54 protein-coding genes and 1 tRNA gene (1 of these 55 running past the window's edge) are annotated in these 57,671 nt (G+C 39.0%); 4 read left to right on the top strand and 51 right to left on the bottom strand.

The window, feature by feature from the left end; genetic code table 11:
- Positions 1 to 388: the final stretch of a hypothetical protein gene (locus EKM69_RS03635; protein ID WP_125708231.1), read on the top strand. Its footprint begins 491 nt before the window's first position; the window shows 388 of its 879 coding nt (coding positions 492–879); its start codon lies off the left edge, out of view; its stop codon occupies positions 386 to 388.
- A gap of 149 nt (positions 389 to 537) precedes the next feature.
- Here EKM69_RS03635 and EKM69_RS03630 read toward each other — a convergent pair whose 3' ends face one another.
- The 6 genes from EKM69_RS03630 to EKM69_RS03605 all read right to left on the bottom strand — a co-directional run bounded on the left by EKM69_RS03630 (position 538) and on the right by EKM69_RS03605 (position 6,111).
- The gene (locus tag EKM69_RS03630; RefSeq protein ID WP_125708229.1) at positions 538 to 1,236 is read right to left on the bottom strand and encodes a hypothetical protein; all 699 of its coding nucleotides are present in this window, start codon (positions 1,234 to 1,236) and stop codon (positions 538 to 540) included.
- Positions 1,237 to 1,663: 427 nt separating this feature from the next.
- A complete protein-coding gene (locus tag EKM69_RS03625) occupies positions 1,664 to 2,053 on the bottom strand; it encodes a hypothetical protein (RefSeq protein WP_125708227.1) in 390 nt (129 codons plus the stop codon).
- 361 nt (positions 2,054 to 2,414) lie between these two features.
- A tRNA-Ser gene (locus tag EKM69_RS03620) sits at positions 2,415 to 2,502 on the bottom strand.
- A gap of 33 nt (positions 2,503 to 2,535) precedes the next feature.
- Positions 2,536 to 3,054 carry an adenine phosphoribosyltransferase gene (locus EKM69_RS03615; RefSeq protein WP_125708225.1) on the bottom strand — a complete coding sequence of 173 codons (519 nt, stop codon included), beginning with the start codon at positions 3,052 to 3,054 and terminating at the stop codon, positions 2,536 to 2,538.
- 19 nt (positions 3,055 to 3,073) lie between these two features.
- A complete protein-coding gene (recJ, locus tag EKM69_RS03610; protein WP_225423827.1) occupies positions 3,074 to 5,410 on the bottom strand; it encodes a single-stranded-DNA-specific exonuclease RecJ in 2,337 nt (778 codons plus the stop codon).
- Between the two features lie 38 nt (positions 5,411 to 5,448).
- A complete protein-coding gene (locus EKM69_RS03605) occupies positions 5,449 to 6,111 on the bottom strand; it encodes a class A sortase (protein ID WP_125708221.1) in 663 nt (220 codons plus the stop codon).
- Positions 6,112 to 6,595: 484 nt separating this feature from the next.
- On the opposite strand from EKM69_RS03605, the gene EKM69_RS12255 reads away from it, so the two are divergent.
- Positions 6,596 to 6,907: a hypothetical protein gene (locus tag EKM69_RS12255; protein WP_164505837.1), complete on the top strand. Its 312-nt coding sequence runs from the start codon at positions 6,596 to 6,598 to the stop codon at positions 6,905 to 6,907.
- 175 nt (positions 6,908 to 7,082) lie between these two features.
- On the opposite strand, the gene proS is transcribed toward EKM69_RS12255, so the two are convergent.
- The 28 genes from proS to EKM69_RS03460 form a co-directional block, all read right to left on the bottom strand.
- The gene (gene proS, locus EKM69_RS03600; protein WP_125708219.1) at positions 7,083 to 8,522 is read right to left on the bottom strand and encodes a proline--tRNA ligase; all 1,440 of its coding nucleotides are present in this window, start codon (positions 8,520 to 8,522) and stop codon (positions 7,083 to 7,085) included.
- 319 nt (positions 8,523 to 8,841) lie between these two features.
- On the bottom strand, positions 8,842 to 10,170 hold the full coding sequence (locus tag EKM69_RS03595; RefSeq protein ID WP_125708217.1) for a dihydrolipoyl dehydrogenase family protein: 1,329 nt from the start codon (positions 10,168 to 10,170) through the stop codon (positions 8,842 to 8,844).
- Positions 10,171 to 10,283: 113 nt separating this feature from the next.
- Complete coding sequence (locus EKM69_RS03590; RefSeq protein ID WP_125708215.1) at positions 10,284 to 11,582, bottom strand: hypothetical protein; 1,299 nt, start codon at positions 11,580 to 11,582, stop codon at positions 10,284 to 10,286.
- A 401-nt stretch (positions 11,583 to 11,983) separates the two neighbouring features.
- Positions 11,984 to 12,952, bottom strand: a complete 969-nt coding sequence (locus EKM69_RS03585) for a quinone oxidoreductase family protein (RefSeq protein WP_318530653.1) — start codon at positions 12,950 to 12,952, stop codon at positions 11,984 to 11,986.
- Between the two features lie 68 nt (positions 12,953 to 13,020).
- Positions 13,021 to 14,856 carry a translation elongation factor 4 gene (lepA, locus tag EKM69_RS03580; RefSeq protein WP_125708213.1) on the bottom strand — a complete coding sequence of 612 codons (1,836 nt, stop codon included), beginning with the start codon at positions 14,854 to 14,856 and terminating at the stop codon, positions 13,021 to 13,023.
- Positions 14,857 to 15,387: 531 nt separating this feature from the next.
- Positions 15,388 to 16,524, bottom strand: coding sequence for a molecular chaperone DnaJ (gene dnaJ / locus EKM69_RS03575; RefSeq protein ID WP_125708211.1), 1,137 nt, complete (start codon positions 16,522 to 16,524; stop codon positions 15,388 to 15,390).
- Positions 16,525 to 16,636: 112 nt separating this feature from the next.
- The gene (dnaK, locus tag EKM69_RS03570; RefSeq protein ID WP_164505836.1) at positions 16,637 to 18,499 is read right to left on the bottom strand and encodes a molecular chaperone DnaK; all 1,863 of its coding nucleotides are present in this window, start codon (positions 18,497 to 18,499) and stop codon (positions 16,637 to 16,639) included.
- Between the two features lie 28 nt (positions 18,500 to 18,527).
- Positions 18,528 to 19,106 (bottom strand): nucleotide exchange factor GrpE, encoded by a 579-nt coding sequence (grpE, locus tag EKM69_RS03565; protein WP_125708207.1) that lies wholly within the window; start codon positions 19,104 to 19,106, stop codon positions 18,528 to 18,530.
- Positions 19,107 to 19,120: 14 nt separating this feature from the next.
- Positions 19,121 to 20,167 carry a heat-inducible transcriptional repressor HrcA gene (hrcA, locus tag EKM69_RS03560; protein ID WP_125708205.1) on the bottom strand — a complete coding sequence of 349 codons (1,047 nt, stop codon included), beginning with the start codon at positions 20,165 to 20,167 and terminating at the stop codon, positions 19,121 to 19,123.
- Positions 20,168 to 20,326: 159 nt separating this feature from the next.
- Positions 20,327 to 21,268 carry a riboflavin biosynthesis protein RibF gene (gene ribF / locus EKM69_RS03555; RefSeq protein ID WP_125708203.1) on the bottom strand — a complete coding sequence of 314 codons (942 nt, stop codon included), beginning with the start codon at positions 21,266 to 21,268 and terminating at the stop codon, positions 20,327 to 20,329.
- 5 nt (positions 21,269 to 21,273) lie between these two features.
- On the bottom strand, positions 21,274 to 22,182 hold the full coding sequence (gene truB / locus EKM69_RS03550) for a tRNA pseudouridine(55) synthase TruB (RefSeq protein WP_125708201.1): 909 nt from the start codon (positions 22,180 to 22,182) through the stop codon (positions 21,274 to 21,276).
- A 66-nt stretch (positions 22,183 to 22,248) separates the two neighbouring features.
- Entirely contained in the window at positions 22,249 to 22,605 is a 357-nt protein-coding gene (gene rbfA / locus EKM69_RS03545; RefSeq protein ID WP_125708199.1) for a 30S ribosome-binding factor RbfA, read from the bottom strand.
- Between the two features lie 11 nt (positions 22,606 to 22,616).
- The gene (gene infB / locus EKM69_RS03540; protein WP_164505835.1) at positions 22,617 to 25,436 is read right to left on the bottom strand and encodes a translation initiation factor IF-2; all 2,820 of its coding nucleotides are present in this window, start codon (positions 25,434 to 25,436) and stop codon (positions 22,617 to 22,619) included.
- Between the two features lie 13 nt (positions 25,437 to 25,449).
- Positions 25,450 to 25,749 (bottom strand): L7Ae/L30e/S12e/Gadd45 family ribosomal protein, encoded by a 300-nt coding sequence (locus EKM69_RS03530; protein ID WP_125708197.1) that lies wholly within the window; start codon positions 25,747 to 25,749, stop codon positions 25,450 to 25,452.
- Positions 25,746 to 26,054 (bottom strand): RNase P modulator RnpM, encoded by a 309-nt coding sequence (gene rnpM, locus EKM69_RS03525; RefSeq protein WP_125708195.1) that lies wholly within the window; start codon positions 26,052 to 26,054, stop codon positions 25,746 to 25,748. Before rnpM ends, EKM69_RS03530 begins: the two co-directional genes overlap by 4 nt.
- A gap of 21 nt (positions 26,055 to 26,075) precedes the next feature.
- Positions 26,076 to 27,326, bottom strand: coding sequence for a transcription termination factor NusA (gene nusA, locus EKM69_RS03520; protein ID WP_125708193.1), 1,251 nt, complete (start codon positions 27,324 to 27,326; stop codon positions 26,076 to 26,078).
- A gap of 10 nt (positions 27,327 to 27,336) precedes the next feature.
- Positions 27,337 to 27,804 (bottom strand): ribosome maturation factor RimP, encoded by a 468-nt coding sequence (gene rimP / locus EKM69_RS03515; RefSeq protein WP_125708191.1) that lies wholly within the window; start codon positions 27,802 to 27,804, stop codon positions 27,337 to 27,339.
- Positions 27,805 to 27,910: 106 nt separating this feature from the next.
- Entirely contained in the window at positions 27,911 to 32,212 is a 4,302-nt protein-coding gene (locus tag EKM69_RS03510) for a PolC-type DNA polymerase III (RefSeq protein ID WP_125708190.1), read from the bottom strand.
- A gap of 39 nt (positions 32,213 to 32,251) precedes the next feature.
- Positions 32,252 to 33,958: a proline--tRNA ligase gene (locus tag EKM69_RS03505; RefSeq protein ID WP_125708188.1), complete on the bottom strand. Its 1,707-nt coding sequence runs from the start codon at positions 33,956 to 33,958 to the stop codon at positions 32,252 to 32,254.
- 15 nt (positions 33,959 to 33,973) lie between these two features.
- Positions 33,974 to 35,245, bottom strand: coding sequence for an RIP metalloprotease RseP (gene rseP / locus EKM69_RS03500; protein ID WP_125708186.1), 1,272 nt, complete (start codon positions 35,243 to 35,245; stop codon positions 33,974 to 33,976).
- Between the two features lie 19 nt (positions 35,246 to 35,264).
- Positions 35,265 to 36,059 (bottom strand): phosphatidate cytidylyltransferase, encoded by a 795-nt coding sequence (locus EKM69_RS03495; protein ID WP_125708184.1) that lies wholly within the window; start codon positions 36,057 to 36,059, stop codon positions 35,265 to 35,267.
- A gap of 14 nt (positions 36,060 to 36,073) precedes the next feature.
- The gene (locus tag EKM69_RS03490) at positions 36,074 to 36,817 is read right to left on the bottom strand and encodes an isoprenyl transferase (RefSeq protein ID WP_125708182.1); all 744 of its coding nucleotides are present in this window, start codon (positions 36,815 to 36,817) and stop codon (positions 36,074 to 36,076) included.
- A gap of 20 nt (positions 36,818 to 36,837) precedes the next feature.
- Entirely contained in the window at positions 36,838 to 37,398 is a 561-nt protein-coding gene (gene frr / locus EKM69_RS03485; RefSeq protein ID WP_125708180.1) for a ribosome recycling factor, read from the bottom strand.
- Entirely contained in the window at positions 37,399 to 38,127 is a 729-nt protein-coding gene (gene pyrH / locus EKM69_RS03480; protein WP_125708178.1) for a UMP kinase, read from the bottom strand.
- Between the two features lie 191 nt (positions 38,128 to 38,318).
- Positions 38,319 to 39,197, bottom strand: coding sequence for a translation elongation factor Ts (gene tsf, locus EKM69_RS03475; RefSeq protein ID WP_125708176.1), 879 nt, complete (start codon positions 39,195 to 39,197; stop codon positions 38,319 to 38,321).
- Positions 39,198 to 39,249: 52 nt separating this feature from the next.
- The gene (gene rpsB, locus EKM69_RS03470) at positions 39,250 to 40,044 is read right to left on the bottom strand and encodes a 30S ribosomal protein S2 (protein ID WP_125708174.1); all 795 of its coding nucleotides are present in this window, start codon (positions 40,042 to 40,044) and stop codon (positions 39,250 to 39,252) included.
- 139 nt (positions 40,045 to 40,183) lie between these two features.
- Positions 40,184 to 40,459, bottom strand: a complete 276-nt coding sequence (locus EKM69_RS03465) for a GIY-YIG nuclease family protein (protein ID WP_125708172.1) — start codon at positions 40,457 to 40,459, stop codon at positions 40,184 to 40,186.
- Positions 40,452 to 41,174 (bottom strand): tRNA1(Val) (adenine(37)-N6)-methyltransferase, encoded by a 723-nt coding sequence (locus EKM69_RS03460; protein WP_125708170.1) that lies wholly within the window; start codon positions 41,172 to 41,174, stop codon positions 40,452 to 40,454. The genes EKM69_RS03465 and EKM69_RS03460 overlap by 8 nt, the downstream gene beginning before the upstream one ends.
- Before the next feature lie 44 nt (positions 41,175 to 41,218).
- Here EKM69_RS03460 and EKM69_RS03455 point away from each other — a divergent pair, with 44 nt between their 5' ends.
- On the top strand, positions 41,219 to 41,860 hold the full coding sequence (locus tag EKM69_RS03455) for a lysophospholipid acyltransferase family protein (protein ID WP_125708168.1): 642 nt from the start codon (positions 41,219 to 41,221) through the stop codon (positions 41,858 to 41,860).
- Positions 41,861 to 42,446: 586 nt separating this feature from the next.
- Here EKM69_RS03455 and purD read toward each other — a convergent pair.
- The 13 genes from purD to EKM69_RS03390 all read right to left on the bottom strand — a co-directional run bounded on the left by purD (position 42,447) and on the right by EKM69_RS03390 (position 54,519).
- The gene (gene purD / locus EKM69_RS03450) at positions 42,447 to 43,709 is read right to left on the bottom strand and encodes a phosphoribosylamine--glycine ligase (RefSeq protein ID WP_125708166.1); all 1,263 of its coding nucleotides are present in this window, start codon (positions 43,707 to 43,709) and stop codon (positions 42,447 to 42,449) included.
- A 14-nt stretch (positions 43,710 to 43,723) separates the two neighbouring features.
- The gene (gene purH, locus EKM69_RS03445; RefSeq protein ID WP_125708164.1) at positions 43,724 to 45,271 is read right to left on the bottom strand and encodes a bifunctional phosphoribosylaminoimidazolecarboxamide formyltransferase/IMP cyclohydrolase; all 1,548 of its coding nucleotides are present in this window, start codon (positions 45,269 to 45,271) and stop codon (positions 43,724 to 43,726) included.
- 17 nt (positions 45,272 to 45,288) lie between these two features.
- On the bottom strand, positions 45,289 to 45,852 hold the full coding sequence (gene purN, locus EKM69_RS03440) for a phosphoribosylglycinamide formyltransferase (protein WP_125708162.1): 564 nt from the start codon (positions 45,850 to 45,852) through the stop codon (positions 45,289 to 45,291).
- Positions 45,849 to 46,883 (bottom strand): phosphoribosylformylglycinamidine cyclo-ligase, encoded by a 1,035-nt coding sequence (purM, locus tag EKM69_RS03435; protein ID WP_125708160.1) that lies wholly within the window; start codon positions 46,881 to 46,883, stop codon positions 45,849 to 45,851. The genes purN and purM overlap by 4 nt, the downstream gene beginning before the upstream one ends.
- A gap of 13 nt (positions 46,884 to 46,896) precedes the next feature.
- Positions 46,897 to 48,315, bottom strand: coding sequence for an amidophosphoribosyltransferase (gene purF, locus EKM69_RS03430; protein ID WP_125708158.1), 1,419 nt, complete (start codon positions 48,313 to 48,315; stop codon positions 46,897 to 46,899).
- Positions 48,300 to 50,513 (bottom strand): phosphoribosylformylglycinamidine synthase subunit PurL, encoded by a 2,214-nt coding sequence (gene purL / locus EKM69_RS03425; RefSeq protein ID WP_125708156.1) that lies wholly within the window; start codon positions 50,511 to 50,513, stop codon positions 48,300 to 48,302. The genes purF and purL overlap by 16 nt, the downstream gene beginning before the upstream one ends.
- Positions 50,514 to 51,191: a phosphoribosylformylglycinamidine synthase subunit PurQ gene (purQ, locus tag EKM69_RS03420; protein WP_125708154.1), complete on the bottom strand. Its 678-nt coding sequence runs from the start codon at positions 51,189 to 51,191 to the stop codon at positions 50,514 to 50,516. It lies immediately after the preceding gene.
- On the bottom strand, positions 51,191 to 51,445 hold the full coding sequence (purS, locus tag EKM69_RS03415; protein WP_125708152.1) for a phosphoribosylformylglycinamidine synthase subunit PurS: 255 nt from the start codon (positions 51,443 to 51,445) through the stop codon (positions 51,191 to 51,193). Before purS ends, purQ begins: the two co-directional genes overlap by 1 nt.
- Positions 51,445 to 52,152, bottom strand: a complete 708-nt coding sequence (purC, locus tag EKM69_RS03410) for a phosphoribosylaminoimidazolesuccinocarboxamide synthase (RefSeq protein WP_125708150.1) — start codon at positions 52,150 to 52,152, stop codon at positions 51,445 to 51,447. The genes purS and purC overlap by 1 nt, the downstream gene beginning before the upstream one ends.
- A gap of 8 nt (positions 52,153 to 52,160) precedes the next feature.
- Complete coding sequence (gene purK, locus EKM69_RS03405; protein WP_125708148.1) at positions 52,161 to 53,291, bottom strand: 5-(carboxyamino)imidazole ribonucleotide synthase; 1,131 nt, start codon at positions 53,289 to 53,291, stop codon at positions 52,161 to 52,163.
- Positions 53,284 to 53,769, bottom strand: a complete 486-nt coding sequence (gene purE / locus EKM69_RS03400; protein WP_125708145.1) for a 5-(carboxyamino)imidazole ribonucleotide mutase — start codon at positions 53,767 to 53,769, stop codon at positions 53,284 to 53,286. Before purE ends, purK begins: the two co-directional genes overlap by 8 nt.
- A 225-nt stretch (positions 53,770 to 53,994) precedes the next feature.
- Positions 53,995 to 54,216, bottom strand: a complete 222-nt coding sequence (locus EKM69_RS03395) for a YneF family protein (protein WP_125708143.1) — start codon at positions 54,214 to 54,216, stop codon at positions 53,995 to 53,997.
- 60 nt (positions 54,217 to 54,276) lie between these two features.
- Positions 54,277 to 54,519, bottom strand: coding sequence for a DUF896 domain-containing protein (locus EKM69_RS03390; RefSeq protein WP_125708141.1), 243 nt, complete (start codon positions 54,517 to 54,519; stop codon positions 54,277 to 54,279).
- 88 nt (positions 54,520 to 54,607) lie between these two features.
- On the opposite strand from EKM69_RS03390, the gene lexA reads away from it, so the two are divergent.
- A complete protein-coding gene (lexA, locus tag EKM69_RS03385; RefSeq protein ID WP_125708139.1) occupies positions 54,608 to 55,231 on the top strand; it encodes a transcriptional repressor LexA in 624 nt (207 codons plus the stop codon).
- Between the two features lie 154 nt (positions 55,232 to 55,385).
- On the opposite strand, the gene rplS is transcribed toward lexA, so the two are convergent.
- The 4 genes from rplS to rpsP form a co-directional block, all read right to left on the bottom strand.
- Positions 55,386 to 55,739 (bottom strand): 50S ribosomal protein L19, encoded by a 354-nt coding sequence (gene rplS, locus EKM69_RS03380; protein WP_125708137.1) that lies wholly within the window; start codon positions 55,737 to 55,739, stop codon positions 55,386 to 55,388.
- A 115-nt stretch (positions 55,740 to 55,854) separates the two neighbouring features.
- Complete coding sequence (gene trmD / locus EKM69_RS03375; RefSeq protein ID WP_125708135.1) at positions 55,855 to 56,583, bottom strand: tRNA (guanosine(37)-N1)-methyltransferase TrmD; 729 nt, start codon at positions 56,581 to 56,583, stop codon at positions 55,855 to 55,857.
- Entirely contained in the window at positions 56,583 to 57,098 is a 516-nt protein-coding gene (gene rimM / locus EKM69_RS03370) for a ribosome maturation factor RimM (protein WP_125708133.1), read from the bottom strand. Before rimM ends, trmD begins: the two co-directional genes overlap by 1 nt.
- A gap of 66 nt (positions 57,099 to 57,164) precedes the next feature.
- Positions 57,165 to 57,437: a 30S ribosomal protein S16 gene (gene rpsP / locus EKM69_RS03365; RefSeq protein ID WP_125708131.1), complete on the bottom strand. Its 273-nt coding sequence runs from the start codon at positions 57,435 to 57,437 to the stop codon at positions 57,165 to 57,167.
- Positions 57,438 to 57,671 lie beyond the last annotated feature (234 nt).

The raw sequence follows: 57,671 nt of genomic DNA, 5'->3' as shown, positions 1-57,671 counted from the left end.
ATCTTTTGGTGATGAAGACATGCTTAGTAATGACGGAATGGTAATCGGTATTAAGGTTAATTCAGTACAACGGGTAGATCCTAATGATGTTTCCGTGACCGATATTTCACATAATTATGACAACATGAAGCAATATGTGATTTTAAATTATACTATCACTGCCATTAAGGGGACAATTCCGTTAGATGATTTTGACGGTTATAACTTTACTGTTGCGGACTCTAACGGAACTATTGGAACTTCATCTTCCAATAGAGATCCTGGAACTCCAGATAGTCTATCAGAAGGTCAAAACGCTAATTTACGTATTGGTATTGGTCTTGAGCATGATGGTGATGACGTGTCTATTGTATTCAATGATATACAGTGGCAAGGAATGATTGCTTGAAGATCATCAGTTTATCTTTTTGAAATGAAAAATTAATAACGTAAACATGAATCAATCCAGACATACAAAGTGCCCCATAAATGTTAGACATAACTCTGACATTTATGGGGCACTTCAGTTCTTAATAACATATTTCATTTAGTACGAAATTAAAGAAATGGTGCGAATTCCATGTCTACACCATTAGACGGATTCCAAAGTACCCATTCATCGGTGGAAACTCTTAAATATTGTGTTGGATATTGATTATCTACTAGTTCACCAGGTTCTTCTGCAGACTCATCAGAAAACCAGTCAGTACCACCTGCTAATTTTCTATTTGATAATGTCCCATCTGATTTATACAAATCGTAATTTTTACCAGGTTTTAAATGAACTGTCGTTCGTCCATCGGTATCGACTTTAATATTAACAAATGGCGTTCTCTTTACTTTGCTCAGAGTATGGGTTTCGTGAAATCCTGCATCATTTTCACTTATCCATTCATGAGCGGAAATTCGAAATCTCTGTTCATTTGTAAAGTCATTTTTTTTGGAACCATCAACAGCCCAAGAACTTTTAGCAGAAACTGTCCGATCAGGAATTTTAGTTCCATTATCATCATATAACGGAGCATCGTGATCCGCAGTAACTATCCCCTTGATCTCTGTAAAATGCCAGTTTCTAGGATCATTATTTGGGATATCCATTATTGAATCTGCACCAACATCAGAATCTGTTATAGTAACACCTCCATCATCAAAATATGATTGATAATCATTGGCTGCCAATACTGTTCCCGACATGGCACTTGATGACAACACAAATAACACAGAAGCTATCGATCCGATAAATGTATTTTTTTTCACTATGATCACCCTCCAAACGAATATATGCATTAAATAATTAACGATAAATGCATAATTTGATATTAAATTTTGAGGATTTAATAAGCAATACCATAATTTTTTTCCTAATATTATTATAAGTAAAAATTTACACCATTTTTACATTCATTTTATTTTAAAATAACTTTTAAATAAATATTCATATATAAAATAGTATTGAAAAAGATTTCCATCACACATAATGATGATTCACAAATATCTTTGAAGTCAATGTTTTATTTTTGTCAAAACTAATAAAATATGTACTAATCTTTATTCATTATTATCATAAAACAATATTATAGTATGTTTTTACAATAATAACGTTGTATAAAAAATGTCTGATGTAATTAGGACAAGATAATTACATCAGACATTTTTTATATGCTTGTAAATTTATTGAAATATTCTATCGTGCCTGATTATAAACAGGTCGAACAACATCTTCGCCACGGACATATTCGTTAGTCGACACTCTATAGTAAGTCCCCTTCTTTACTGGATTACTAACATTACTCTTTTCATTTGCTACACGTGCGATATCAGTATACCAACCACTCCAGGGAGCTAATCTTCTATTGGGGATGATCTTACCATCTGCATCATATAAATGTGCACCTTGATGGTTGTTCACAGTTACTACTGCCTTAATGTTTGTATTCGTCCATGCTGGCAGTTGATTATTGTAGCTGATTTCTGTGGCAGAATCTGCTTCAACCTTTTGTGAATTCTCCAAAAATCCAAGTGATCCAACTGATAATAAAACGGTCAAACTAGCTAGTAAAGCACTTTTAAACATTGTAAACATCTCCTCTCTTTTCTTCACATAAAATATATCATGTTATATGTAATTATAAAAGAATTATTATATTGATAAGTATTTATATTTGAATGATTTAGAAACAAAAAATGCTCGGACTAATAGAAAGATCATTGAACAAAAAAATAACGCTGTACCTATTGTCTGTCAACGAGTACAGCGTTTTTGGTGACCACTTTTGTCAAAATTGGTCAATTGGTCAATATTTGGTCAACAAATTTTCAAAACTCGGGAATTTCCGGGAACACTTATAAATTTCAAAAACGCCTATAAACGCCGTCATATCAACATTTAACTAAACAAAAAGAGTTCCCGTAGGAACTCCCAAAAGTGCTATATAAGGTGAGTACAGGATTTGAACCTGCGCGCCGGTATTAACCGGTTCGCCGGATTTCGAGTCCGGTGCATTACCACTCTGCCAACTCACCATGATGAAGGTATCGCTACCTTCTATTTTAATATTAATACTGCATCAATGTAAACATGTCATAGCCTTTTATTTTGTCGCGGCCATGTAGATCTTTTAGTTCGATCAAGAATGCTGTTCCAACTACGATACCACCTAGTTGTTCAACTAGTTTGATAGTAGCTGCTAGTGTGCCTCCTGTTGCCATCAAGTCATCTACTACGAGGACTTTTTGACCAGGTTTGACAGCGTCTTTTTGCATCCATAATGATCCTTGACCATATTCTAGGTCATAAGTTACTGAAACTGTTTCTCTAGGAAGCTTGCCCTTCTTACGAGCTGGAGCAAATCCAACACCTAATTTGTAAGCTACAGGACATCCCACGATGAATCCACGTGCTTCTGGACCGGCAATCATTTCTGCACCACGACTCTTTGCGTAGTCAACAATTTCATCAGTTGCGGCACCGTATGCCTCTCCGTCCAGCATTAGTGGTGAAATGTCTCGAAATAAGACACCAGGTTCCGGAAAATCGGGAACGTTGGCAACATATTTCTTAAAATCAATATCCATCTTTCATTCTCCGTTCAATCTAATTGTGACAGTCGTACTCACTGATCCAGTTCAACAAACTGTCAAAATTAGACTCAATTAGTATTTTTTCAACATCGTTACGTTGTAACCGTTTCATATAAGTTGGAGATTCGATTAATTCACGTTGTTGCGATACTTCTGCTCTTTTAACAAAGCCATTTACCATTTTAACAAAATTCAACTCAAAAAACACATTTAAATAGAAATCAATGTCATTTTTATCGATTTTCAAATATTGTGCCACGGTCGGCATGTCCGAAACTTGTAAGTTTTCGTGTGAATATAAGTATTTCAAGAACTGTTTCATCCCTACGACATCCGGACGCAAATAGCCACTAGTCAGACTAGTATGCAAGTAAAGCGCGGTATGAGCAGTCTTGTTGTTGGCCAAAAACTCTTGGAAAAATTTTAGATCATGTGGACGATCATAGATCAAAACATTCTCGCCATCACAATTATCGGTGTACATGATAACCTTAACGTTCAAATTGTGACGATTAAGCATGTCAAAATATGCTTGATTAAAGCAAACAATACTATCAAAACGCTCCATCAACGGTTTCGTCAATTGCTTGTTTCGATAATCGATATAGATCGACTGCAATTGATCAATGGCCTGAGCTTCTGGTGACACTTCAAAATCCGACAACATCATCTGCAATGTCTTCTTGCCACGCCATTCGTTAATATTCAGCTGACCATAAACGTTGCACAGACTATTTTGGATCGACTGCCCTTTTGCAAAAAGCCGGAATCCAATAGCCGGTATTTGATGTGATCGATCAGCAATAGTTGTCTTCAAATGCGACTGATCTTTTCCGACAGCTTTATTATTCGTCAAGCTAACATTGCTGACTTTAATGATCGGTTTAGGGTTATTCATCCCAAACGGAGCCAATTGATCGATCTGCGTGATCAAGTCAAAACTGAACTGAGAAATATCCATATCTAAATCATAATTTTTTTCGACAGCGCTTTGGGGGTCAAAATCTTGCTTGGCAGGCTCTTCCTGTAGTTCAGGAATCAACTGGTTAAGTTGTGGCTCCTCAATAGAAAAACCACAAGCTTGAGCGTGTCCACCAAAACCGGCAAAAAGTTGGTTGTGTGCATTCAAAGCATCAAATAAGTTAAATCCTTCCGGACTTCTCCCAGAACCTTTGTACATTTCAGCATCGGGATCATAACGCAAAACCATCGTTGGCTTATGCGTTTGTTCAACGACACGACTCGCGACGATCCCTAGAATTCCTTGGTGCCACTTGTCACTAGTCAAGACCAGAACTCCATTTTCTGCTTGTTCTTCGATTTGGTCCTGCGAATCATTATATGCTTCTAAAACCAATTCTTGGCGTTTAGCATTGATATCTTCGGTCTCATCGACAATATCTTTTGCTAAAGTCGCATCACTAGTCGTCAACAATTCCATAGCAGAAGTTGCATCATCTAATCGACCAATAGCATTTAATCGTGGTGCGATCGTGAAGGCTATTTCGTCTTCAGAGATTTTACCAAGATCAATATTGCACTTATCAGCCAAAGCCAAAATACCTAGATGGCCATTAGCTTTCATCCGTTTCAATCCTTCGGAAACGATAACCCGGTTTTCACCTAAAACGGCCACAGAATCAGCTACAGTCCCGATTGCTGCTAAGTCGACAAACTCTAAGGCATCGTCACCTAACAGGGCATCAGCAACCTTAAATGCCACTCCAGCACCCGATAAATAAGGACAAGGATATTCAGAACCAGGAATCCGAGGATGAACTACGGCATCAGCGTCTGGCAATTCATCTGGCAGATCATGGTGATCAGTTACGATAACTTTGACATCATTATCTTTTAAATACTTAATTTGATCTTTACCACTGACCCCGTTATCGACGGTGATCAAAAGATCGATATGCTTTTCTTCTACTAACTTCTTATATTCATCTAAATTAGGACCATAGCCATCTTTGAAACGATTAGGTATAAAGACGATCGGATCAGCCCCCATTTTTTTGAGGGTGAGTTTCATGATCGAAGCGCTAGTGACACCATCGGCATCGTAATCACCATAAATGGCGATTTTCCCTTCGCGTTGCATGACTTCATCCAAGGTCTCTAAGGCCTTGTCCATATCGTGCAAAGCAAAAGGATCTTGCAACCCTGAAACATCCGGATGCAAAAATTCTTGGATCTGGATCGGATCACTAAATCCCCGTTCGAGCATTAATTCCGCCACGATATTTGATAGATTATTTTCTTGCGCAAACGCGCTAATTTGTTCTTTTGTTGGACTGTCGCGTTTTGTCCACTTTATAGAAACCAATACATCACCTACTAACTTGTACATTATAACAATTAATCAGCAAAAAAAATAAGCCTTGCGACTTATTTTGAAAATACATCTAATGTTTTCGAATTAGCTTTTTGCGTTTTAATTAGTGAAGCTTGAATTGCCCAACGGTTAGTCCCACCGTCAGCACAAGTGATCAATGTCAGCAACTTCTTGCCTGGAGAATCATCGATCATATATACCGCAGTTGGTGGTACAACTTTCTTGTAGTAAATCTTGTAAGTATAAACTTTCTTCATATTAGTAATGTAAGCAAGATCGCCGAGTTGCACATTTTCCAATCTGGAGAAAAGCACACCTTTATTAGTCATGTAATGACCAGCTAAAGCATAATTACCCTTCCCCATCTTCTGATCAGGCTTCATAGTGCCACCACCAGTCGATAATGCATCATCACTCAATCCCTTAACAATCGGCAAATACAAGTCGACAGAAGGAACCGACATCTTCCCGATGGTAATTGCATTATTATTGATCGAAGCCTTAGCAACTTGCGAAGCCGAAATAGGTTTGACCTTTTTAAAATCATATTCAGCCTTTTTATTTTGATTTCTCTTCACGTCATCAGCCGTCAAAGAAGTCAAGTAGCGATTAGACATGTGACTGACTGCAAATTGCTTCAACGGTTCGTTAAAAATCAGCCCTAAAGCAACAATAAAAAGCAGCACGATCCCAGTTATTGAAAAAAATTTCTTCATATGTATCCTTCTCGATCCTATCCATAGTTATCGAATTTATTCTTATAATAAAGCATTAGTTATCATAAGTTAAGCGAAAAACATTTCGGGTAGTGGTTTTGTTTTGTTACTTAATTAGTATATCAAAATATAAAAAACTATAAATGAAATTTGGGGAATATTTTGATTGTTGTGGGGATAGAGGTAGTAGTTTGATGTGGTGGTTCACTGCCGGTTCCGGGGCGGGGCGCTATATGGGATTGGAACGTAGCCGACATCGATTTGAACTATCCGAAAGGTTCACTCGGGCATTTCAAATACGAGTCTTTCACTAGGCAATAAATTACCAAGTGAAATTTGGCTACTGAACCCATATAGCGCCCCGCCCCTCCACCTAGTTTGGAGGATAACCAATATCTTTTTTTGGGGTAGTCGGCTCCACTCTAGGGTGTTCAAATTGGCTGTGCATCAACTCCTTATTTCTCACTTGTCTATCTCAATCTAGTTGGAAACAGAAAGTTCAAAAACAAAAAACAAAAGCGAAACCAAATTTTTTCCTACCAAGCAAAGAAGCGATGATATAGCACCACAAAAATCGAAAAGATTAGTACCCAAAAGCAGAATCCTAGGAATCAACAAAAATAAACCAATCTATCTAACCAAAACAGTTTTGCACTATAGAGATAAGTACCGTATCCCACCAAAAAGTGATTTTTGTACGATTTTAGGTCCTGTGGGGGTGGAGGAAATTCGCCGTCAGCCGCGAAATTTTCGTTTGCACGGCATGGGCCGTGCTTACGAAAAGGTCAAGCTTTGAGATGTCCGAAGCGGTCTCCTTCGGATAGCTCAAAGTTGGCCCGCAGCGTTCCACGGCGCAATTTCCGGAACCCCCACAGGACCGGGAACAAACCTCCACCCAACATACTTCCGCAAAAAACATCAAACACAAACATAAAAAAAGCTAGCATTAAAAATGCTAGCTCAGTCTTAAACTAATAAGCTCTCGCAATCCATACTGTGTACTTAGCTGGCTTGCCACTTACAATATCGACTTTCTTTTCCATTGGTGGGTTGAAAGGAATGTTACGAGTTGTGAAGCCTGTTTCTTCTTTGATCTTAGCTTCTGTCTCTTCTGTTCCGTCCCAGCCGATCAATACGAATCCTGGAATTTCGTTGTTTTCTTTGCATGTATTGATGTGTTTCTTCAAGTCATCCAAAGTATCGATATCGTAATGTTCGTTGGCTTTGTTTCTGGCTTTTGCTGATTCTAAAAGTCTTGTTTGCATTGTATCAAGTTCTTCACTGATCTTATCTTCAATGCCATCAAGAGCAACTGAATCTTTATCATCAAGGTCACGCATCTTAATAACTGCAGATGAGTTCTTGATATCTCTAGGTCCAAGTTCAACGTGCATTGGAACACCTTTTTGTTCCCATTCGTTGAATTTGTATCCTGGTGTGTTATCTGTATCGTCGATTTCAACACGGATATTTTTGGCTTCCAAGTTAGCTTTGATTTTTTCAAGAGTTTCCATGATCTCAGGATTCTTTTGCCATGGACCTACGGGAATCAATGCTACTTGTGTTGGGGCGATCTTAGGTGGTAAGACGATTCCCTTTTCGTCACCGTGAACCATGATAGTTGCACCGATCAAACGAGTTGAGATTCCCCATGATGTCGTGTATACGTACTTGTGAGTGTCATCTTTATCAAGGAATTTGATGTCAAATGACTTAGCAAAGTTTTGGCCTAAGAAATGTGATGTACCAGCTTGAACGGCTTTACCATCACGCATCATTGTTTCAATTGAATAAGTATCAACGGCACCGGCAAAACGTTCTGAAGGTGTCTTTTGACCTTTGTATGAAGGAATAGCTAAGAAGTTAACGATCAAGTCTTCATAAGCATCAAGAACTGACATTGTTCTCTTTCTGGCATCTTCTTCAGTTGCGTGTGCTGTATGACCTTCTTGCCAGAGGAATTCTGAAGTTCTCAAGAATGGTAGAGTCTTTTTCTCCCATCTGAAGACGTTAGCCCATTGGTTGATCTCATAAGGAAGATCACGATATGAGTTGATCCAGTCACTAAAGGCATTACCGATCATAGTTTCTGATGTTGGTCTCAAAGCATAAGGTTCATCAAGCTTTTGGTCACCAACTTGTGTCATCCAAGGAAGCTCAGGAGCAAATCCCTCGATGTGTTCTTCTTCTTTTTCGAAGAAGTGCTTAGGGATCAACAATGGGAAGTAAGCATTTCTGATCTTTTGAGTTGCAAGATACTTGTTAAATTCTGCTTGAATACTTTCCCATAGTGAATACCCGTCTGGCTTAAAAATGATACATCCACGTACTGGTGAATATGACATTAAATCGGCATTCTTAATAGCTGTTAAATACCATTCTGAAAAGTTCTCTTTTTGTAAATCTGACATTCTATCCCTCCTAAATGTATAAAAAAAACTACCTCATCCAACAAAGGACGAAGTAGTTTCCGTGGTGCCACCTTAATTAATCTTCATTTCGAAGATTCACTCGATTCGTAACGCTGAATAGCGATTGTCTTGCGACAACAAGTAGATTTGGCAGGTTCATGAACAGTTCACGGTGTTCTATCTTCCAGCAATTGATAGATTCTCTGGCGCCGTCTGGTCATTAATATTCCAAATCTTTAAAGCTATACGTTTAATATAGTGAACTATTTAATTTTTGTCAACTTGTATTGGAAATTATCGATTGTTTCGATAACTATTTTTAAAATAAGTATTGCAAGTCACTAGCAACGGTTGGATAGCCAAAGATGAAGTCGTTCAATGAACTGTTGTCCATCTTTTTATCGATGGCAATCGTCAACAAGTTGATCAGCTCATCAGCTTGCTCAGTCAGCACGGTTGCTCCGACAATTGTTTTATTTTTGTCCAATACTATTTTGGCTGCCGCTTTGGGTTCATTTAAGCGGTGATATGTGAACCAGCTAGTTAGATCAAACTCGCTTACTTGGTAATGATCGGAGTCAGCCTTAGCTTCTGGGATAGATACACCGACTTTGGCTAATTTTGGGCTCCCATAGACGAGCGTTGGAATGGCTGGATAAGTGATTGGAGTATTGATTTTACCCAAAATGTGTTGAACCGCGTATTTAGCCTCAAAACCGGCAACTGGCGTTAACTTCGGTTCTGTTTTTGCGATAACATCTCCGACCGCATAGATCTTAGGATTAGTAGTTTGGAGATTGTCGTTTACCTTGATCCCTGCTTTTTCAACAGTCACACCAGCTTTGTCTAAATTCAATTCGGCAACGTTGGGGATACGACCGGTTGCACAGACTACGGCTCCGGTATTCAATTCAAAATCCTTAGCTTGGATCGATAAACCATCAGCAGTCTTTTTCACTTCATCAACATCCACATTAAAGTGAAATTTGATGCCACTGGCTTTCATGTGTTCTACCATATCGTCAACAAAGTCACCATCAAAAGCTTTGAGCGGACGATCATTATGATGGATCAAGTGGACTTCTGCTCCTGTTGCACTAGCAATATTAGCTAATTCCATCGCGATATATCCTGCACCGATGAACGTGATCGATTTAGGCATTTCTTTCATCGATAAAAATTCATTACTCGTGATCATATTATCTGATCCGGGAATATTTAAGAGCGATGGTTTTTGACCAGTCGCAATAATGAATTTATCAGCTTGGAATGTTTCTGATCTAAGCTTTATCTCATTTTCAGAAATAAAGCTGGCATTACCATGAAAAGTATCGATTCCTGCTGAATCAAGACCATTTTTAGTGCCTTCTGGGACCTTTGAGGTATAGGTTTCCTTAAAACGCTCCATCTCCGTCCAATTAGCATAAGGAACTTCTGAAAAGCCGTTGCCTTGTAACTGTTTGATCCGGTCACGGGCTTCAACGGCACTCAGTAACATCTTCTTAGGATCACAGCCACGGTTGGGACAAGTTCCACCCCAGAGATCACCTTCAAAAATCGCAACAGTCTTTCCTGCAGCTTTTAAGCCATAGGCAGCCGCACCACCAGCAGGACCTCCACCGATAACAATTGCATCATAATTTTTCATCCAGCATTCCTCCTTAAAAATGTTTGATCAATAATCTTATTGTAGCCTAAAAATATTTTTTCCCAAATAAAAAAGCCTTGAAGCTTTTCGCCTCAAGACTTAGTTTTAGTCGATTATTTTAGTAAACCTGTTAGACCACTCACAATTGATGAAATAGTCTTTCCTGCACTAGTTAAACCACTAACAGCATCTCCGGCTTTACTTACGAGGCCAGAAACTCCACCAGTAATTTTTGATACAGTCTCACCGACTTTTTGTACTCCGTCAGCAACAGTTGAAACGGTATCTGTAACTTTCTTGACACCACTGTTAACACCATCAAGTACATCACCGGCAGTACCAGCAACTTTCTTAACAGCGCCAGTAACGCCATCGTAAACGCTACTTACATCGTTTGCAGCATCTTTAGCAGCAGTACGTACATTGTCCAATGCACCCTTACCGTTGTCAAAGATTGCTTGGCCAGTTTGACCAAGATTGTTTACGGCATCCTTCAAATCAGTAACAGGAGCTGATACTAATTTCTTAGTAGTGTCGTGCAAGCCTGAAAGGCTTTCACCAGTCTTCGATAAGTTATCTATCACAGATGTTACATTTCCCGTGGCAGCATTGTTAATGTCTGTCAAGTTTGTAAGTCCATTAGTAATACCGTTTGTAATAACTTTACCAGGTTCTTGTAGCAAACCTTGAGTCTTGTCGATAGCATTAGTTACTGAATCAGCTGTATCACCAGTCTTGTCAGCAGCATTTTTGATAGTGTCCAATGGATCTGCAGGTGCTTCTGCGTCTGCACTTGCATCAGCATCGGCCGAAGCATCAGCTGAAGTATCTGTAGGTGCTGCAGGAGCTTCTGGTACTTCTACAGCAGCATTAGGATCAGATTCTGACAAAGCAGGCAAGTAGATCCAGCCAGTTACATTATCATTGTTAGTAACTTGTTCATACAAATTACCTTCAGCGTTAGCAGCTTGGTTCAAGCCTTTGAATACAGTGTGTGTGTAGTCTCCACCCTTGGCTACTACTTGAGAAGTATCACTGTATGGAGTGTCCCAGATGTAGTAATCAGGGTTAGCGATCCAATAAGCTCTTCCTTCAGTATAGTTACCACCAGTTGTTGGCTCTGTTGATGAAACTGTTGGTTCGCTAGTACCTTGAACTTGAGCAGCTTGGTCAGTTGGATCATTTTCAACTACCAAAGGAGCATTTTGTTCTTGAGTCGTAGCAACAGCTTCTGGAGCTTGTTGACTAGCTTGAGTATTGGCTACAGTATTTGTTTGTTCTGTTTCAGTAGCAACATCTTCTACTGGGGTTTGATCAGTAGAATTCGTGTCAGCAGCTTGAGCGTTACCGGCACCGAGCAAAGCAACTGGAATTGCTAAGAGTGAAGCATAAAGTAGGTTGTATTTCTTCATAACACATTCCCCCAAAAAATATACATTTATTAATCAATTTGTTAATACATAAATTATAAACCCATAGTAAAAAAATGTAAACGCTTTTATTACTAAAATATCAGTAATTATAGTAATTTTTTAGTTATCAATAAACTGATTTCTATAAGTATTTTTTTAAGTTAAGGTCAGCTTTATGTGACTTGCATCACAAATCGATGATAACGCTTACCTTTCTCTAATCGCCTACATCAATTGCCGCAACTATTGTATAGCCCAATTATTTAAAGAAAATTAGAATTATGAGAATGTGAAATTTGAAAATTTAAATTACATAAAATCATTTCTAAAAATTTAGTTATTATTTACTAACGTTAACTAAAACATCATATAAATAATTACTATATTTCAGTATTTCGATATTATTGAATTTTGATAATGATCCTTTGACGATGATTTTGGTTATTTTCTAGTGAAATGTGGGCATATTTGACGTCATCAAGCGATTTAATTAGTAAATCATCATCTAACAATTTGTTGTCGCCGAAATATTGATTTAAAAACATTCCTGCTTTTTGAATCTGTGAGATATTCGCATGGCTAATCACAAAACCTTTGATCTGCTTTAGGTTCATGTAAAAATCGCTGACTTTGAACTCAAAATGGTCATCACTTGGGGCAGTGATCAAGCCGATCTGTCCTCCTTGATTTAAATGATCCAAGTTTTGTTGCAGCCCATTTTTACCAGAAGTATCAATTATGTAATCAAAATTCTCATCAATTTCGGATACTGGATCTGAATAATCATAAGTTGATGTGGTTCCCAAATTTTTCAAATTATCAAAGTCTCGTTGATTGCTGGTCGTTGATACCGTTAGTCCGTTAATATTGGCAATAGAAACCAACTTTGTACCGACGTGTCCCCCTGCGCCTTCGATCAAGATCTTATTACCCGATTTCACACGTAAAATGTCATCCAATAATATTTCAGCAGTAGCACTTGAATGCACGGACGCTAATAACTGCAATTCATCAACGCCTTCAGGATTTGGAAAAAGTCTCTCTGCCGGAATGGCTGAAAATTCACTCGTAATACCAGGTCGCCCATCATACCCCATCGAATTCGTCCAAACTCTTTGGCCAATAGAAAACCCATGAACGTTTTCACCGATTTTTTCAATTTCCCCCACTGCATCTCTTCCAACAACGAATGGATATTTCATCTTAGTTTTAAACGCTCCTGAACGTACGAACGTGTCAACATGGTTGACCGATGCTGCGTGAATTCTGACGAGGACTTCGTTTTTACTAATTTGTGGTATATCAATTTTTTCAATTTTTATTTCATCTGGAGTCCCTGTTTTTTCAATAACAGCTGCTTTCATTTTCATAGTAATCCCCCTACCTATCGAAAAAAACCGTTAAACTTACATATTGTAAATTAACGGTTTTTGTATTATTAATCAGATTCTTTGCCTCGATTTAAGTTTAGAACAGACATGAATGCTTCTTGCGGAATAGAAACTTTTCCAACTTCTTTCATTCGTTTCTTACCTGCTTTTTGCTTATTCAATAGCTTGTCCCGACGGGTTCTGTCACCACCATAAAGTTTAGCAGTAACATCTTTTCGATAAGCTTTGACTGTCGCACGAGCAACGATCTTATTACCGATGGCTGCTTGGATCGGAATCTCAAACATCTGACGTGGGATAACTTCTTTTAGTTTCGAAACGATGTCACGTCCACGTTGATAAGCAAAGTCACGATGGACAATGAAACTCAGTGCATCGACTGGCTCACCATTCAACAAGATATCCATCTTAACTAGGTCACTTGGCATATAGTCTTCAACTTCGTAATCGAGTGAAGCATAACCTTTAGTATTTGATTTTAAATCGTCAAAGAAATCAAAAATTATTTCGAGCAATGGTAATTTATAAATCACATTAACTCGATATTTGTCTAAATAATCCATTGTCACGAACTCTCCACGTTTGCGTTGGCAAAGTTCCATGACTGGTCCAACAAAGTCTTCAGGGACCATTATTTCAGCTCTAACGTAAGGTTCCTTGATCTCTTGGATCTCAGAAGTCTCAGGTAGTTCAGCTGGATTATCAACAATGATCTTTTCACCGTCAGTCTTAGTAACATGATAGTCAACTGATGGCGACGTGATGATCAAGTCTAAGTTGAATTCTCGCTCGAGTCGTTCTTGAACGACATCCATATGCAATAACCCTAAGAATCCACAACGGAAACCAAAGCCTAAAGCTTGGGAAGTTTCTGGTTCGAATTCTAAGGCCGCATCGTTCAATTGCAATTTCTCTAAAGCTTCACGTAAGTCTTCATACTTACCGTTGTCGACTGGATACATACCAGCATAAACCATTGGTGTACTTTGACGATAACCAGTCAATGGTTCAGCAGTAGGATTGTTAGCCAGGGTAACTGTATCACCTACTTGAGTATCTTTAACGGTCTTGATACTTGCTGTGATATAGCCCACATCGCCAGCCATTAAGTAATCACGTGGAACGGCTTTCGGTGACATCACACCTACTTCAGTAACCTCAAATTTCTTTTGATTGTTCATGATCTCAATCGTATCACCAGGCTTAACTACACCTTCAAAAAGACGGACATTTAAAACGACTCCACGATATGAATCGTAGACAGAATCAAAAATCAATGCTTTCAAAGGTGCTTCAATATCACCTTGTGGTGCAGGGACATCTGTGACGATCCGTTCGATCAATTCATCAATACCGACACCAGTTTTAGCAGAAGTTAAAACGGCACTTTCGGCATCGATACCGATCATCTCTTCGATCTCTTCTTTGACCTTATCTGGATCAGCTGAAGGAAGATCGATTTTATTAATGACCGGCACGATCTCTAAATCATTATCAATTGCTAAATAAGTATTAGCTAATGTTTGAGCTTCAACACCTTGGGCTGCATCAACGATCAATAAAGCACCTTCACAGGCAGCTAATGATCGTGAAACTTCATATGAAAAGTCAACGTGTCCTGGGGTATCAATCAAATGAAAAATGTAAGTTTCACCATCATTTGCCTTATATTCCAGTTCAACCGCGTTCAACTTGATAGTAATACCACGTTCACGTTCAAGTGGCATGTCATCAAGGATCTGAGCTTTCATATCACGTTTAGCGATTGTGTTGGTTTTTTCAAGAATTTGATCAGCAATCGTCGATTTACCATGGTCGATATGCGCAACAATGGAAAAGTTTCGAATGTGTTTTTGACGTTCTTTTAATTTATCTAAATCCATTTATGTGAATCTCCTTTAACTCAACCATTATAACAAAAAAAGGTTGAGGTTTGTCCCTCAACCTTTTATTGTTGTATTTTGAGATTTTTGGTTTGTGTTGTGATAAACCAAAATGTTTTGGTGCTGGTTTTTTTCTTGTGGAAATTGGGCTATTCAGTCTTGCTTACTAAGATTTCTGTGGATTGAATAGTATTTCTTCATTTATCATCAAGGATGTGAAAACTAATTTCGGCACACAGTGGTCTGCGGTTAACACATGTGTCGTGGCACGACTTTGAAGATATAAATTAGTGCTATCTAGGTTTACTTGCTAAATTTTCTGCAACTGGATAGTGCTTTTTATTTATATCCTCAAGGATGCTGAAACGAGCTCCGCGAGGTAGCGGCCTCCGGTTAACACATGTAGTCGCGGCACGGCTTCGCCGCACCTTGTGCGACTACACGCGTTAATCCTCAGCAGCTGACCAACCTCGCTGCGCTCTCTGTGTTTAAATCCTCAGCAGCTACCCGTGTGCCTCCGCTCTCTGTGTTTTAATCTCCATTAAACGCGTCTTTGATCTTATTGAAAAAGTTACTATCTTTTTCACGGATCTTGTTTCCGCCGGCTTCAGAGAACTTCTTTAAGGCTTCTTTTTGTTCGCCTGAGAGTTTTCTTGGTGTAACGATGTTTACTGTTACTTTTTCGTCACCGATGTTTTTACTGTTTAATACTGGTGCACCTTTTCCTTTTAGTCGGAATGATGTTCCGGTTTGTGTTCCACTTGGGATCGTCAATTTTACTGGTCCGTGGACTGTGTTGACATCGATTTCGTCACCTAGCGCAGCTTGTGGGAAGCTGATGTTTACTGAAGCGTAAATTGTTGAACCATTTCTGGTGAACTCTTTACTTGGTGAGACACGGAATACGATGTATAGATCACCGTATGGTCCACCGTTTTCGCCTGCTTCACCTTGTCCTTCGAGACGCATTTGTTGGCCATCTTCTACTCCGGCTGGGACGTTAACTTCTAGTGAGTGCTTTTCGTTAACTTTTCCTTCACCATGACAAGTTTCACACTTTTCTTTGATTTCTTTACCAGTTCCGCCACAGACGTCGCAGACTACACGAGTACGCATACGGCCTAGTGGAGTTTGACGGTCTACTTCCATGTATCCGGAACCGTGACATTTACTACATGTGATTGGATCAGTACCTGGCTTAGCACCGTTACCGCCACATGTAGCACATTTTTCTTCACGATTGTATGAAATGGTTGTCTTCTTTCCAAAGACACCTTCCTCAAAAGTTAAATCCATTCGGTATTGAAGGTCTGAACCTTGACGAGGTGCGTTAGGATTTTGACGCGCTGTACCGCCACCAAAGAATTGGCTGAAAATGTCTTCGAAACCACCAAAGCCCTGGCCGCCACCGCCACCAAAGCCACCGAAGCCTTGACCAGCGCCACCGTTCATGCCAGCAGAACCATATTGGTCATACTGAGCACGTTTTTGAGGGTCTTTGAGAGTTTCATATGCATCGTTAATATCTTTAAATTTTTGTTCAGCATCAGGAGCTTTGTTAATATCTGGATGATACTTCTTTGAAAGCTTTCTGAATGCGTGCTTTATGTCATCTTGTGAGGCATCTTTATCGACACCTAAAACGTCATATGGATCTCTGTCAGCCATTAAAAATCACCTTTATATAAAAGTTGGGACAAATTTCTTTGTCCCAACAATCTAATTTATTGCAACAACCAGATTATAACAGTTTTGGCTGTCATAGTCTCAAGTTGAGTGCTTATTTATCCTTATCAGGATCTACTTCTTTGAAGTCTCCATCAACGGTTTTATCGTCATCTTTATCTTTGCCATCAGCACCAGTTGCACCTTCTGCACCGGCAGCACCTTCAGCGCCACCTTGGGCTTGTTGTGCTTGTTGATAAAGTTTAACTGATAAGTCTTGGATGATCTTGTTCAAATCATCGCGTTTTGACTTCATTTCTTCGATGTCACCAGAATCTTGAGCTTTCTTCAAGGCATCACGTGCATCTTCTGCCTTCTTGATCTCGTCATCAGAAACTTTGCCTTTGACATCTTTAAGAGTCTTGTCTGTTTGGAACAATGCTTGTTCAACGTCGTTCTTAACATCTACTTCTTCTTTACGTTTATTATCTTCAGCTTCGTTTTCCTTAGCTTCTTTCATCATTTGATCGATTTCTTCATCGCTCAAACCTGATGAACTCTTGATAGTGATCTTTTGTTCCTTGTTTGTTCCCATATCTTTAGCAGAAACATTTACAATACCGTTCTTATCGATATCGAATGTAACTTGGATCTGAGGTACACCACGAGGAGCTGCAGGAATGTCTGTCAATTGGAAACGACCTAATGTCTTGTTGTCGGCAGCCATTGCACGTTCACCTTGAAGTACGTGAATATCAACAGCGCTTTGGTTATCTGCTGCAGTTGAGAATACTTGTGATTTACTTGTTGGGATAGTTGTATTTCTATCGATCAACTTAGTAAATACACCACCCATTGTTTCGATACCTAATGACAATGGAGTAACATCAAGCAAGACAACATCCTTAACATCACCTGAGATAACACCACCTTGAATAGCGGCACCTAAAGCAACAGCTTCGTCAGGGTTGATTGAGTGGTCAGGTTTCTTTCCTGTCCAGTTTTCAACGGCTTCTTGAACTGCAGGGATACGTGTTGAACCACCATTTAAGATAACTTTATCGATGTCACCATTTGATAATCCAGCATCTTTAAGTGCGTTGTCAACTGGTGTCTTAGTTCTTTCAACTAAGTCAGCAGTTAATTCGTCAAACTTAGCACGTGTCAACGTTTCTTCCAAGTGAAGTGGTCCATTAGCACCAGATGAGATAAATGGCAAACTGATTGAAGTTTGGCTAACACCTGAAAGGTCTTTCTTAGCTTTTTCAGCAGCATCCTTCAATCTTTGAAGAGCCATCTTATCTTGTGATAGGTCAACGCCGTTCTTAGCTTTAAATTGGGCAACTAACCAATCCATGATGTGTTGGTCAAAGTCGTCACCACCAAGTTTTGTATCACCATTTGTTGAAAGTACTTCGAATACTCCATCACCTAATTCAAGGATAGAAACATCAAATGTACCACCACCAAGGTCGTATACAAGAACTTTTTCGTCACCCTTGTCGTTGTCCAAACCGTAAGCCAATGCTGAAGCTGTTGGTTCGTTAACGATACGTTGAACATTTAGTCCAGCAATTTTACCAGCATCTTTAGTTGCTTGTCTTTGTGAATCGTTGAAGTATGCAGGAACTGTAACAACAGCATCTGTAACTTCTTCACCTAAATAATCTTCAGAAAATTTCTTGATGTATTGTAGGATCATAGCAGAAATTTCTTGTGGTGTGTATGACTTACCAGCAACGTTTACTTTATATCCTGCTTCACCCATGTGTCTCTTAATAGATGATACTGTGTCTGGGTTTGTGATTGCTTGTCTTTTAGCAACTTCACCTACTTGAATTTCACCATCTTTGAATGCAACTACTGAAGGAGTTGTTCTTGCACCTTCTGGGTTGGCAATAATCTTGGGAGAACCACCTTCAAGAACAGCTACAGCTGAGTTTGTAGTACCCAAATCAATACCGATTACTTTAGACATATACAAATACCTCTTTTTTTAAATTAAATTATTTTGCAACGATTACCATTGCTGGACGTAATACTCGATCATTGAGCTTATATCCTTTTTGAAGAACTTGGACCACGGTGTCTTCTGGATGATCCTTATCGGCAGGAACAGTTTGTACTGCTTGACTGTCATTTGGATCAAACTTCTCGCCCACATTATCAATAGCAGTTACGTTGTTATCATTAATTGCTTTGACCATGTGTTGTTGCACCATTTCAACACCTTTTTTGAGTTGCTTGCCAGTTTCGTCATTAACTTCAACAGTTAATGCTCGTTCTAAATTGTCGAGCACTGGCAAGATCTCTTTGGCTAATTTTTGACCATCATACTTGATGATGCTGGCAACCTCTTTCTTTTGCCGATTAGCCATGTTTTGAATTTCTGCTTGAGAACGAATGTATTTATCGTCCAGTTCAGAATTCTTCTTTTGGAGTTCTTCAATTTGTTTTTGAAGTTCAGCAATTTGTGGATCGACTTTCTTATCTGATTGAGGATCCTTTGTTTGCTTAGCTTCTGTTTCTTTTGGATCAACTTCTTCTGAAGCTTGAGCTTGTTGTTCTTTTTCCTTCTCTGCCATTACAGCCTCCTATATCATGAGTCATCATATCTCGAATAATAATCGATCAGTCGTTTAGCTAACTCTGTTCTAAATTCACCGAGTAGCCCGATCAACTGCGAATAATGCATTGTAGTTGGACCTAGCAAGGCAATTATTCCTTTACCATGGTGACCAACATCATAGTCCGCTGTGATGATACTGTAGTTCTTCAACGCATCCGAACCCAGCTCGCTTCCTAATCTAACTCGAATACCACTTTCAGATGAACTAGGATCCAAGAGTTTCTTCAAGTCGTTGCTTTGATTAATGATCGAAAACAACGATTGAACTTCTTGCATGTCATTACTATCAGCGTAATTCAACAAGTTTAATTGTCCGTCGACAAAATACTTGTCTGAATCGGCCTTTTGGAAAAGATCATCGACCATGTCGACTAACCCTGAAGCTGAATGCATGTAGTTAGATAAAATGATTGGTACATCATCATGTAACATCTCTATTACCTTAGGTAAAGGTTGACCAACTAATTTGTCATTAACGATCTTGACAAACTTTTCAATTAAAGAACTGTCTAATTCATCATCAACTGTGTAAATATTGTTTTCCACGTTGTTGTCACTAGTAACAATAATTGCCATGATTTGATGGGAATTAAGTGGAACGATCCTAAATCCAGTTAATAATGTTTTGCTGCTTTCAGGCCCTAAGGTGATAGCTGTATAGCTAGTTAGGTGTGAAAGTATCTTAGCAGATCTTTCGATAATATCATCAAGTTGATGATACGTCTGCCCAAAGTCTTCATCGATCTTCTTGGCGACATCTCTTGGAACAATGCTTGGTTGTACCAAGTAGTCCAAATAATAACGATAGCCGTTGATCGATGGGACCCTTCCAGAGGAAAGATGAGTCTTCTCGAGATAGCCTATCTCCTCTAGCGTGGCCATTTCATTTCTGATTGTTGCCGAACTAACGTGAAATGGTAGAGCATTCATCAATGTTTTTGATCCAACCGGCTGGCCGGTATCTGTAAAAATGCGCACGACTTCTCTCAAGATAGCATCTTGACGTTCCGATAACATTATACCGTCCTCCTTTTAGCACTATTCATATTGGAGTGCTAACAATGTAAAATATAACAATCTAGCCCTTATGTGTCAAGTAATGCAATTTAAAAAAATAAAAATTTTTCACAAATAAAAATCCCAGCATCCAAGTGAATGCTAGGATCAAAATTGCTATTAAATATTTTTCAATAATGCCTTTGAATCGTCTTGATCATGATGAAGTTGAGCTACTAATCCGTCAGCACCATTGAACTTGATTTCTCCGCGTAAATAATGGATCCACTCAATCGTGACTGGTTGATCGTAAATATCTTCATCAAAGTCAAAAATATTACACTCAACAGTTACACCCGTGTTCTCAGCAAAAGTTACATTGTATCCTACTGAGGTCATCGAATCATACCATTTACCATTCACTTGGATCCTTGTCGCATACACACCGATTGATGGGATCAATTCGTCTTTACCGACGGCTAAATTAGCTGTGGGAAATCCCAGTGTCCGGCCACGTTGTAATCCGTGGACTACGATGCCAGTGTTTTGATAATAGTATCCCAATAAATGGTTAGCTTGGTCGATTTGGTCAGCCAAAATTAATTCTTTGATCGAGCTCGAGCCGATTTTTTCTTCATCAAAAGTTTGCTTAGGGACCGTGACGATTTCAAATTCGTCGTGAGAATAGCTGGGTAAAGTCTGCATGTTAGCCACATCGCGTTTGCCATAAGTGTAATCAAAGCCACCGACTACAAACTTAGCTTTCATCCCGATCATGTATTCATCAACGAATTGTTGAGGCGTCAGTTTAGAAAAATCAGGCGTGAAGGTAATGAAATACAACTCATCGACTCCTAATTTCTCGATCAATTCAGCCTTACGTCTTTCCGTAGACAAGTATTTGAAGTTTTGTTCTTTTTGATAGACTACCCTAGGTGAACGATCAAATGTTATCAAGACAGACTTCAAGCCGTGTTTCTTAGCCAAGTCAACTCCTGTCTTGATAACCTTTTGGTGTCCACGATGGACCCCGTCGAAAAATCCCATGATCAAAACTGTATTTTCTTGTGGTATTTCGTCATCTCTCAATGGATGTGTTACGTGTAATATCTTCATAGCCATCTTCTTTACTCATTTTGTAATAACATTATATCCGGTACCCAGACATTACGGTCCTTGTCAAAGCGATAAATTGCCTTTGTGACCCCTTCTCTTTGGACCCGTAGTAACTTATCTTTATCTGCTTCAGCAACACTTAAAAAGCCGCCATGGACTACCTTAACATCCCATTCTTCATCCGTCAGTGGATGTGCAGGGAGATAATTTAGGACATCATCAATACTTTTGATGAAATCGTCACTACCTGATTTTACCATGGATTCGATTTCAGACAATTTGAAAGTATCATTAATTTCATAACCGGCACTCTTAGTTCTAGTAAGTTGGGACATGAATGCTGGCAAATCCAGTCTTTGACCGAACTCTACCGCTAAAGTTCTCACATAAGTTCCTTTTGAACATCTGACGTGAAATTTCAATTTCTGTTCACCAGTGCTCTCATCAAATTCAGGATTACCGATAATGTGAAAATCATAAATGGTGATATTGCGAACGGGGCGTTCTACCTCGATCCCCGCGCGAGCATATTCATACAATTTCTTGCCGTTAACTTTGACGGCTGAAAACATCGGCGGGATTTGTTCCAATGGACCAGTCATCTCTTGAAAAACTTGTTTGAGCCTTTCTTTAGAAATAGCTTCAGTCAGTTTAGTCTGGTCAACCGTTTCCCCTTCACGATCTTCGGTAGTAGTCGATCTCCCTAACGTGATCTCTCCTTCATATTCTTTCGGAGAGTTCGTCAAAGTATTAACTAACTTCGTTGCTTGTCCCACACAAATTGGTAAGACTCCATCGACCAATGGATCCAAAGTGCCAGTATGACCGACTTTTTTAGTTTTTAAGACTTTTCTCAATAAATAAACATAATCGGAACTCGTTTTGCCGAGTTCTTTGTAAAAAGGAACTACACCATTCATATTTTTCTCCGGATACAAAAATTACACCTAATCGGCAAAAGCAATTAGATGTAATCTTGTTATTTATTAACGATTTTGTTCATCTTGGTGTAACTTAGCGATCAACTGATCGATTTTTTCACCGTAACGAACTGATTGATCTTGTTTGAAGACTAGTTCTGGCACTTTGTACAAAGTTAGTCGAGAACCTAATTCTCCACGGATCAAACCTTTTGCTTTATCTAATCCTGCTTGTGTTTTTTCGACGTCACTAGCTTTTTCTGACAAAATACTGTAGAAAATAGTAGCTTGTTGTAAGTCACCAGTCATTTCTACGCCGGTAACTGTTACGCCTTGAACACGAGGGTCACGGACTCTTTTCAGCAAAATATCATTTACTTCTTTTTGAATTTCTTGTTCAACTCTACCAATACGGTGTTTCATAATATCATCTCCTATTTGACAGGAACTTCTTCCATCACATAGGCTTCGATTTCGTCGCCAATCTTGATGTCGTTGTAGTTTTCAATAGTAACACCACATTCGAATCCTGACTTAACTTCTTTGACGTCATCCTTGAATCTCTTAAGTGAGCCAAGTTTTCCTTCATACTTAACAACGCCATCTCTAATAAGTCTTACGCCACTATCTCTTGTGATCTTACCATTATCCACGATACAACCTGCGATGGTACCGATCTTAGATACTGAGTAAGTTTCGCGAACTGTTAAAGTACCAGTAACTTTTTCTTCGTATACAGGTTCAAGCATACCCTTCATGGCAGCAGTTATTTCATCAATTGCCTTATAAATAACTCTGTGAAGTCGGATATCAACATTTTCTTCCTTAGCTTGACTACGAGCCTGAGCAGTAGGTCTAACGTTGAATCCAATAATGATAGCATTTGAAGCTGAAGCTAAGGTAACATCACTTTCCGTGATAGCACCAACAGCTTGATGGATGATGTTAACACGAACTCCTTCAACATCGATCTTCTTCAAACTTCCGGCAATAGCTTCGGCAGAACCTTGAACGTCGGCCTTAATAATAACGTCAACAGTCTTGAGTTCTCCTTGTTTCATTGTTTCAAACAAGTTGTCCAATGTAACAGGGTTAGTATTTTGACGTTCTTTTTGAAGAGCACGACTAGCACGTTCTTCACCAGCGGCACGAGCAGTCTTTTCATCATCAAAGACTACAAACTTGTCAGCTGATTCAGGAACATCATTCAAACCAGTGATCTCGATAGGTTGAGAAGGAACAGCCTTCTTAACTTCCTTACCGTGATCATTAGTCATAGTTCTGACACGACCATAGGTGTTACCAACAACGACAGGATCACCAACATGTAGTGTACCTTGTTGTACTAATAGTGAAGCAACTGGTCCACGACCCTTGTCCAATTTAGCTTCGATAACAGTACCGATAGCTTTTTGATCAGCATTAGCTTTAAGTTCAAGCACGTCAGCTTCCAAGTTGATCATTTCTAGTAACTGGTCAACATTAGTACCTTGTTTAGCAGAAATATTAACGAAGATAGTATCCCCACCATAATCTTCAGGGATCAAATCATATTCCATCAATTGTTCTGTAACATGTTGTGGGTTTGCACCTGGCTTATCGATCTTGTTAACAGCAACGATGATAGGGTCGTTTGCGGCCTTAGCATGGTTGATAGCTTCGATAGTCTGTGGCATGACACCATCATCAGCAGCTACAACTAGAACAACGATATCAGTAATATCAGCACCACGAGCACGCATGTTAGTAAAGGCAGCATGTCCTGGCGTATCCAAGAATGTGATCAAACGATCTTGAAGTCTTACTTGGTAAGCACCGATATGTTGTGTGATACCACCGGCTTCACCAGCAGTAACATGAGTATGTCTCAAGTGGTCAAGCAAAGTAGTTTTACCGTGGTCAACGTGTCCCATGATAGTAACAACTGGTGGTCTTGGTGTTTGATTTTCAGTATTCTTAGTCTCTGCTTCGAAGTACTTGTCGATATCAGAAATGTCTTCTTGAACTTTTTCTTCAGCGTTAATACCGTAATCAGTAGCCAATAATTCAATCGTATCTTTGTCCAATGATTGGTTTTGGTTGATCATGATTCCTAACATGAATAGCTTCTTAACAATTTCAGCTGGTTCACGGTGAAGGATCTTACCTAAATCTTGAGCGTTCATACCAACGGTGTAAATCAATGTTTCTGGTAATGGACGTTCTTTTCTTTGTGGCATAACCTTCTTAGGTTCATTACGTTGTTGACGTTGTTGTCTCTTTCTTTCCTTCTTCTTCTTACGAGTACCGAAAGGATTTGCGAGATTAGTCTTATGTCCAAAATTACGGTTGTTGTTGTTATTTGGCTTCTTGTATTCTGCCTTTGGAACTTCTACCTTTGGAGTTGGAGTAGCCTTTGCTGCAGTTGTATTTGGTTTTGCAGCTGCCGTATTACGGTCATTTGTACGTGCTGCTGGACGATTGTTATTGTTGTTATGGTTGTTTGCACCATTATTATTGAATCGTCTTGAATCGTTTGGACGGTTATTGTTGTTCGAACGATTGTTAGCATGGTTGTTGTTATTATGATTATTGCTTGAATTATTGCGTCGATTTGTATTAGGACGATTTGTTGTACGACTTGCGTCTTGGATGTTCGTCTTATACTGTTCTAGATACTTGTTTCCAGCACTTTGTCTAGGTCTTGGTGCTTGTGCAGTTTGTTCACGTCTGACGTTATTGTTGCGACGGTCACGTGATTGGAAACTTCTATTGTTATTTGGTGTGCTGTTATTACTGTTGTTGTTATTGTTGCTGTGATTATTTGAACCGTTATTGTTACGGTTATTGTTTGGTCGATTATTGTTTGGACGTTGGTTGTTAGAAGCATTTCTGTTTCCACCATTATTATTGTTGTGTTGTCCATTATTGTGACCATGGTTGTTATGGTCAAAATGACCACGGTTGTTCTTGTTAGGATCACGTCTTACAGCAGATATCTTGATCTTAGTCTTGTGATCACCTGAGGAAGACTTCTCCTTATTATTTGAACTTGAATTTGCTGGCTTACTAGTATTAGTAGCAGCAGTATTCTTAGTTTCAGCTTTCTTAGCGTTTCCACCCTTCAAAGCTGAAACAATTTTCTTTTCACTTGATTCGTCGACAGATGACATATGATTTTTAACGTCAACGCCTAATTTAGCAGCAGCATCCAATACAACTTGGTTATCGACACTATTTTCTTTTGCAATAGTATAGATTCTCTTTTTGGCCATCCTATCACACTCCTTAATTTTGCATAATTTCTTTTAACCTTCTAGCAATTCCAAGATCAGTTATACCCATAACTTTTCTATCCTTACCAATTGATTTTTTTAACTCATCACTTGAAAAAACATCAATTATTGGTACTTCATAATATGAAGTTTTATCGTTAAGTGTTTTTTTAGTTCGTTCACTGCAGTCACTTGCCATTATAACCAATTTTATCGACTTGTCACGGATTCCTTTGATCGTGAGGTCAGTTCCACTAGTCATTTTACCGGCGCGCAATGCAATACCTAAAAAATTTAAGAACTCATCTTTCAATGTTTCTTACCTAAATCACCGAAGAGATCCATCCGAGCCTTTTGATGATCTACGAATTCGAAGAGTTCATCATAAAATTCAGGTGCCACTTTCGTTGAAAAAACTTTTTCGAGAATTTTCTTTGATTTGGCTTCTTTTACTGCTTCTGGTTCAAGACCGACGTATGCTCCACGTCCGGACTTCTTACCAGTAGGGTCAATTGAGATGTTACCTTCTTTATCTCTAACGATCCTTACCATTTCCCGCTTGGGATACATCTTCTCGGTAAGAACATCTTTACGCATTGGTACTTTTCTAGTTGCCATTGCTATCGCCCCCCTTTGGAATTATTCTTGTGTTTCAGAATTTGTTGCTTCATCAGTTGATTCGTCAGTAGTTTCGTCTGAATCATCAGTTTGTTCTGAAGCTTCTGAATCATCAACATCAGTTGTATCATCTGTTGCTACATCTTTATCTGCATTTACATCTGTATCTGCATCAGTAACAACATCACCATTTTCAACGTCTTCGATGTCAACGTCTTGGTCATTATCGTCAACGAATTCAACTTGTGATTCTGGCTTGATGTCGATCTTATAGCCCGTTAACTTTGCAGCTAATCTAGCGTTTTGACCTTTTTTACCAATGGCCAACGATAGATGATAATCTGGCACGATAACCATGCATTGTTGCTTGTCATCATCATCAAATTGAACAGCAATAACTTCTGCTGGGTTCAAGGCATTTGCAATGTAGTCTACTGGATCATCAACGTAAGGTACCACGTCAATGTTTTCACCATTCAATTCATCAACTACGGCTTGAACACGAGCACCCTTTGGTCCAACACAAGTACCGACAGGATCGATATCAGGATTATCTGATTTAACGGCGATCTTAGTACGGTCACCCGCTTCACGTGCAATTGAAACAATTTCAACTGTTCCATCATAAATCTCAGGAACTTCTTGTTCAAATAGTCGCTTAACTAAGTTTGGATCAGTTCTTGAAACAAAGACTTGAGGTCCCTTAGTAGCATTTTCTACCTTTGTTACGTAAACGCGGACACGATCACGAGGATTGTAGATCTCATTTGGCATTTGGTCTGACTTAGACATAACAGCTTCGATCTTACCAAAACTTACATAAACGAAACGATTGTCGCTACGTTCAACGATACCTTGGATGATCTCGTGTTCATATTGACTATACTCATTATAGATGATATCACGTTCTGCTTCACGGACACGTTGCATAATTACTTGTTTAGCAGTTTGAGCGGCAATTCGTCCAAAGTTCTTAGGAGTAACTTCCTCACGAATATGATCACCGATCTCATAGCCTCGACTTTGTTCTTGAGCATCAGCCAACGAAATCTCTAGGCGGTCATCAGCAACTTCTTCAACGACTTCTTTAACAGAGTAAACGTGAATGTTACCCTTCTTAGCATCGAATTCAACTTCAACGTTTTGAGCTTGATTGTAGTTACGTTTGTAAGCTGCAACTAAAGCTGCTTCAAGTGATTCAATAACGTAGTCTTTTTTGATGCCTTTTTCTTTTTCTAATGCATCTAATGCATCTACCATTTCTTTTGTCATGCTATTCTCCTTAGAATTCAATCGCAAGACGGATCTTGGCAATCTTATCTCGTTCGATCGTTACTTGCTTCTTAATGTTCTTAACTTTATAAGTCATCGTTATTTGATCATCAGTAATTGAATCGAGTTGACCTTCATAAACCTTTTCTCCATCTACCTTTTGGTAAAGGGAAACATTAACATATGCACCTTCATAATTACTTAAATCTTCGTCATTCGTTAAGGGACGTTCTGCACCCGGAGAAGAAACTTCTAAATAATAAGCTGGATCGATTGGATCTAGTTCATCTAATTTTTCCCCATATTCTTCACTAATAACGGCGCAATCATCGATCGTGATGCCGCCTTTTTTATCAGCGTAAACTCTCAAGTACCAGTCACCACGCTCATGAACAAATTCCAAATCCACTAGAAAAAAGTTATGTTTCTCTAATATTGGTTGTAAAATGGCTTTTAATTCATCAGTTTTGTTGTTCAAATTCACCCTCCATAGTAATCGGCAATAAAAAGAGTGAGCATTTCTGCTCACTCGTTCACGGTAATTAACTAAAGTATAATTTACCATAATAATCCGATTAAATCAACTAAAACAACGATAATTGGTTTTCATCAGGCATTCCATCTAAAACATGATTCTCTGACATGTATTCGATGATCGTCTTCGAGACTTTTCCACGATTAGAAAGGTCTTCTTTCGATAAGAATGGTTGTTCCTCACGGGCAGCAACGATTTGTTTTGCAACGTTGTCACCTAGCCCAGGAATTGCATTAAATGGAGCTAATAAAGTATGGTCGTCAACGATTTGGAATTCAAACGCATCAGACTTTTCAATATCTACCATCTTAATATTAAATCCACGCTCCAAACATTCGTTAGCCATTTCCAAAACAGTCAACAAGTTCTTCTCTTTAGTAGAAGCGTCCATTCCTTTATCAGTGATTTCTTTCATGGCATTCTTAACGGCTTCTTTTCCACTGGTCATCGCAACTAAGTTGTAATCATCAGCCCGAACTGACATGTAGGCACTGTAATAATAAAGTGGATAGTGAACTTTAAAGTAGGCGATCCGTAGAGCCATCAAAATATAAGCTGTAGCATGGGCCTTAGGGAACATATACTTGATCTTTAGACAAGATTGAATGTACCAATCAGGTACATCGGCATCTTTCATCGCTTGCTTCCATTCGTCAGGAATACCTCTACCCTTACGAACGTGCTCCATAATTTGGAAGGAAATCTGTGAATCCATACCATAGTGGATCAAATCCATCATGATATTATCACGACAACCAATAACATCCTTCAAAGTAACAACGCCTTGGTCGATCAATTCTTCAGCATTTCCTAACCAAACATCAGTACCATGGGACAAACCAGATATTTGCAGCAATTCGGCAAAAGTCGTTGGATGAGTTTTTTCAAGCATCCCACGAACAAATCTAGTACCAAATTCAGGAACACCTAAAGTTCCAGTCTTTGAAAAAATTTGTTCTGGTGTTACTCCTAATGCTTCTGTTCCTGAGAACAAAGACATAACTTCAGGATCGTCAACTGGGATCGTCAATGGGTCGATCCCCGACAAATCTTGGAGTGTCCGGATCATGGTTGGATCATCATGTCCCAAGATATCGAGTTTCAAGATATTATCATGGATCGAGTGGAAATCAAAGTGAGTCGTTTTCCAGGCAGCATTTTGATCATCAGCCGGATATTGGATCGGTGTGAAATCAAAAATATCCATGTAATCAGGAACTACGATAATACCGGCCGGATGCTGTCCAGTAGTTCTTTTTACACCAGTAGAACCAACGGCTAGTCGTTCTTCTTCGGCATTACGCAATTGTTGTCCGGTCAATTCTTCGTAATTTTTCACGTATCCAAAGGCTGTTCTGTCGGCAATAGTTCCGATAGTACCAGCTCTAAACACGTGATCCTCACCGAACAAGACTTTAGTATAGTTGTGAGCTACCGGTTGGTAGTCACCTGAGAAGTTCAAATCGATATCGGGAACCTTGTCACCCTTGAAACCTAAGAAAGTTTCGAAAGGAATATCTTGACCATCTTTTAACAACTCGGTTCCACATTCAGGACATTTTTTATCGGGCAAGTCGAATCCAGATCCCACTTCACCTTTGGTAAAGAATTCTGAATACTTACATTTAGGGCAACGGTAATGTGGCGCCAATGGATTAACCTCAGTAATACCGGTCATAGTAGCAACGAAACTTGAACCAACGGAACCACGACTACCAACTAAGTATCCATCTTTATTCGATTTATAAACTAGTCGTTGAGAAATCAAATAAATAACCGAGAATCCATTACCGATAATACTCTTAAGCTCTTTGTCCATTCGCTCTTGAACGATATCTGGAAGTGGATCCCCGTATAATTCATGAGCCTTATTGAGTGTTAAGTTACGGATCTCATCTTCTGCCCCATCCATTTTCGGAGTATAAAGACGATCTTTAACTGGTGAGATCTCTTCGATACCATCCATGATCTTCTTTGGATTATCAACGATGATCTCTTGTTCAGTTTCATCATCTAAAAAGGAAAAAGCATCAAACATTTCATTGGTCGTTCTAAATTGCACATCTGGTAATTCTTGTCGAGCAAGTGGATTACTCTTAACAGCTTTAATAACGATATCTCGATAAACCTTGTCGGTTTCATCTAAGTAATGAACATCCCCAGTAGCAACAACCGGCTTGTTGATCTCTTTACCTAATTTAACGATATTAGCAATGATCTCTTCCAAAGCTGTCTCATCACGGATGATCTTAATGTCGATCAAATGTTGGTAAACAGCTTTTGGCATAACTTCCAAGTAATCGTAGTATTGTGCGATTTCACGAGTTACGTCGTAACCTTTTTGCATCATGGTATTGAAGACTTCACCATCTTTGCAGGCCGAACCAACGACAATACCTTCACGGTATTTGTTCAATAATCGACGAGGTACGCGCGCTGTTCGATAAAAGTATTGCGTCATTGAATATGACACGATCTTAAAAAGATTCTTCAAGCCAGCTTGGGTTTTTGCAATCAAAATTGCATGGCTCGGACGAGCTTGCTTATATGCATCCTCACCACCAACATTGTCATTCAATTGTGAGACATTATTAGTGGAAAACTTAGCTTCTAATTCTTCGAAAAGCTTGTACATCAAATATCCAGTAGTTTCCGCATCGGAATCGGCTCGATGGTGATGTTCCAAGACGATATTGTAACGTTTAGCCAACGAATCAAGTTTATGGTTTCGATACTCAGAATGAAGTGTCCTTGACAATTCCAACGTATCGATCACAGGCATCGATAAGCGTTCCCGACCGATTCGAGTCAAAGCAGCATTCATGAATCCCATATCGAAAGTCACATTGTGTCCGACCAAGATATCGTCCCCGATAAAGTCCATGAATTCATTGATGATGACTTTTTCATCGGGAGCATCCTTGACCATGTCATCAGTAATACTCGTCAAATTAGTAGTAACTTCTGACAATGGATGACCTGGATTGATAAATTTATCAAAACGAGCAATAACTTCCCCGTCTTTCATCTTCGTGGCTCCGATTTCGATGATCGAATCGTAAACCGCTGAAAGACCGGTAGTCTCAGTATCAAAAATAACGTATTCTGCACCTTCAAGCGCTTCGTCGCGCAAATTGTATGCAATCGGATTACCTTCATCGACTAAGTCAATCTCGACACCGTAGCCGATCTTGACACCGAATTTTTGACCAGCTGAATATGCCTCCGGGAAGGCTTGTAAGGCACGATGATCTGTGATCGCAATAGCTGACTGTCCCCAGTCACTGGCACGTTTGATCAAAGCCGTAGGACTAGGAATAGCATCCATCTGGCTCATATTAGTATGGGCGTGGAGTTCGATCCGCTTGTTATCTTCAGGAGCTGTATCTTGACGAGATTCATGCTTGATCAAATTAATATCGTTTGCCATAATTACCAATTCACGAGAAAAGGTATCCTCTTGTACGTTTCCACGAACACGGATCCAAGCACCCTTATCCAAGTCTTCGAAAAAGACCTCATCATCATCACCGTTAGAAAACTTCTTAATACTAAATGATGAACTATAATCAGTAACCTTCAAGATCATCAACGAACGACCTGATTTAAGTTTGCGAACGTCTTTATCAAAAATATAACCTTCAACAACTTTGTTTCGATCTTCTTCGATAATATCGACCATTGATGTGATCGGTGCATCGTCGGCAATTTTCTTTCCTAGACGCTGGACATTGCTAGTCGAAGCCTTCTTAGCTTTTTTTTCGATCACGACTTTAGCCTTATCTTGGAAAGCTTTTTCCTTTTCAGCATTAGCAATTTTCAAGGCTTCCATCTTAGCTTGTGATTTAGCTTCGTCAACATTGCAACGGATCTTGAATGGTGGAAATCCTAAATTACTATATTCGTTTTGAATTCCCTCACAAATATCCCCATCCATAAAGTCAGCCATGAATTTATTTGAGACCGATAAAAATACTTGACCGTTTTCCAAATGTGGTGGATTTTGCTGCAACAATTGTGAGACCACTGGTGAATTCAATTGAGCTGTACTCAATACGAATTGCCAATAATCTTTGATCAAGTTTTCATCTAATGGGGCGTCTTTGACATCAATTTGAAAATCAACCGCCTTAATATCTTTAAAACCTTCTGTTAAGGCTTGCTTAAAAATCTGAAATTCTTGAAATGGCAAAATATTGCTGAACTCAAAAAAGAAAGTCCACCGTTGTGACTTCTTATGGACTTCAACTTTGTTCAATTTAGCATCATCAAACGAATGGCTGTTTGGTAAGATGTTGTTTAATTTAATCTGTTCGATCAGAATTTGAAATAAATCTTTGTTATCTGACATAAAAAATACCTTTCGTGAATAAAAAAAGCTTAAGCCTCATTACTGATTCTTAAGCAAAATTTTTACCGAATTAACTAATTCGTCTTTGTTGACTTCAATCGTCTCACCAGTCTTACGTAACTTCAGTTCAACGATTGAATCTACTGCTTTCTTACCCACAGTAATTCTAATTGGGAATCCCATTAAGTCGGAATCAGCAAACTTAACTCCGGCACGTTCATTTCGATCATCTAATAAGACATCGAATCCTTCATCTTGAAGTAATTGAACTACCTCGTCGCTAAGCTTGTGTTGATCATCATTGCTATATTTAATCGGTACAACATGAACTTGAAATGGACTTAGTTTAGCAGGCCAAACTATGCCGTTTTCATCATTGTGTTGTTCAATTATAGCAGAAAGCAATCGTGAAATTCCAATACCATAACTTCCCATTAATAATGGTTTAGATTTGCCATCTTCATCGATGAAATTGGCTCCTAATGAGTTAGAAAATCTCGTTCCTAACTTAAAAATGTGACCAATTTCAATACCCTTAGTGAATTCTAAATGACCGTGTCCATCAGGAGATACTTCCCCTTCTTTAACGACACGAACATCATTAAATTCAACAGGACCTTCAACGACATCTTCAAAATTAGCGTTGATCAAATGCTTATCATCTTTGTTTGCACCTATCACAAAGTTATCTAAACCTTCCAGAGAGCTATCGAAAATGACTTTGACATCATCTGCGATCCCATATGGTGAAATAAATCCTGGAGCACTTCCGAAGACCTTTCTCACCTCATCTGGAGTTGCCTCTTCAACCAAATTAACGTTCAAAACATTTCGTAGCTTAATACTATTAACTTGATAATCACCACGGATCATGACTAAGACTGGTTGTTCGTCAGCCATGACGGCGACAGCTTTCATTATCTTGTTAGGTTCGATCTGCAAAAATTTAGCTAAGGCATCAATCGTATGTGCATCCGGAGTTGAAACTTCTTCCATTGGCAAATGTTTCTCCGAGGGAACTTGTTCGATCTTACTAGTAGCCATTTCCAAGTTAGCCGAATAATTACTATCATCTGAAAAAACAATTGTATCCTCACCGATGCCGGCGACAACTGAAAATTCTTTTGAATCAGTTCCACCCATCGGACCAGCATTTCCAATTATCGTCCGATAATCTAGCTTACATGCATCGAAAATATTCTTGTATGCTGTCTCCATTTGATTAAAGATGACATCCGTCTGTTCTGCATTTGCAGCAAATGAATAAGCATCCTTCATATAAAATTCGCGACAACGAAGCAGTCCATATCTAGGACGATCTTCGTCACGATATTTAGGTTGTAGTTCATACAAGACCATTGGTAATTTCTTGTAACTATTTAGCTGTTCTTTAATTACACTAGTAAAAGTTTCTTCATGGGTCGGTCCCAAAATGAATTCTCGATCATGTCTATCTTCAAACTTAAACAAATTTTCACCGTAAGTTTTAAAGCGGCCGCTTTCTTTCCACAAATCCGCCGGTATCAAAGCTGGCATCATCATTTCAACGGCATCGATTTTTTTCATCTCTTTACGGATGATGTTTTCGATCTTTAAAATAACATCCCAAGCTAACGGCAAAAGTGCGTATGCACCTGCGGAAACTTGTCTGATATAACCAGCACGTAGCATCAGTTGATGGCTAACGGCCTCAGCATCAGAAGGTATTTGTTTTAAAGTTGGAATGTACATTCGAGATTGTTTCATTTTCGGTAGTACCCCCTATTTAATAAAGAATCTTTGAATATCGTTCCAAGTAACTGCAACCATTAATAATACTAAAATCCCCACGCCAATCAGCGAAATTACAGTTTCGTATTCTTCTGGAATTGGCTTACGTCTGATTGCTTCAACTATATTCATCACGATTTTTCCACCATCAAGGGCTGGAATAGGAATCAAGTTTACGATCCCTAAGTTAAGTGACAACATAGCCATAAATTGAATTACATATACGATCCCCAGTGATGAAGCTTGTGACGTCATTGAGTAAATACCAACGGGACCAGCCAGCTGGTTAATATTAAATCCTCCAGTCAGCATCTTCCCTAATTGAGTAAAGATTGCTTGAGTAGTTTGGAAACTAGAAGTGAATCCATATTTCAATTTAGCAGCGACCGAATTATCTAACTGTGCTGCTACACCGATCATACCGTAGGTTTGACCACTACTCTTGACTGATTTAGGAACAACACTGACTTCCTTAGTCTTGTCACCATGTTTCACAGTTAAAGTAGTTTTCTTGCCAGGACGAGCTTGGATTGCTGTGATCAATTCTGTCCAATTATCCGTCTTTTTACCATTAACAGCGGTAATTGTATCGTTTTGCTTCAAACCAGCTTTTTGAGCCACACTATTGTGTTGGATCTCTCCCAGTTGGTTAGTATTAGTCAAAACACCGCCACTCATCATAAATGCGGCGAGTATCGAAAGAACGATTGCTAAAACGAAGTTATTAAAAGGTCCAGCAAAATTTGTGATCATTCGTTTCCAAACGGAAACTGATTGAAGTTGAACGTCACGAGGGGCAATTTGCACCTCGGTACCATCTTCTTCAACGATAGTTGCATCGTGATCGACCTCAAAGCGTTTCGTTTCAGACTCGTCGCCATTTTCATAACCTTCGATGAACAAATCATCTACTAAGTCAGCTTTTGATATCTGAACTGGTACACCATTAGCGTCGTAAACTTTGCTGGAAATAATGATTTTAGTCACTTTTCGATTATCGTCTATGACTAAAGAAGACATAGTACCAGGCTTGATCTCGGAGTCATCATCTTGTGACCCGGCCATTCTGACATAGCCACCAAGTGGTAAAAGTCTCAATGTATAAGTTGTACTATTTTTGCGGTAAGCAACGATTTTAGGGCCCATTCCGACCGAAAACTCGCGCACTAAAATTCCTGACTTTTTGGCAGCGATGTAATGTCCAAATTCATGAACGATCACCAGAATACCAAAAACAATTATAAATGTTATTATCGCGGTCATTTTAACCTCCACGAAGCGATTAGACTAAACCAAATATGTGTAACATTGGTAAAACAATTAACATGCTATCGAATCTATCCAAAATACCACCGTGGCCTGGCAAAATGTTACCTGAGTCTTTGACTTTATAAAATCGTTTGTAAGCCGATTCTATTAAATCACCAATTTGACCAAAGATCGAAAGAACGAATGCAATCATGAGCATATCGATCATTGGATATTTTTGAGGGACAAAAATCATGTAGATCCCTGAAAAAATAAGAGCACAAATTATTCCGGCAATTGTACCTTCCCAGGTTTTGTTAGGGCTAATTGCAGGCCATAACTTGTGTTTACCGATTTTTCTACCAAATGTATAGGCAAAAATATCAGTTGACCAAACGACGATCAATGCAAATAACAAAAGACCTAAACCGGCTCTGGAGTTTCGAACTGATGCCAAATAATGAAAACCAATTCCGACATACACCATGGTGATGGCAGAAATGGCAGCATCTTCAAAGTTAAATTTATTCTTAGTAAAGACGGTTACCATCAATAGCAAGACGACGAAGATATACAAAATATCTAAGCGACTGAATCCGGTTGGCATCCAACCTTTGTAGAAATTCAACGGGACTGCTAATGCTAAGGTACCCAAAATAGTAATAATGAAGTCGATTGACACTATTATACGCTTACGCATAATATAAATCTCAAAAACACCTACCATTGCCAATGCAGCTGCAGCGACCTCAAGCCAAATGCCACCAGCTAAAAGGATCGGTATAAAAATTGCTAGTGCAATGACAGCAGTAATTACACGTTGTTTCATAATTTTCCCCCAAATTAAACAGTACCGAATCGACGGTCCCTGTCATTGAAAATCTTAATATCATTGACCAAATCATCAGATGTGAAATCTGGCCAGTATGCATCATCAAATACCATTTCAGTATACGCCATTTGCCACAATAAGAAGTTAGAAATCCGCTCTTCTCCACTAGTTCTGATCAAAAGATCTGGATCAGCGTAATCACCTAAAATGTTAGTAAATAATTCATCGGAAAAAGCTTTTTCATCGATTTGATCAGGTGTGATCTCACCTGCCAGGGCTTTCTCAGCAATTATTTTAGTCGCATTTAAAATTTCGGCACGACCTCCATAATTAAAGGCGAAGTTCAAGATCATTCCGGTATTATCCTTGGTGTCTTCCATCGCTTTATCGACGACTCTTTTCGTCTTTGCGGGCAGATCGTCTTTAAAACCGGTAATAACGACACGGATATTCTCTTTGATCAAATCAGGCATGAAAACTGAGAAAAAGTCGACTGGCAGTTTCATTAAGAAATTGACTTCAGTACTAGGTCTCTTCCAGTTCTCTGTCGAAAATGCATATAAACTTAACACTTTTACGCCCAAATTGCTTGCGGTAGTGGCGATTCGTTTAACGTTGTTCATGCCTTCTTTATGACCAGCTATCCGTGGTTGTCCACTACGCTTAGCCCAACGACCATTACCATCCATGATGATGGCAATATGATTTGGCACTCGCAAATTCTTATTTTGCCCATCAATTTTATTTTCTGTCATAACACGATCGTTCTGAAGGACTATCCTTCAGTGATTTCCTTTTCTTTGGCTTCTGCTAACTTGTTGATGTTTTCAACAGCTTTATCTGTAACCTTTTGAATTTGATCTTCAATGTCGTGGAATGCGTCTTCAGTAATATCACTATTCTTGAGTTGTTTCTTAATTGAATCCATTCCTTCACGACGGACGTTTCTGACAGCAACACGTGCATCTTCAGCTTCTTTACCCACTTGCTTAGCGATTTCTTTTCTACGTTCACCAGTAAGTTGTGGGATAACCAAGCGAATTACATCACCATCATTAGCTGGGTTTAAGCCCAAGTCTGATGAGTTGATGGCGTGTTCGATAGCATCAAGTGCTGTCTTATCATAAGGTGAGATCAGGAGCACACGTGCTTCCGGAATGTTGATTGAAGCAACTTGATTCAATGGTACTAAAGTTCCGTAATATTCAACCTTTACGTTGTTCAGAATTGAAGCATTTGCCTTACCTGCACGAATGTTAGCCAATTCACGGTTTAATACTTCAATAGAGCTGTTCATTTTTTCTTTTGATGTTGTAATCGCAATATTTTCAGCCATTTATTTTGTACCACCCTTTATGATTGTTCCAATATTTTCACCTTGAACGACTTTTCTGATGTTCTCGGCTTTGTTCAAGTTAAAGACGATCAATGGAATATTGTTGTCCATTGATAATGATGAAGCAGTTGAATCCATTACACCTAAGTTCTTGTTAATAATATCAAGTTGTGACAATTCATCGTATTTCTTAGCTTCTGGGTCCTTCTTAGGATCAGCAGAATAAACACCGTCAACGTTGTTCTTAGCCATTAAAATAACGTCGGCTTCGATTTCAGCTGCACGTAATACAGCAGTTGTATCAGTTGAGAAGTAAGGATTACCTGTACCACCGGCAAAAATGACTACACGTCCCTTTTCGAGGTGTCTAACAGCTCTTCTTCTAATGTATGGTTCAGCGACTTGGCGCATTTCAATTGATGTTTGAACACGTGTAGGTACGTCTAGTTGTTCCAAACCATCTTGAAGAGCAAGTCCGTTCATAACAGTAGCCATCATACCCATGTAATCAGCTTGAGCACGATCCATTCCCATTTCAGCACCAGTTTCACCACGCCAGATGTTTCCGCCACCACAGACGATGGCAATTTCAACACCTAATTCATGGATACTCTTGATTTGTTCTGAAACTTGCTTGATAACAGGTGGGTTGATCCCGAATCCTTTTTCACCGGCTAATGCTTCTCCAGAAACCTTTAAAATAACTCGATTATATTTAATGTCAGGCATAAGTGCACTCCTTTAATTTTACTATTTAATATTTTAACATACTAGATTATTTAAGTTTACCAACCGTATATTTTACATTAATTTTAGAGCGGATTAAAGCATATTTCACGTTATATCCTAATAAATCACGATAAAACAAAAGGGATCGCTCAATTCTATCGAATTAAGCGATCCCCTCCATAACAAAATGATTATTTCATTTGGTTTTTAACTTCTTCAGCGAAGTCTTCTTGTTTCTTTTCAATACCTTCTCCGACTTCGAAGCGTACGTAATCAACAAGTTTTGAGTTTTTTGATTCAACAAATTGTTGAACTGTCATGTCAGAATCTTTAACAAATTCTTGATCTGCTAAACTGATTTCTGAAAGGAACTTGTTAACACGTCCTTCAACGATACGAGGAATGATCTTTTCAGGTTTACCTTCAGCCTTTGTTTCTTCTGTGAAGACTTCCTTTTCATGTTCAAGAACATCACTAGGAACGTGGTCACGGTCGATGTAACGTGGGTTGATAGCTGCAACGTGCATAGCAACGTCTTTAGCAGCTTCTTCGTCTGAACCATCAAGAATTGTAACAGCAGCAATCAAGCCACCGTTGTGTAGGTATGAACCAAATACTTGTGAGTCAGTCTTGTCGAGCACTTTGAAACGTCTCAAAGTGATCTTTTCACCAATAACGGCTGTAAGACCTGTAACAGCATCTTGAATTGTACCTTCTGATACTTTAAGAGCTAATGCTTCGTCCATATCTTTTGGTTCGTTTTCAACGATAGCCTTACCGATCTCATTTACGAGAGCTTTGAACTTGTCGTTTGATGAAACGAAGTCTGTTTCTGAGTTAACCTCAATAACAGCAGCTTTGTTTCCTGAAATTTCGATGTGAGCTAAACCTTCAGCAGCAATACGGTCACCCTTCTTAGCAGCTTTGGCAATACCCTTTTCACGAAGTTCATCGATAGCTTTTTGCATATCTCCGTCAGCAGATACTAAAGCTTTCTTAGCATCCATCATACCGACACTTGTCTTATCACGTAATTCTTTAACTTGAGCAGCAGTAATTTTCGCAGCCATTAATAATCCTCCAGTCAGAAAGAAAGTCATCTTCGCAGATGACTCATCTTAATTATTTATTTTCGTTATCACTCTTATTATCATCGTTTTCGGCAACATTTTCAATGGATTCTGCTTGATCAGCTGAACCTTCTTTAGCAAAGTCGTCAGTTGTAACTGAATCTTCACCTTGGTTACCTTCAACAATGGCATCAGCCATCTTAGAAACAATCAAACGAACGGCACGGATAGCATCGTCGTTTGATGGGATAATAACGTCGATTGGATCTGGATCTGTGTTTGTATCAACCATTGCAACGATAGGAATATTTAATTTCTTAGCTTCGTTAACGGCAATGTTTTCTTTATGTGGATCAACGATGAACATTACATCAGGAATTCTTGGCATATCTTCGATACCACCAAGGAATTTTTCAAGTTTAGCTTGTTGTTTTTCAAGCAATGAAACTTCCTTCTTAGGTAGACGTTCGAATGTGCCGTCTTCTGACATAGCTTTGATTTCTTTTAATCTCTTGATACGTTTTTGGATTGTGTTCCAGTTTGTCAATGTACCACCTAACCAACGATGGTTAACGTAGTATTGACCAGCACGTGTAGCTTCTTCAGCAATAGCATCTTGAGCTTGTTTCTTTGTACCAACAAACAAGAAGACACCGTCATCACCGGCAACTGCTTTCATATAGTTGTAAGCATCGTCGATCATGCGTACTGTTTTTTGAAGATCAATGATATAAATACCATTTCTTTGTGTAAAGATGAAAGGCTTCATCTTAGGGTTCCAACGTCTTGTTTGGTGACCGAAGTGCACACCAGCTTCAAGAAGTTGTTTCATTGAAATAACTGACATAAAAATTTCCTCCTGGTTTTTCCTCCACTTAAGTCTTCTTCATCCAAGACGGTTTACCGCACCTTTGGACAAATCATTAAGTGTGTGTATTTTCAATACAAGCTAATATTATAGAGTAAAAAAGAGTTGAAATCAAGCGCTAATTCCAACTTATTCCGTTACTTTTTAACAATTTTTCCTTTTGATAACGCGACAATTTTTTGATGGCAGCTTCGCGTTTTAGAGCAGCAGATTTATCGGTTAATTTTTCTTGGTACAACAATTTAACTGGTCGTCTGACTTTGGTGTATTTAGCACCCTTCCCCTTATTGTGGGTCTGAACTCGCTTTTTGACATCGTTTGAGGTCCCCGTATAAAAAGTTCCATCGGCACACAACAACATATATACAAAATATCCCGCTTCTGAATCACTCATTTAAAATCTCTTTAGCCTCCTGCGTTAAAACATTACCATCATACATCACTAAATCAGGCAAGACTATTAATGATGCAGATTTATGTGTCTTAATGCTATCAACTAAAACGAGATTGGCATTATTCTCTGAATGACTCCTGACAAAACGAACTTTCTTTGGTTGCAATTGATTGTTGCGCATTGAGGTGAAGAGATCGACTAAACGATCAGGACGATAAACCATGAACAAATGACTATTTTCCTTCAATAAAATCATCGCCTGATGTAAGATCTCATCAATATTAGTTTTCAACTCATGTCGGGCAATTGCGAGAACGGGGCGGTCTTTGATCTTAGTTTGATCTGATTTCAAAAAATATGGTGGATTGCAAACTATGGTATCGATCGAGTCGTGGTCTAAATGTTGCAAAACATTTTTAACATCATCATTGATCGATTCTACTTGATCTTCCAAGTGATTCTCAACAATGCTAGTCTGTGCTAAGTCTGCCAATTGCTTTTGAAGCTCCACTAAGTAAATTTGCCCGGAAGTTTTCGCCGCTAATGTCAATCCTATCGCACCATTTCCCGAACAAAGGTCAACTATTTTACCTTTTTTTGCTGGATTTGCGAAGTTGTATAGTAAAATGGTATCCAGATTGAATGAATACAGGTCTTTATCCTGATTTATTACGATCCCGCTTTTTGCTATAATATCCTTTGATATTTTAGTCATTACTACCTACCTTTATATTCCTATCATTTGGAGGAAATTTGGAAATGTTTTATAAATTTATTCGACAAGTTGCCCGTTTCGTGGTCTTCGTCGTCAACGGTCGCTTCAAGATTGTTGGAAAAGAAAATTTACCAGACAAGCCTTACATTATCGTAGCTCCCCATCGTACTTGGTGGGAACCGATTTTTTTCGCCTTAGCTATTAAGCCTCGTGAAGCAACATTTATGGCTAAAATAGAATTGTTTAAAAATCCGATCTTACGATTCATCCTCGTTCACTCACATGCTTTTCCAGTTGACCGGAAGCACCCAGGGCCATCTGTTATTAAAACACCTGTGAAGGCTTTAAAGCAAAAAGGACAAGTCTTGATCATGTTCCCTTCTGGTACGAGATATTCCGAAGAGTTACGTGGTGGCGCTTCATTGATTGCTAAGCTTTCAAAGGCTCCTTTGGTTCCGATGGTTTATCAAGGTCCTTTGAAGTTTTCTGATTTGTTGAAGCATAAGCAAGTTACTATTGGTGTTGGGAAAGAAATTGATTTTAATTTTAAAGCAAAACTTGATGATGAACAAACTAAAAAAGTTAATGATGATATGGAAGAGGCTTGGAAGATGGTTGATAATGAGATTGATCCTGATTTTAAGTATATTCCTGATCCTAATAAGAAAGAGTTTGATAATAGTTAAGTTGGTTGAGAGATCGGGGTTCCGATCTCTTTTTTTGTCTTGAGGTGAGAGGAATGAAGCTGATAGTGGCGTTTTTTTGGGGTTGTTGTTTGTGATTTTTGGTGGTTTTTGGATGGGGTAGTATTTTGTTCGGTGGTTAACTGCCGACTCCGGGGACCGGGGATACAGCCGCTGGCTTCCTTGGTTGTTCGGTGGCGAAGCCACCACCAAGAACCAGTTGCGCAAGTGCGTCAGCACTTACGGTCCATTCTTTCACCACTGAGGGCTGTATCCCCGGTCCCCTCCGTCTAGATAGTACAATCATCCCCCCCTGTGTGGGTGGTGACCGAATTTTTTTGATCAAGTTAGCATTTTTTGCGCGTCCTATGATTTTCGGTCTATCTCAGTTTCTATTTTTTCTGGTAAGTTCTTAAGTGCATGGTTAAGGGCATTTTAGTAAAAGATTCTTTTGCCTCGTGCTGTGGGACGCACTCTCGCGGCCGACTACTTAGAGTCGCTGTATTTTCTTTTCATTATCATCCGTTTCCATGATTTGTGACGCAAAAAGCGCTCCTGAGGGTTTCTTTCCTCCGGAGCGCTTTATTTTTTAATATGCGTTTTTTCCTATGTCTCTTCTGAAGAAGACGTTGGTTTGATCTACGGTATCTAGGTAGCTGTAGATTTTATCCTGAGCATTTTGTAATGTGTTGGCGTGTGTTTTTACTACGTATAGTCTTCCGCCGTTGGTTACTAGTTCGTTGTTTGATTCGCTTACTCCTGCGAAATTGATTTTTAGTTGTTGATTTTGAAACTGTGACTTTGGTCCGATGGTTTTTCCTATTATTGGTTCTGTTGGGTAGCCTTTGCTGGCTACGAAGACTCCTAAGTCTACTCCTTGGTCTTTCCAAGTTATGTCGTCGATATCTTCATTGTTTAGTAATCCTAGGATTACTTTTGATAGGTCTGACTTTAATCTTGGTAGGACTACTTCGGTTTCTGGATCCCCGAATCTTACATTGAACTCGATTACTTTGATGCCGTCTTTTGTTAGGATCAAGCCGGCATATAGTACTCCTGTGTAGTTTACACCGTATTTATTCATTGCCTTGACGAATGGTTTTAGGACGTCTTTATAGGATTGATACACTACGTCACAGTCGATGTTTTGGACGGGGCAGATTGCTCCCATTCCGCCTGTGTTTAGTCCTTTGTCGCCATCATATGCTCGTTTGTAGTCTTGAGCTATTGGCATTGGGTAGAAGCTTTCGCCATTGACGAAAGCCATTAATGAGAATTCTTCACCGTCTAAGTATTCTTCGATGATTACTTTATCTGTTTTGAATTTGTGGTCTGTCAGCAATTGATTCAAGACGTCGATTGCTTCGCCCATGTCTTTGATGATGAAGACGCCTTTTCCGCTGGCTAAACCGTTCGCCTTGATTACGATCGGAAATTGATCTTTAGTTTCCACATATTCTAGGGCTTGTCCTAGATCCGTGAACTCTTCGTAAAAAGCCGTCGGAACGTTGGCTTTTTTCATTAAGTCTTTGGCGAAGGTTTTGGATCCTTCAATTAAGGCAGCTTCTTTGTTGGGTCCGAAGATCTTTAAATCACGATCTTGGAAATAGTCGACGATTCCTTCGACTAGTGGTTGTTCAGGTCCGACTATTGTGTAGACGATGTCGTTTTCGATGGCAAAATTAGCCAATTTTTCAAATTCTAATTCACCGATCCCGACTGTTTGGACTCCAAAAAGTCTCATCCCTGCATTACCGGGTGCGCAAAATACGTCATTGTAACGATCAGACTTACGTAAAGATTGGCAAATGGCATCTTCTCTTGCGCCAGAGCCAACAACTAATATTTTCATTTTGTCCTCCTGGATTAGTGCTTGAAATGTCTTCTGCCTGTGCAGACCATAGCGATTCCATATTTGTTTGCCATATCGATGGAGTCTTGATCATGGATCGATCCACCTGGTTGGATGATAGCTGTAATACCGTGTTCAGCAGCGAATTGGACACAGTCATCCATTGGGAAGAATGCATCTGAACCCATTACGAACGGTTTCTTGATATTGTCATTTTCTTCTGCTTCTTCAATGGCAATCTTAGCTGAACCGATACGATTCATTTGACCTGCACCAATTCCTAGCGTCATATCAGTTGTTGTTACAGTAATGGCATTACTCTTAACGTGTTTAACTACTTTTTGGGCAAACAAGAGAGCTTTCTTTTCTTCTTCAGTAGGTTGTTTTTCAGTTACTACTTCAAAATCATCGAGACTGTCAACGACAGTATCTCTTTCTTGGATCAACATACCACCGAGAACAGAAGTATATTCATATTTATCAGCTTGTTTAGCTTTTGAGAAATCTAGTGTCATTAGACGAATGTTTTTCTTTGATTCGAGAATTTCTAATGCCTTATCAGTGAAACTTGGTGCGATCACGATTTCGAGGAAGATCTTGTGCATTTCTTCAGCGATTTTCTCGTCTACTTCACGGTTGACCACGATGATTCCACCGAAGATGGAAATCTTGTCGGCAGCGTATGCCTTTTGCCAAGCAGAGTAAATATCGTTGTCATCGATTCCGATACCACAAGGATTCATATGCTTCAATGCTACGACACAAGGTTCTTCAAAGTCAGAAACGATCTTAATAGCTGCATCAGCGTCACGAATGTTGTTGTATGAAAGTTCCTTACCGTGTAATTGCTTAGCTGAAGCAATTGAGTAATCTGTAGCCATTGAGTTCTTATAAAAAGCAGCTTGTTGATGTGAGTTTTCACCATAACGTAATGATTGCTTGAATTCTAATGGGATAGTTTTTGTTTCTGGGAATTCGATGTTAGCGATGTTAGTTAGGTAATTTGAGATGATGCCATCATATTCAGCTGTATGACGGAATGCCTTAGCTGCCAATTTTTGTCTGAAAGCTACTGGGTCAACAGATTCATTGTTGATCTCGTCTAAGACTGATGCATAGTCATCTTTATCGACAACCACATACACACTTTCGAAGTTCTTTGAAGCTGAACGAAGCATTGAAGGACCACCAATATCGATTTGTTCGATAGCATCTGGTAATTCAACGTTTTCTTTTGAAATAGTCTCTTTAAATGGATACAAGTTGACACATACTAGATCAATTGTATTGATGTTTAGTTCTTTCAAGGTATTCATGTGCTCTGGATTTGATCTCTTAGCTAATAATCCTGCGTGAACTTTTGGATGAAGTGTTTTTAAACGTCCATCAAGAATTTCTGGAAATCCGGTGACTTCATCGATCTCAGTTACTTTCAAGCCAGCTTCTTCCAATTTCTTGTAAGTTCCACCAGTTGAAATAATTGAATATCCTGCAGTAATTAGTCCTTGTGCAAATTCTACGATTCCAGTTTTATCTGAAACACTGATCAGAGCATTTTTCATTTTATGACCCACCTGTTTTATTTTTTTAATAATTCAAGTACTACTTCTGGATAAATCTGATGTTCTTTGTCGTGTACTCTTGCTTCAAGAGTATCGACCGTATCATCATCGTATATCGGAACGGATTTTTGACGAATGATCGGTCCGGTATCGACTCCTTCATCGATGTAATGGATGGTGACACCTGTTTCCTTTTCATGCGCATCAAAAGCTCTTTGAATTGAATCTAACCCTGAATATTTCGGTAATTTGGAAGGATGAATGTTGATGATCCTACCAGCATATTTCGAAAGCAATGTCGTCGTTACTACTTTCATATAGCCGGCCAATAAGATGTATTCGATCTGCAACGGCTCCAACTTATCGATGATTGCTTGTTCATATAAATGCCGATCCGGATAATCTTTGAGACTGTTAACAAAGACTGGTACGTTCCTTTGTTCTGCTTTTGCAATGACAGCCGCCTTTGGTTGATCACAAACTAATAGTTCGATCTCAAGACCAGCGTCTTTGAGTGCTTGATTATCAGCTAAGGCTTCAAAATTAGTTCCATTACCTGAGGCAAAAATTGCTACTCTCATAGGCCACCTCCTGATAACACGACTGCTTTTTCTTTCCGTTCGGCAACATTACCGATCAAAAATGCTTGATGTTGTTCTTGATTTAATTGACTTAATACCTCATCAGCATCCTTAGCATCAACAGCTAAAATCATCCCTAGACCCATGTTGAATATGTTGAACATGTCCGAAGTCTTGATCTTGCCATATTTTTGAACAACATCGAAAATATCGTGTCGTTTCCAACTGTCAATATTGATCTCGGCTGCCAAATCATCTGGTAACATTCGAGGAATGTTTTCGTCGAAACCACCACCAGTAATGTGAGCGATACCGTGAACTAGCTTTTGTTCCAATAAAGGCACGATTTCTTTGGTATAAATTCTAGTTGGTTCTAGCAACACATCACCCAAATTACTCATTGGCATTTCAGGCAAATGTGTCACGTAATTAAAATCGTTGTCTTTGAAAAAGATCTTTCGAATTAAAGAAAAGCCATTAGAGTGTAAACCGCTTGAGCTGATCCCGATCAATTGATCGCCAGCCTTGACATTTTCCTTAGTCAAAATATTTTCTTTTTCAACGATCCCAACAGCGAAACCAGCTAAGTCGTAATCATTGCCGTGATACATATCAGGCATTTCGGCCGTTTCTCCACCAACGAGATCAACTTGACCGATCTCACACCCCTTTAAAATACCCTTCAATACTTCTTTGATCTTGCCATCGACTTTACCAGTGGCCAAATAATCTAAGAAATATTCAGGTTTGGCACCTTGAGCGAGCAAATCATTCACACACATTGCGATACAGTCGATGCCGACTGTGTCGTATTTTTTACCGGCGATAGAGATCAGTAACTTAGTACCAACACCATCGTTGCTAGAGATCAAGACTGGGTGCTTGTAGCCAGCCGGAATCTCATACATCCCACCAAAATTACCAATGTTTGCGAAATTGGCATGTTTTTTCGCAAGATTCTTCTTTACAAAGCCGGAAATTTCATAACCGGAATTGACATTTACTCCGGCTTCTTCATAAGGATTTCCCATGAAATTCTCCTTTTTAAAAATCTTCTGTCAGATTCTTTTCATAATCGTAAAGTGGAGTTGGATAATCGCCATTGAAGTATGACAGATCCAATCCGTTGTATGGAGCATCATATTTTAGGCCGATTGCTTCGATCAAACCGTCTTCACTTAAAAATTCGAGTGAATCAGCGCCAAATTGGACCCGCATTTCTTCGGTCGACATGTGAGCGGCAATCAATTCTTTACGATCTTGGATATCTATGCCGTAAAAACTTGGATATTTGAATTGCGGTGAAGCAATTCTCAGATGAACTTCTTTAGCGCCGGCATCCTTGAGAAGTTTGACGATGAAGGCACAGATAGTTCCACGGACGATAGAATCATCAACTAAGACTACTCGCTTACCATCGACAACACCTTTTACAGCGGCCAATTTTTGACGAACGGCTTTTTCACGCAATTCTTGACTAGGCTGAATAAATTCTCGACCCATGTATTGATTTTTGATCAATCCCATTTCATACGGTAAACAGCTGCCTTCTGCATAACCACTGGCTGCAGAAAGCGATGAATTAGGGACACCAACAACGATATCGGCCTCTGCTGGTTTTTCACGAGCTAAAATCTTACCCATGTGCTTACGTGCAGTGTGAACATTGACACCTAAAATATTAGAATCAGGACGAGCAAAGTAAATATATTCCATTGAACAAATTGCCATCGTCGTGTCGTCTGTCCAAGAATCTACTGTTAGTCCTTCATCGTTAATGATCGTTAGTTCACCTGGTTTAACATCACGAACAAACGTTGCTTCAACGGCATCTAATGCACAAGTTTCGCTGGCCACGACGTATCCACCATCTGGTAATTTACCGATTGAAAGTGGACGGAATCCATGTGAGTCCAAGGCTAAGATCAATGAATCTTCCGTCAACATCAAGTAAGCAAAGCCCCCCTTGATCTGGCGAAGTGACTCTTTGATACGGTCAATTTGCGTAGGTTGTTGTGAATGACGGATCAAATGGACTAAAACTTCGGAATCAGAACTCGATTTAAAAATATCACCTTTTTGTTCTAATTCTTTTTTCAAGGTGAAGGCATTAGTCAAATTACCATTATGAGCAAGCGCAAATTGTTGGTCTGTAAAATCAAACAATAATGGTTGGACGTTTTCGATCTTGTTCCCACCAGCGGTCGAATAGCGAACGTGACCAATTGCTGAGGTACCAGTTAGAGAATTCAATAGTGAAGGCTTATAAAAAACTTGTGTCAGCAATCCTAAATTACGGTAGCAGTTTAATTTTCCGTTATCGTTTGTAACGATACCTGCACCTTCTTGTCCACGGTGTTGCAAACTGTGTAAACCTAAATACGTTAAATAATTTGCGTTATCTGATCCCCAAACTCCGAATACACCACATTCTTCGTTTAATCCCTTTATTTCATTAAGCAAGGTATGGCCTCTTTCCAATTCTTCAATGCTTCGTTCAAATCAACGTTGGCATCAGAATTACTTGTTGTTAGTCGTAATGTTTGTTCGTTAGAAACTGTACCTAAAAACTCAATGTCATCGTTAAATAATTTTTCGAAGGCTGCTTTTTGATCGGCTTTGACACTTACCAAAAATCTACCTGTCGTTTCGGAAAAGATTTCTTCAGAAGTTAAACTAGTTTTTACTTCGAATCCTAGTTGATTTTCAAAAGCTGCTTCAGCTAGTGCAACTGCTAAACCACCTTCAGAAACGTCGTGACAACTAGCGATCAATCCGGCTTGGATGGCTTGTAAAATTTGCTTCTGATTAGCTTTAATTTGTGCTAAATCAATCTCGTTCAAGCTACCCTTAACATCACCAGTTTGCATCAATTGGATCTCAGAACCGTTGTAATCATTCTTAGTAGTTCCTACTAAGTAGATCGCATCCCCATCGTTCTTGAATCCTTGTGTAGTTACATCGTCAAGATCTTTAGTCAAGCCAACCATGCCGATCATTGGACTTGGATAAATGGCTTCATCGTTGAATTCGTTATAAAGTGAAACATTACCGGAAATGACTGGTAGTTCTAATGTTTCACAAACAGATGCCATTCCTTCAACACTGCGGTTGAATTCCCAAAATACTTCAGGCTTTTCTGGATTACCGTAGTTTAGACAGTCAGTGATCCCAACTGGTTCTGAACCTGAGGCAATCAAGTTGGCTGAAGCTTCGATGATCGCAATTTGTCCACCAACGTATGGATCAACGTAAACTAGTTTAGAATTACCATCGTTTGTCATTGCTAACGCTTTTCTAGTACCACGGACACGGACCACAGTGGCATCGCTTCCTGGCTTAACTACTGTGTTAGCTTTGATCTGTGAGTCATAAGTTTGATAAAAATATTCCTTCGAAGCAATATTAGGTTGCTTCAATAATTCAAGCCAAGTCTTTGATAGTGAACTTACTTGAGGAACATATTGTTCTTGGTAATTTTCTGAAAGCAAGCGCTTCGGCGTTTGACCTTCATGAACGTATTCAGGAGAATCATCGACTAGACCAGCTACGGGAATATCTGTGACTAATTCACCGTGTTGGTAAATCTTATATTGTTTGTCAGCTGTAACTTTCCCAATCACTACGGCATCTAATCCCGCATCGTTAAAGAATTTGATGATCTCATCGCGGTATTGTGGCTTAGCACATAAAACCATTCGTTCTTGTGATTCAGAAAGCATGATCTCATATGGTGTCATGTTTGTTTCACGTTGCGGAACTTGATCTAACTCAAGAACTAAACCACTTTCAGCTTTAGAAGCCATTTCAGCAGTTGAAGAAACCAAACCAGCAGCTCCCATGTCTTGAATACCCATGATCCAGTCAGAATGTTCTTGGACCAATTCAATACATGCATCCATCAAGAGTTTTTCCATAAATGGATCCCCTACTTGAACGGCTGAACGTTGTGACTTGTTATCATCAGTAAATTCATCAGAGGCAAATGTTGCTCCGTGGATACCATCTCGACCAGTCTTAGCACCAACGTAGATGATCAAATTATTCTCACCTTTGGCTTTTCCATACTTAATATCAGAATTATTGATTAATCCGACACACATGGCATTAACGACTGGATTGTTTTTGTATCGTTCTTGGAAGGAAATTTCTCCACCAACAGTTGGGATACCGATACAGTTACCATAACCACCAATTCCGGCAACAATTTCGTTAGCTAAATACTTCGTATGTTCATCAGTTAAATTACCAAACTTCAAACTGTTCAACATAGCGATCGGTGTAGCACCCATTGAAAAAATATCACGGATGATACCACCAACACCTGTAGCTGCACCTTGATAAGGTTCAACGGCAGAAGGATGGTTGTGACTTTCTGCCTTGAAAACGACCGCTTGGTTATCATCGATATCGATGATACCAGCGTCTTCACCAGGACCTGCTAAAACGCGTTTTCCCTTATTAGGAAATTTACGAAGAACGTTTTTAGAATTCTTGTATGAACAATGTTCACTCCACATAACCGAAAAAAGTCCGGCTTCCGTGTAATTTGGCAAACGATGAAGAATCTTGTCGCAAATGATCTTGAATTCTGCTTCGCTTAATCCCCATGCCTTGTATAACTTTTGCTCATTTATCATTGTGGCTGTTGGTTCTGTCATCTATTGATTCACCCTATCCATATGATTTTTTAAAATTGATTGGAACATCTTCAAGCCGTCATCTGAACCGACTAATTTTTCAAGTGCACGTTCAGGATGTGGCATCATGCCGAGAACATTCTTTTCTTTGTTGGTGATTCCAGCAATGTAGTCCACACTACCGTTAATATCTGCTTGATATTTAAAAGCAATTTGGTCATTGTCTTTTAATTCTTTTAAAGTAGCTTCATCACAATAGTAGTTACCTTCACCGTGAGCGACAGGAATGTCGATCACTTGGTCTGCCTCATATTCTGAAGTGAATTGAGTTTGATTGTTCATCACTTGTAAAGGAACTGTTTCGCAAATAAAACGATTGTGATTGTTTTTGATCAATGCACCTGGTAACAAGCCAATTTCGGTTAAAATCTGGAATCCATTACAAATTCCTAAAACTGGTTTGCCTTCTGCAGCCATTTGTTTGATTGCAGGAATGATCGGAGCATGTCCAGCAATCGCACCACTACGCAAATAGTCTCCGTATGAAAATCCCCCAGGGATCAAAACGGCGTCAAATCCGTCTAAAGAAGTTTCTTGAAAATTAACTAGTTCGACTTCTTCCTTGATTCCATCTTTAATCGCGAAAAAAAGATCTTTATCACAGTTGGAACCTGGAAAAACAACTACAGCAAATTTCATTAGACTTCCTCCGACTCTACAAATTCATATCGATAAGTTTCCATGTTTGGATTAGCAAGAAGTTGATCACAAATTGTTTCAATATCTTCTTTGACAGTTGGAGAGTCGCCATCGACTGAGATTTCAAAATATTTACCCATTCTAATATCTTCAACATCATTGAATCCCATACCGTGAACGGCTTTTTTAACAGCTTCCCCTTGAGGATCTAGGATCGATTTCTTGTAGGTTACGTATACTTTTACTAAAGTCATTATTTAGCTCCTTCTAGTCTATTAAGTACCTTTTGGTATGTTTCTACTAAATCAGCTTGATTCTTTCTGAAAACGTCTTTGTCTAATGAAGTATGGGTATTGTGATCCCAAAGACGGCAGTTGTCTGGTGAAAATTCATCGATCAAGATGATTTCCCCATTTACACGTCCAAATTCGAGCTTAAAGTCAACTAGATCTAAGGAGTCTTGTGAGAATAGCTGGATCAATAATTGGTTGATCTTTCTCGTTTGATCTTTGATGTAATTTAATTCATCCTCAGTAGCAATTTCGAGTGAAGTGATCTGATTGTCATTAATGAACGGATCGTCTAGATCGTCACTCTTGTAATAAAATTCAATGATTGGTTCTGGTAGATTTTTTCCTTCTTCGAGAGCAAATTTCTTAGCAAAACTTCCAGAGATCTTGTTACGTAAGACTACTTCCACTGGAATTAATTCAGTTTTTAAAACCAGTTGTTCATGATCAGAAATATTCTTGACCAAATGAGTCTTGATCCCGTTAGCGATCAAATAATCAAATATATATGAAGAAATACGACAGTTAAGTTTTCCCTTACCTGGAATTTGTTCTTTTCTTTCGCCGTTGAACGCTGTTGCTTGATCTTTGTAGACCATTAATAATTCTGAATCATTGTCTGTGCTGAAAACATCTTTAGCTTTACCTGAATAAATTAGTTGCTCTGACATAATTTCTCCTATTCTTTTCTCCAGATGGGATCTTTATCGATTGCTTCTTTGGTTGCTTCAATTTCGTCGGTCAAAATAGTGATGTGACCCATTTTACGATCAGGTTTGGCTAGTCCTTTACCGTAATCGTGAAAATACCATTCAACGTGGTCTTGGATCTTCTTCTTAGCACGATAAATATGTTGTCCTAAGAGATTGACCATTAAAGCTGAACTGAAGAGTTTGACCTTTGGCATCGGCCAATTACAAACGCCTAAAATGTGTGTGTCGAATTGAGAGACGTTGCAGCTCTCAATCGTTAAATGTCCAGAATTGTGAGGACGTGGTGCAATTTCATTCACGAAAACTTCATGATCTGTGGAGATGAAAAATTCGATACACATGGTCCCGACTAAATGCAATTCTTTAGCGATTTGTTCGGCGACTTCCAAACACTTAGCTTGAGTTTCAGGTTTGATCATTGCCGGACAATTACTAATGTGTAAAATGTTTCGTTCATGTTCATTTTCGATCACCGGAAAGATCGATTGTTCACCATTCTTGTTACCGGAGATGACAACAGAAACTTCTTTATATAAGTCGATCTGTTTTTCCAAAATGCAGATGCCGCTTTCTAACAGCTCGTCGGCGAAGTCCTTGGAATAATTTTCATCTTCGATCCGAAGTTGACCTTTACCGTCATAACCACCTTCGACTGTTTTCAAAATAGCTGGCATGCCCATCTTTTCTAGTGAAGTTTTGAATTCAGCTTTTGACTGAATGATATGGTGTTCAACTACCGGAAAACCATGTTCTGCTAAAAAATTCTTTTCGCGGATCCGATTTTGGGTAACTACTAATGCACTAGTTCCTTGTGGTACATCAGTATATTGCTTAACGGTAGCGATAGCTTCAGCGTCAACGTTCTCAAACTCATAAGTCAAAACATCAACTTGCTTAGCTAACTTGATCAAAGCTGGTAAATCACTGTATTCAGCCACGATTTGTTCATCAGCTACTTGTGCTGCCGAGCAATTCGGTGTTGGATCTAATACTAAAACTTTGAAGCCTTTTTCTTTTGCAGAAGCGGCCATCATTTGACCTAACTGACCGCCACCGATAATTCCAATCGATTCTCCAGGCAAATGCAGTTTATCCAAGTTGCTTCCCACTTTCTATTGATTTATTTCTCATAGCTTCCGTGTATTTGGTCAAGGATTGTTGATAACTTGGATCATTCAAAGCGCAAATCTTGGTAGCTAATAATGCTGCGTTAGTAGCTCCTGCCTTGCCGATAGCCATGGTTGCTACAGGAACGCCTCCTGGCATTTGAACGATCGATAAGAGCGAATCCATTCCTTTTAATGCTCGTGATTCGACGGGAACACCGATTACCGGCAAAATAGTCGTTGCTGCCACCATTCCTGGCAAGTGGGCTGCTCCACCAGCACCAGCAATGATCACTTTGTATCCTTTTGCCGAAGCGGTCTTACCGAAATCGATCATCTCTTCTGGCATCCGATGTGCCGAGATGACGTGAACCGAGTAACTAACACCCAGTTCATCTAAAACATCAATTGAAGCTTGCATCGTCTTTAGGTCAGAAATCGACCCCATAATAACTGCTACGTCTTTCATAAGTCATCTTCTTCCTTTCAGCATGTATTAAGTCTACCAAGATTAATTTTTATTTTCAAGAAATTTACGTATGATATTACTAATTTATTCTAGAATGTTCGTTAATTGGATTTAATAAATTCATATTAAAAATATTATATATATTTAGTTCGGGTTTTAATAACATATTTAAGCGGATATAAAAAAATCCCGATACGATTTTACTCGTATCGGGAGATAAGAAAACTATTTATTTTTCTTTTGTTGTGCTTTCATTGATGCCATAACTTGATTAAGTTTCTTTTGTGAAGGCTTTTGCCCCATTTGAGACATCATTTGTTTGACCATGTCAGCACTAATTGGTGGATTATCTTGGAAGTACTTCTTCATATACCATCTGGCAATGAAAAAACCGATAACAACCCCAACTAGGATACCGATGATCGCAGCAATAATTATTGGCCACATACGCAATTCATCCTTTCCATACCCTAATAATATTACATTACTTGTAGATCAATTAAAAGGCTAATCGTCTCTCAAGCCTTTTTCTCGTTGAATTTTACGCACTTTTTCAGGTGTAACCTCATTACCCTTTTTGTCGAAGACCCGCATGTTTTCGATCTGAGTCTTAAAGCCAGCTCGGAAGTTCTCTAAGTACTCTTTTCTAAGGGCACGTTGTTGCTCTTCTTCTTCTTTGGTAATGGTACCTGCCTTAGCTTTATGAGCCAAGTCATTCAATTTTGCAATCAGTTTTTCTTGATCTGTCATATTCACACTCCAATAACCGAACACTTGTTTGAATTATACCATTGATTTTGATACAATCTATTTAAGATATTAACAATGAGGTGTTCTAATGTCAAAAAACGAAGGATCAAAACAAACACAAATCCTTGAATGCATCCATGATTATTTGGACGAACACGGATATCCACCTACAGTTCGTGAAATCTGTGAAGCAGTTGATCTTTCATCGACGTCAACCGTCCACGGCCATTTGTCTAGACTTGAGAAAAAAGGCTACATTCAACGAGACCCTACCAAACCTAGAGCTCTTGAATTAACTATCGCCGGTTTGAACTTAATTGGCATTAAACCTAAGGAAATTCCTATCATCGGTACTGTTGCTGCTGGTCAACCGATCACAGCTGAACAAGACTTCGATGGAACATTTCCACTTCCCCCTGACCTCTCTAGAGACTCAGGTGAATTATTCATGCTTAAGATCCACGGTGAAAGTATGATCAACATCGGTATTCTAGACGGTGACCAAGTGATCGTCCACGAACAAAATACCGCAAACAATGGTGAGATCGTAATTGCTATGACTGAAGAAATCGAAGCAACTTGTAAGAGATTTTACGCTGAAAATGGTCACTACCGTCTCCAACCAGAAAATGACACCATGGATCCGATCATTCTCGATAATGTTGAAATTGTCGGAAAAGTTGTTGGACTATACCGACCACAAATTTTTTAAACTATCCTGCCGCAAGCAATGCTTGCGGTTTTTTTATTCCTTCATTAAATAAAGTTAGGTTTAAATACCAAGCTGCTGGATAATTTTTATTTAGACACAAAAAAACGCGTACGTATTTTTAAAATACGTACACGTTCTATATGTGAATATCAAATTAGATATCACGACGACGTTCTTTGATACGTGCAGCTTTACCTGTACGGTCACGTAAGTAGTAAAGTTTACTACGACGTACTTTACCGTATCTAACAACATCAATCTTTTCAACACGAGGTGTGTTAAGTGGGAATGTTCTTTCAACACCAACACCACTTGACATCTTACGAACAGTATATGTAGCACTGATACCTGTACCGTGTCTCTTAATTACAACACCTTCGAATAACTGGATACGTTCACGTGAACCTTCAACAACCTTGGCGTGGACACGAACAGTGTCTCCGGCACGGAAGTCAGGAATGTCAGAACGAAGTTGTTCTTTTGTGATTTCTTCAATTAATGGTTTCATTAAACTTTTCTCCCTATCCGACACTCATGCATATCTTCATATAATACACAGCGGAACATCGTTGATTGTGTTTAAACACTTTTACTATATTACATTATTTGTAGCGGCTTGTAAACTACATTTCTGAACGGATTTCGTTCAAAAGCTTTTTCTCTTCATTAGACAACTCAATGGTTTCCAACAAGTCTGGACGTCTGATCAAGGTTTTCCGTAAAGCCTCTTTTAAGCGCCAAACACGGATCTTTTCGTGATTGCCACTAGTTAATACTTCAGGGACTTTTTTGCCACGGAAATCGGCAGGACGAGTATATTGTGGATACTCTAAAAGTCCGTGTGAGAATGATTCTTCTTCAGCTGAAAAATTATTCCCTAATACTCCTGGGACGAAGCGCATCGTTGCGTCGATCATACTCATAGTTGGTAATTCTCCACCAGTTAAAATATAATCTCCGATCGATACTTCGTCTGTCACTAAATCTTTGATCCTTTCGTCAAAACCCTCATAATGACCGCAGATAAAGACTAAATGATCCTCTTGAGCAAACGACTGAGCCATTTTAGTATCAAAAGTCTTGCCCGCTGGGTCTAGCAGGACAACTCTTTTTTTACTTGGCTTCTGGTCGTCCAAATAATTCATTGCATCATAGATCGGCTGAGCTTGTAATAACATACCGGCTCCCCCACCGTATGGTGCATCATCAACATGATTTTGTTTATCAGTAGTAAAATCTCGAAAATCGATCACATTTAAATCTAACAGACCTTTTTCCTGAGCCTTACCGATCACTGATTCATTAAGGGCATCAAACATTCTTGGAAAAATACTTAATACTGAAATATCCATTAATCTATCAGTCCATCTGGTATTTCAACTTCGATAACTTGATTATCAAGGTCGACTTTTTTAACTACACTTTTAATATAAGGAAGCAAAACTTCATCATATTTGGGCCCCTTAACTACCCAAACATCATTTGGTCCTAATTCCATGATCTCAGTAACTTTACCAATTTCACCCAACTGGTCATCGATTACTTTGAGACCGATTATTTGTCGATACAAAAACTCACCATCGGAAAGTTCGGGCGTGATTTCGTCAGTTGTGAACAATTCGTTGTTCTTATATTGTTCAACGTCGTTGATATTATCAAATCCTTTAAACTTCAACAAAGTAAAACTCTTGTGAGGTCGGGATGATTCAACGGTAACTTCTTTATTGCCGGCGTTGGTCTTAATGATCAACTCGGCTCCTGGTTTAAATCTTTCCTCGGGAAAATCTGTGATCGAAATCACTCGTACTTCGCCCTTAATTCCATGCGTATTGACGATCTTGCCAACACGGAAAAGTTTATCTGACATTTAATTCTCCATTTAAAAAGAAATAGGATCTGATAAAAGCAAGTTTTATCTGATCCCACATCTTAACTATTTTGAAAATTTGCTTTCGTGATACTTTTGCATCAAACCATGTTGCTTCAACAAGTTACGAACTGTATCTGAAGGTTGTGCACCTTTTTGTAACCAGTCCATGATCTTGTCATCTTCAAGCTTTAATTCTTCTGGTTGTGAAATTGGGTTGTAGTAACCAACTTGTTCGATGAAGCGGCCATCACGTGGTGAACGTGAATCTGCAACAACGATTCTATAGAAAGGTCTTAATTTACTACCCATGCGTTTCATTCTGATTTTAACTGACATTGTGTTTCCTCCTAAAATTCTTAACTTTGTTAGTATACACAAGAAAAGATGATGTGTAAAGTTTTTTTCTTTACAGATCATCTTTTTTTCGCAAATTGCAAGAACAAGTTAGCCACCCCGAAAAAATAAAAAAAGCTTAAGATCTATCAGGATCGGAGTGCCAGATTATTAGTAGCCGCAGGCCAGGGCGAATGCCTCCTGGGGTTTTTTGTATCCTAGTTGTTTCCTTGGTAG

Origin of the sequence: Companilactobacillus zhongbaensis (assembly GCF_003946515.1) — a bacterium.
GTDB classification, from domain to species: Bacteria; Bacillota; Bacilli; order Lactobacillales; family Lactobacillaceae; genus Companilactobacillus; species Companilactobacillus zhongbaensis.
This window is presented reverse-complemented; position numbering and strand designations above follow the sequence as displayed.

Excerpts from the sequence above, each read along its gene's own strand:
- EKM69_RS03510 (WP_125708190.1), bottom strand. The coding sequence starts at position 32,212 with ATGTCAGATAACAAAGATTTATTTCAAATTCTGATCGAACAGATTAAA.
- EKM69_RS03455 (WP_125708168.1), top strand. The coding sequence starts at position 41,219 with ATGTTTTATAAATTTATTCGACAAGTTGCCCGTTTCGTGGTCTTCGTC.
- purN (WP_125708162.1), bottom strand. The coding sequence starts at position 45,852 with ATGAGAGTAGCAATTTTTGCCTCAGGTAATGGAACTAATTTTGAAGCC.
- lexA (WP_125708139.1), top strand. The coding sequence starts at position 54,608 with ATGTCAAAAAACGAAGGATCAAAACAAACACAAATCCTTGAATGCATC.
- truB (WP_125708201.1), bottom strand. The coding sequence starts at position 22,182 with ATGAATGGTGTAGTTCCTTTTTACAAAGAACTCGGCAAAACGAGTTCC.
- proS (WP_125708219.1), bottom strand. The coding sequence starts at position 8,522 with ATGTCAGATTTACAAAAAGAGAACTTTTCAGAATGGTATTTAACAGCT.
- EKM69_RS03390 (WP_125708141.1), bottom strand. The coding sequence starts at position 54,519 with ATGACAGATCAAGAAAAACTGATTGCAAAATTGAATGACTTGGCTCAT.
- EKM69_RS03595 (WP_125708217.1), bottom strand. The coding sequence starts at position 10,170 with ATGAAAAATTATGATGCAATTGTTATCGGTGGAGGTCCTGCTGGTGGT.
- purD (WP_125708166.1), bottom strand. The coding sequence starts at position 43,709 with ATGAAAATATTAGTTGTTGGCTCTGGCGCAAGAGAAGATGCCATTTGC.
- purS (WP_125708152.1), bottom strand. The coding sequence starts at position 51,445 with ATGACTTTAGTAAAAGTATACGTAACCTACAAGAAATCGATCCTAGAT.
- EKM69_RS03505 (WP_125708188.1), bottom strand. The coding sequence starts at position 33,958 with ATGAAACAATCTCGAATGTACATTCCAACTTTAAAACAAATACCTTCT.
- purE (WP_125708145.1), bottom strand. The coding sequence starts at position 53,769 with ATGAAAGACGTAGCAGTTATTATGGGGTCGATTTCTGACCTAAAGACG.
- pyrH (WP_125708178.1), bottom strand. The coding sequence starts at position 38,127 with ATGCCTGACATTAAATATAATCGAGTTATTTTAAAGGTTTCTGGAGAA.
- grpE (WP_125708207.1), bottom strand. The coding sequence starts at position 19,106 with ATGGCAGAGAAGGAAAAAGAACAACAAGCTCAAGCTTCAGAAGAAGTT.
- rnpM (WP_125708195.1), bottom strand. The coding sequence starts at position 26,054 with ATGGCAACTAGAAAAGTACCAATGCGTAAAGATGTTCTTACCGAGAAG.
- rbfA (WP_125708199.1), bottom strand. The coding sequence starts at position 22,605 with ATGAAACACCGTATTGGTAGAGTTGAACAAGAAATTCAAAAAGAAGTA.
- rpsB (WP_125708174.1), bottom strand. The coding sequence starts at position 40,044 with ATGTCAGTTATTTCAATGAAACAACTTCTTGAAGCTGGTGTGCACTTC.
- EKM69_RS03460 (WP_125708170.1), bottom strand. The coding sequence starts at position 41,174 with ATGACTAAAATATCAAAGGATATTATAGCAAAAAGCGGGATCGTAATA.
- purM (WP_125708160.1), bottom strand. The coding sequence starts at position 46,883 with ATGGGAAATCCTTATGAAGAAGCCGGAGTAAATGTCAATTCCGGTTAT.
- ribF (WP_125708203.1), bottom strand. The coding sequence starts at position 21,268 with ATGGCTATGAAGATATTACACGTAACACATCCATTGAGAGATGACGAA.
- trmD (WP_125708135.1), bottom strand. The coding sequence starts at position 56,583 with ATGGATATTTCAGTATTAAGTATTTTTCCAAGAATGTTTGATGCCCTT.
- infB (WP_164505835.1), bottom strand. The coding sequence starts at position 25,436 with ATGGCCAAAAAGAGAATCTATACTATTGCAAAAGAAAATAGTGTCGAT.
- purL (WP_125708156.1), bottom strand. The coding sequence starts at position 50,513 with ATGACAGAACCAACAGCCACAATGATAAATGAGCAAAAGTTATACAAG.
- EKM69_RS03615 (WP_125708225.1), bottom strand. The coding sequence starts at position 3,054 with ATGGATATTGATTTTAAGAAATATGTTGCCAACGTTCCCGATTTTCCG.
- EKM69_RS03605 (WP_125708221.1), bottom strand. The coding sequence starts at position 6,111 with ATGAAGAAATTTTTTTCAATAACTGGGATCGTGCTGCTTTTTATTGTT.
- rplS (WP_125708137.1), bottom strand. The coding sequence starts at position 55,739 with ATGAAACCATTAATTGAAGAAATCACAAAAGAACAACTTCGTTCTGAC.
- rseP (WP_125708186.1), bottom strand. The coding sequence starts at position 35,245 with ATGACCGCGATAATAACATTTATAATTGTTTTTGGTATTCTGGTGATC.
- rpsP (WP_125708131.1), bottom strand. The coding sequence starts at position 57,437 with ATGTCAGTTAAAATCAGAATGAAACGCATGGGTAGTAAATTAAGACCT.
- EKM69_RS03395 (WP_125708143.1), bottom strand. The coding sequence starts at position 54,216 with ATGTGGCCAATAATTATTGCTGCGATCATCGGTATCCTAGTTGGGGTT.
- frr (WP_125708180.1), bottom strand. The coding sequence starts at position 37,398 with ATGGCTGAAAATATTGCGATTACAACATCAAAAGAAAAAATGAACAGC.
- purH (WP_125708164.1), bottom strand. The coding sequence starts at position 45,271 with ATGAAAAATGCTCTGATCAGTGTTTCAGATAAAACTGGAATCGTAGAA.
- EKM69_RS03585 (WP_318530653.1), bottom strand. The coding sequence starts at position 12,952 with ATGAAAATGAAAGCAGCTGTTATTGAAAAAACAGGGACTCCAGATGAA.
- tsf (WP_125708176.1), bottom strand. The coding sequence starts at position 39,197 with ATGGCTGCGAAAATTACTGCTGCTCAAGTTAAAGAATTACGTGATAAG.
- dnaJ (WP_125708211.1), bottom strand. The coding sequence starts at position 16,524 with ATGGCTGACAGAGATCCATATGACGTTTTAGGTGTCGATAAAGATGCC.
- purQ (WP_125708154.1), bottom strand. The coding sequence starts at position 51,191 with ATGAAATTTGCTGTAGTTGTTTTTCCAGGTTCCAACTGTGATAAAGAT.
- nusA (WP_125708193.1), bottom strand. The coding sequence starts at position 27,326 with ATGACAAAAGAAATGGTAGATGCATTAGATGCATTAGAAAAAGAAAAA.
- EKM69_RS03465 (WP_125708172.1), bottom strand. The coding sequence starts at position 40,459 with ATGAGTGATTCAGAAGCGGGATATTTTGTATATATGTTGTTGTGTGCC.
- EKM69_RS03495 (WP_125708184.1), bottom strand. The coding sequence starts at position 36,059 with ATGAAACAACGTGTAATTACTGCTGTCATTGCACTAGCAATTTTTATA.
- purC (WP_125708150.1), bottom strand. The coding sequence starts at position 52,152 with ATGTCAGAGCAACTAATTTATTCAGGTAAAGCTAAAGATGTTTTCAGC.
- rimM (WP_125708133.1), bottom strand. The coding sequence starts at position 57,098 with ATGTCAGATAAACTTTTCCGTGTTGGCAAGATCGTCAATACGCATGGA.
- EKM69_RS03625 (WP_125708227.1), bottom strand. The coding sequence starts at position 2,053 with ATGTTTAAAAGTGCTTTACTAGCTAGTTTGACCGTTTTATTATCAGTT.
- recJ (WP_225423827.1), bottom strand. The coding sequence starts at position 5,410 with ATGTACAAGTTAGTAGGTGATGTATTGGTTTCTATAAAGTGGACAAAA.
- lepA (WP_125708213.1), bottom strand. The coding sequence starts at position 14,856 with ATGGATTTAGATAAATTAAAAGAACGTCAAAAACACATTCGAAACTTT.
- hrcA (WP_125708205.1), bottom strand. The coding sequence starts at position 20,167 with ATGTTATCGGAACGTCAAGATGCTATCTTGAGAGAAGTCGTGCGCATT.
- dnaK (WP_164505836.1), bottom strand. The coding sequence starts at position 18,499 with ATGTCTAAAGTAATCGGTATTGATTTGGGTACTACAAACTCAGCTGTA.
- EKM69_RS03490 (WP_125708182.1), bottom strand. The coding sequence starts at position 36,817 with ATGACAGAAAATAAAATTGATGGGCAAAATAAGAATTTGCGAGTGCCA.
- EKM69_RS03590 (WP_125708215.1), bottom strand. The coding sequence starts at position 11,582 with ATGAAGAAATACAACCTACTTTATGCTTCACTCTTAGCAATTCCAGTT.